Here is a 57,671-nt window from a genome sequence, read left to right as displayed (position 1 = left end):
TGCTTTCCACGCCGATGACGATGTACTTGTCGTCGCGGGTGCGCGCAATGCCCATGTAGAAGCTGTCGTCCTTCTCTTCATAGACCAGCACGTCGCTCTTGGAAGGCGTGCCCAGCACGTGCTTTTTCACGCGCACGGTGAGCAGCGTTTCCGGGTCGTTTTCGACATAGAACAGGGTCTTGTTGTCGTCGGCCCAGACCACGTTCGCGGCGACGCCTTCCACGGTGTCCGGGTAGATCTCGCCGGTGTCCAGATTCTTGAAACGGATCGTGTACTGGCGGCGGCCCACGGCATCGTCGGCCCAGGCCAGGATGCGATTGTCCTGGCTGACTTCCGCATCGCCGACACTGAAATAGCCCTTGCCTGCGGCCATCTGATTGACGTCCAGCAGGATCTCTTCCGGCGCCTCCATGCTGCCCTTGCGGCGCGCCTGGATCGGGTAATCCTTGCCGGCTTCGAAACGGGTGTAATACCAGTAGCCACGTGCGCGATACGGCACGCTGGCGTCGTCCTGCTTGATGCGCCCGACGATCTCGGTATACAGCGTGTCTTCCAACGGCTTCAGCGGCGCCATCACCGTGTCGGTGTAGGCGTTCTCGGCGTTGAGGTAGGCCAGCATCGCCTTGTCTTGCCGCTTGTCGTCGCGCAACCAGTAGTAATCGTCGTTGCGGGTGGCTCCGAACGGGGCCTTGACCACATGCGGGTGCTTGGCCACGTCCGGCGGCGACGGGAGAGCTGCGAAGGCGGAAGGAACAGAGGTGGTCATCAGGCTGGCGATCAGAAGAGTCAGGACAGGCTTCATCAGATTGGGGTCCGTTGGATGAACGCAATGCCATCCCAGCGCCCGAGTGTAGAAGAGACCGGCGCGCAGCGTCATGTGCCAGGAGATTGGTCCCGTGCGGAACGGCGCAGTTGCGATGTCCGGGATCTGGATGATCCTGTGCTGCCTTGTGGCAGGCAGGGCAGCGCCCGCTCGATCCTGATGGCCGTGCGTGTCTGCGCGCAAGGACTGCGCTCGCATTCGGCTGGCACGCACCTGGTCCCGATAGTTATCCATGGTTCCGCACGCGCCCAAACACGCGGTGATCTTTGCCGCGCGGTAACAAAACCTGTGCACTGGCTGGTCTACCATCCTGCCGATGGATACCATGCCTCCGCACTCCTCCGGTTATAGCCGTCGCAGCCAGGACATCGCGCCGTTCCATGTGATGTCGCTACTGGCACGCGCCAACGCGCTCGAACAGGCCGGCCACGATGTGATCCACCTGGAAATCGGCGAACCGGATTTCACCACCGCCGCACCGATCGTTGCCGCCGGACAGGCCGCATTGGCCGCCGGGCACACCCGCTACACCGCCGCACGCGGCCTTCCTGCACTGCGCGCAGCCATCGCTGGGTTTTATGCGCAGCGCTATGGCTGCGACATCGATCCGGAACGCATCCTGGTCACGCCCGGCGGTTCCGGCGCCTTGCTGCTTGCCAGCAGTCTGTTGGTCGACCCGAACAAACACTGGCTGCTCGCCGACCCCGGCTATCCGTGCAACCGGCACTTTCTGCGCTTGGTCGAAGGCGCCGCACAACTGGTGCCGGTCGGCGCGGACACCGATTACCAACTGACCCCAAACCTGGTGGACGCCTGCTGGAATGCCGACAGCGTCGGCGCACTGGTCGCCTCGCCGGCAAACCCTACCGGCAGCGTGCTGTCGCGCGCGCAACTGGCTGCGTTGTCGCAGACCTTGCATGCGCGCGGCGGCCACCTGGTGGTGGACGAGATCTATCACGGCCTGACCTATGGCATGGATGCGCACAGCGTGCTGGAAGTAGACGACGGCGCCTTCGTATTGAACAGTTTCTCCAAGTATTTCGGCATGACCGGCTGGCGCCTGGGCTGGCTGATCGCCCCACCCAAGGCGGTACCCGAACTGGAGAAACTCGCACAGAATCTCTACATCAGCGCCTCCACCATCGCCCAGCACGCCGCCCTGGCCTGTTTCATGCCAGAAAGCATCGCCATCTTCGAAGCCCGCCGGGCCGAGTTCCAGCAACGCCGCGATTATTTACTGCCGGCCTTGCGCGCATTGGGTTTCAAGATCGACGTCGAGCCGCAAGGCGCGTTTTATCTGTACGCCGATATCAGCGCATTCTCCGGCGATGCCCAGGCCTTCTGCGCCCATTTCCTGGAAACCGAACATGTCGCATTCACCCCCGGCATCGACTTCGGCTTTCATCGCGCCAATCAACACGTCCGTATTGCGTATACCCAAAGTCTGCCGCGCCTTGAGCAGGCGGTAGAGCGGATTGCGCGTGGTTTGAGACATCTTTGATTGCGCGACGCGTGATTTGCACGGTCAATCTCTGCAGCTGCGTTTAGCCGCAGCAGCGCGCTCATTGCAGTCGATATAGACAGCCATAGCTGCTGTTTTTCTGCCTCCGAGCTTTTTTGTTCTTTTGCTTTTGCGCTTCTGTTTTTGCGCTTTTGCTTTCTGGCTGCTGGCTTGTGCCTCCCCTCGCCCTAGAGCGAGCCGAGCACCGCAGCCACGCGTGGCCGAAGAGGCGCCCTGTCTGAGCGTAGCGAGTTTGGGCGCCGTGCCGCGTGTGGCGAGGAGCGCAGGGCACCGGTGCGGCTCCATCGCACCGGATCGCGTCGGGCGACATGGTTTTGGTTACTTTTGCCGAAACAAAAGTAACCCGCGCCGCAAGGCGCGGAAGCCTTGCCTTGGCCTTGGCTTTGCCTCAAGCCTCTGCTCGAGACTCTACTTCCGTAGTTGCTTCATTGAGCAAGCATCAACTATCGCGTGCAAACCGTACCCTCATCCGCCCTTCGGGCACCTTCTCCCGCAGGGAGAAGGAAGCACAAAAAAGCCCTGAGCCAATCGACCCAGGGCTTTCTTCAGAGCAAGACACAACGAAAGCAACTCGACTTACAGAACCACTTCCGGCCGGCGTCTCAATCGGCCAACCGCTCCCACAGGAAGCTGTAGGCCAGCGCCGCCATATGCGCCGCCTGCGCATTGTTGGCCGCACCGCCGTGGCCGCCCTCGATGTTCTCGTAGTAGGTCACGTCCTTGCCGGCCTCGATCATCTTGGCTGCCATCTTGCGTGCGTGGCCCGGATGCACCCGGTCATCGCGCGTGGAAGTCAGGAAGATCACCGGCGGATAGGTCTTCTTCGCATCGAATAGGTGATACGGCGAGAAGGTCTGGATGAACTTCCAGTCGTCGGTATCCGGGTTGCCGTATTCGGCCATCCACGAGGCGCCGGCCAACAGATGGCTATAGCGCTTCATGTCCAGCAATGGCACCTGCACCACCACCGCACCGAACAGTTCCGGATACTGGGTGAGCATGTTGCCGGTCATCAGGCCGCCGTTGCTGCCGCCCTGCACGCCCAGATGCTTGGTCGAGGTGATCTTGCGGGTGACCAGGTCCTTGGCCACCGCAGCCATGTCTTCATAGGCCTTGTGGCGATTCTGTTTGAGCGCGGCCTGATGCCAGCGCGGGCCGTATTCGCCACCGCCACGGATGTTGGCCACCACATAGACGCCGCCCTTTTCCAGCCAGGCGCGGCCCATTGAGCCGGAATAGTTCGGCGTCATCGAGATTTCGAAACCGCCGTAGCCGTACAGCAGGGTCGGTGCACTGCCGTCGAGCTTCAGGTCCTTGGGACGCACCAGGAAATACGGCACGCGGGTGCCGTCCTTGCTGGTGGCGAAGTGCTGTTCGATGCTGTCCTTGCCGGCATCGAAGAACGCCGGCATGGTCTTGAGCGGTTGCGGCGCGCTGCCCACCTCCACCCACGACAACGTGGTCGGGGTCAGATAATCGGTGACGGTCAACCACAGCGCTTCGCTGTCGTCGCTGTCCACCGCGCTGACATCCACGGTACCGAACGCCGGCGCACCGACGAAGGCGCTCTTCTTCCAGCCATCCTGCGAGGGAGTGACCACGCTCAGGCGGTTCTTGACGTCTTCCAGCACGTTCAACACCAGGTGCGACTTGGTCCAGGCGATGCCGGCCAGCGAGGTGGTGTCGGTGGGCTCGAACAGCACATCGAAATTGCGCTTGCCCGCCATGAAGTCGTCAAACCGCGTCGCCAGCAACGAGCCGGCCTTGTAGGTCTTGCCGCCCACCGTCCACGGATCGCGCAGTTCCAGCGTCAACCATTCGCGCTTGACCGCCTTGCTGGCCGAGTTGGGCGCATCCACCTTGACCAGCTTGCCGTCGGCGCCCTTGAAATACAGCTCTTCGTTGTAGAAGGCCAGCGTGCGGCTGACGAAATCGCGCTCGAATCCGGGCGTGTCGTCGTGCATGGCGGCGATGTACATATCGGTCGGCTTGCCTTCGTACACCACCGTGGCTGCGCTCAGCGGGGTGCCGCGCTTCCACTGCTTGGCGATGCGCGGGTAGCCGGAGCTGGTCAGCGCGCCGGGGCCGAAATCGGTGTAGACGTAGACGGTGTCCTTGTCGACCCAGCCCAGGCCGCCCTTGGCTTCCGGACGGAAGAAGCCGTCCTTGACCCACTGCTTGCCGGCCAGATCGAACTCGCGCGTGACATCGGCATCGGCGCCGCCGCGCGACAGCGCGATCAGGCAGCGCTGGTAATCCGGGCGCAGGCAGTCGGCGCCGTGCCAGACCCAGTTCTCGCCTTCGGCCTTGTTGAGCGCATCCAGATCCAGCACGGTTTCCCACTTGGGCGCCGGCTTGCGGTATTCGTCCAGCGTGGTGCGCCGCCACAGCCCGCGCTCGTGCTGCTTGTCCTTCCAGAAGTTGTAGTAGTACGGGCCGATCTTCTGGACGCCGGGAATCTTGGCATCCGAATCCAGCACTTCGCGGATGCTGGTTTCCATCTGCGTGAACGCTGGCGTGGCGGCCAGCCGCGCTTCGGTCTTGGCGTTTTGCGCCTTCACCCACTCCAGCGGTTTGGCGCCGGTGACATCTTCCAGCCAGGCGTAGGGATCGTTGGACACGGCGGTTTCCTCTGCAGAGACGGCGCCAGCGGTGATCAGGCCGGCAACCAGGCAGATCGAGGCGAATTTGGACATGAATTTTCCGGAAGAACGAGCGGACGGCCGGACCGTAGCACAGCCCTCCGCCCGCCCGACCCTGCCGAAGGTCAGGCCGCGCGCACCTGTGGCGCGGTTCGCGAAGCGTTGCGTCGGCGCTGCGCCTGTGGCCCGCGCCGACGTGGCGCAGCGCGTCGCGTGCCGGGCCGCAGCAGGGTCGGCAACGCGAACCGGTGCAGGCTCCACCAGGCCAGCATCGGCATGCCGACCAGCCACAGCGGCAGCCAGCCAATCCACTCGCTGTGGCCGCGCGCGGCCGGCCACACCAGCACCAGGGCCAGCCCGGCCAGGGCAATCTGCCGGACCGGGCGCAGCACGCGCGGGTCGGGACGTTCGGAACGAGCGGTAGGACGATGCGACATGGCGGCACTCCGTGGCAGGTAAGGATCACAACAGGCCGGCAGGATTGCCTGCGCCCATCTCACCGACTGCGACCTGGCCGCGTCGCTGCGAATACGGATGCGATCGCCGCCACCAATCCAGGCACCTGCGCCCACCGCTCAGGCGGACAAAACGCAGCCACCGACGCCAGACACGACCGTTGACGCGAACTTGCCCCCTGCATGAGGTAGTGTGCTGACCCAACCGCCCCTTTCGTGATGTTGCGATGCGCCTGACCGTTTCGATCGCCCTCGCTTTCCTGCTCGTCCTCGGCCTGCCCGTGGCGCATGCCAAGGACACACCAACCGACGAACCAGCGGTCGATCTGTCCAAGATCATGGGCACCTGGTATGTGATTGCGCGCATGCCCAACCCGGTGGAACGCGGTCATGTCACCAGCCGCGACGAGTACACCCTGGTCGAAGACGGCAAGGTGGCGGTGCGCTATCTGTATCGCGACGGTTTCGGCGAGCCGGAAAAAGAAGTCAGTGCACGCGCCTCGGTAGACGCAGAGAGCGGCAACCGCGACTGGCGGGTGTGGTTCTACAAGGTCATCCCGGCCAAGCAGCGCATCCTGGAAATCGCACCGGACGGTTCCTGGATGCTGATCTCCTACCCCGGCCGCGACCTGGCCTGGATCTTCGCGCGCAAGCCGGACATGAGTCGCGACCAGTACCGCAAGCTGGTCGACAAGATGCGCGACGATTATTCGATCTACACCGACAAGCTCAAACGCGTGCCGCAGCTGCGCGAGCAGGTGGATCGTTTGGGCTTTGAAGTGCCCAACAAGCGCTGAGGCCACGCGTGGAGCGGCGGCTTCTGCAAGCCGTCCGCAGCCGCTTGACGAGTGCCCGTTACGTATTGCGCGTCACGCTCAGTCGTAGTTGCTCAGCGCCAGCGACAGCAGCGCCTTGGCCTGTTCGCGCAGCGACACCGGCTCGACGATTTCCGCATCCGAGCCGTAATGCAGCACGTCCATCAGCAGTTCGCGTGAGTTGCTGTACGGCACTTTGAGCTCGTAACGGCCGTCGGGCAGAAAGCGCCCCTGCTGCTTGGAATGCCAGTGCTCGTCGGCGACCCAGCGCGCGGCCTTGGCACTGAAGGCGATCGTCGCCCAGCCCTTGGGCGCGCCCGAAAAAATGCCGTAGCTGGCCGCCAACTGCTCGTCCAGCTCGCTGTCGGGCACATCGCGCGGCACGGTTTCGAGCAGGCGCGCGTGATTGATGCGGTCCACCGCAAAACTGCGCACGCCGTCGCGGCCGTGATCCCAGGCGTCCAGATACCAGTTGTCGCGGTAATGGGTGATGCGCTGTGGGGAGACGATGCGCTTGGTGGATTCGTCGGTGGAGCGTGCGCGGTAGTCGAAGCTGAGCTGCTTGCGCTCCAGCACGCCCGAGGCCACGGTGCGGAAGCTCGCTTCGTCCAGCTTGCGCCCGCGGTGCGGAATCACCCGTACCCGATCCACCGGCCATTGCGAGACGCCGGCCTGGGCAGCCAGCAACCCCTCGATGCGTTGCTGCAGCGGCGCCAGCATCGACGACAGCACCCCGCCGCCGGTGCGCGCGAGCAATTGCTGCGAGGCCAGCAGCGCGTGCAGCTCTTCCGAGCTCAACCACAGGCCGGGCAACTCGAAGCGGTCGCTTTCACCGGACAGATAACGAAAGCCGGATTCGCCATCGCCTTCCACCGGCGCCATCAGCGCATCGCGCAGAAAGGCCAGATCGCGATACACGGTTGCGCGGGAACAGCTCAGCTCATCCTGCAGCCGCGCCACCGTCACCGGGTAGCGCGCCGACTTGAGCAAGCGATGCAGGGAGTTGATGCGTTCGTAGCGGTCCATGCGTGGATTATGTCCGAGTCTTTGCGCGGCAGGGTGAGCGTCGATTGGCAGACTGCGCGAAATCGCAGCACGACGGATCAAAAGCTGCAACGGCGAGGCGCCACCTGCGCGTGGCTACCGGCTCACCCTTGCGATGCGTCCGCCTGGCCCTGGCCGGGCGGACGCTGCCGCGTCCGTGCTGACGGTCATGGGTGCGATGCCAGCCATTCGCCGAATGCATTCGATCGCGTGATACCGCCGATGGCCTGCTGACGGCGATGAGCCCTTGAAATGGTTTCCCGCTGATGGCAGCGGCACAACAAAGACGGTTTCTATCCACGGTCTCGGCGGCCAGCGACCGAACCGCCAATGAAGCGCGGCGTTCACCTAGTCATGACGCAGCCGCCCAGTCCGTTATCATGAAATCGCTTCCACCTCTTTCGCCCCTGCCTTCCAAAGCGAGCCGCCCATGCCCCGCCGTGCCCCGTTGTCTGCCCTGCTGCCGCTGTTGTTGATCACGCCTACCGTCTGGGCCCAGGCAGTTGCACCGGCGCCGGTGGACCCCGCTGCCGCTGTGATGCCGTCGCCGTGGAGCGGGAGCAGTGGCGAGCTCGGCTACGCCGCCGCCCACGGCAACAGCACCACCGACAGCCTCAATGGCCGGGTCCGCTTGCGCTATACCGATGGCGACTGGATCCACAGCCTGGATGCCACCGCGCTGCGTTCCAGCTCGGAATACACTAATACCAACGACGACGGCAGCACCGAACGCGAGCGCCAGACCACCGCCGAGCGCTACACCGGCAGCGTGGGCAGTGCGTTGCAGCTGGGCGAACACCGCCAGCTCACCGCCACCGGCCGTTACGAACACGACGACTTCGCCACCTACGATCGCCTAGCCACCTTCGGTATCGGTTACGGCACGCGGCTGATCAACGCCGACCGTTTCTATCTTGATGCACAGGTGGGCCCGGGTATCCGGCGCGCGCACAACAGCGACGAAGATCGCAACGAGACCGGCCTGATCGGGCGCGGCCTGTTCGACCTCAAATACACCGTCACCGACAACACCGACCTGATCAACACGCTGCTGGTGGAATCGGGCGAATACAACACCTATGCGCAGAACGATTTCGGCGTGCAGGTCAGCATGAACTCGCACTTTGCGCTCAAGGCCGCGTGGCAGATGCGCCACAACAGCGAGGTCAGCGAAGGCGACAAGAAGACCGACACGCTGACCACAGTCAACCTGGTCTACACGTTCAAGTAAGCGACCGCGAAGGTAGGAGCGGCCTTGGCCGCGAGGGTTTTACCGGTAAAGCCTCTCGCGGCCAAGGCCGCTCCTACGAGGAGCAGGCATTGCGTGAGAGCGGGCATTGCGTGCGTGGTGGCAACGTTGGAGCCTGCGCCGGAGTCGATGCAGGCCGCGTTACAGGTCAACGCTTGCGGCGCGGGTCGCCGGCCGCGTTAGAGCTCCGCCAACAACTGCGCGGCGCCCTTGTCGAACAGGCCTTGCGCGACCAGGCGGCCGAGTGCTTCGGTGTCCTCGGCGCTGCCGTGCGCCTCGGCGTGGATCAGGCGTCCGTCGCTGGCGCTGCCGACCATGCCCTGCAGAAATAGCCCGTCGCCTTCCCAGCGCGCGAACGCGGCCACCGGCACATGGCAACTGCCATGCAACGCACGATTCATCGCCCGCTCGGCTTCCACGCAGGCGCGGGTGCGGCCGGCATCCAGCACCGCCAGCAGGCCGTGGATGTGCGCATCGTCGCCACGGCATTCCACCGCCACTGCGCCCTGGGCAGGTGCCGGCAACCACTCCGGCACGTCCAGTCGCGCGGTGATGCGTGCATCGAACCCGAGCCGCTGCAAACCGGCGCAGGCCAGCACGATGGCGTCGTAACCGCCGTTATCGAGTTTGGCCAGGCGGGTGTTGACGTTGCCGCGCAGGTCGATCAGTTCCAGATCCGGGCGCGCGGCGCGCAACTGCGCCTGGCGCCGCAGCGAAGAGGTGCCCACACGTGCGCCCAGCGGCAGCGCCTGCACGGTGGCGTAAAGGTTGGACACCAGCGCATCGGCCGCATCGCCACGCTCCATGATCGCCGGCAGCACGAACGGCGCGTCCAGTTCCATTGGTACGTCCTTGAGCGAATGCACCGCGCAATCGGCCTCGCCGCGCAGCATCGCCAGCTCCAGCTCCTTCAGGAACAGGCCCTTGCCGCCGATCGCAGCCAGCGAGCGGTCCAGCACTTCGTCGCCACGGGTGCTCATCGGCACCAGCACGACCTCCAGCCCGGGATGGTGCTGGCGCAGCGCGGTGGCGACGTGTTCGCTCTGCCAAAGGGCGAGCGGGCTCTTGCGGGTGGCGATGCGGAGCGTGGTCATCGGACCATTATCCCGGACCGGACGCGTAACGCCTATCCGGAGCGCAAGCAGGCCCCACGCGGTACCCGCGCCGCTGACGGCCAACACCTCTCATCCCAAGCGGCATGGCACACGTTGATGCAATTACCTGAGCAAGCTGGCCCACACAAACGACACGCGCTAACGCAATTGCTCGCGCAGGCTGGCCACGCAGCGGCGGCTCACTTCCAGGGGTTGCGGCACATTGCGCAGCACTGCGTGCACCTGGCCATCGCCGCTGCGGCGCAGTTCCACCAGCTCGGCGCGCGCGACCAGGCAATTACGGTGGATGCGCACCAGGCGGTCGGCGAATTCGTCTTCCAGCGATTTGAGCGACTCTTCGATCAGGTCTTCGCCACGGGTGTGGTGGACGATGACGTACTTCTCTTCGGCCTGCAGGTAGCGGATGTCGCCGATGGCGATCAGTCGCAGGCTGCCGCGCAGACGGGCACACAAATGCGTGCGTAGCGGTGGCGGCACAACGCTGGGCGCGCGCCCGGCCAGAAAGGTCGCCACCTTTTCCAGTGCGGCGGCCAGGCGCTCCGGGCGCACCGGCTTCATCAGGTAATCCAGTGCGGCGGCGTCGAAGGCCGACAGCGCGTGCTGGTCGTAGGCGGTGCAGAACACCACCGCCGGCGGTTGCTGGCCTTGGCGCAGCAGGCGGGCGGTTTCCAGGCCGTCGACGCCGGGCATGGCGATGTCCAGGAGCACCAGATCCGGATGCAGGTGCTGGCATTGCTGCAGCACCTGCTGGCCGTTTTCGGCCTCGCCGATCACCTCGACGTGCGGATGTTCGCCCAGCAGCATGCGCAGGCGCTCGCGCGCCAGCGGCTCGTCATCGGCGATCAGCACCCGCACTTGCGTGGCCGTCATGGACTCCCCCTCGCTGCCGTGACTTTCCCCTCACGGCAGCGGCAATGTGATCTCACAGGCATAGTAGCCCTCAGCCCAGCTGGCCGCCATCCGTGCCCCGGCCCCGAACTGAAACGCCAGCCGGTGCGAGATGCTGGCCTGGGCGTGCCCGGCGCCGGCAAGCAGCGGCAACTGCGTACCCGGCTGCGGGGCCGGATTGACGATGCGGATCTGCAACTGGTTGCCGCGCTGGCGCAACGACAGGTACAGCGTACCGCCCTCGGGCAGGCGCGAAATTCCGTGCAATACCGCATTTTCCACCAGCGGTTGCAGCACCAGGCGCGGCATCGGCAATTCCCACGGCAAGGGTTCCTGGCGATGCCAGCGCACCTGCAGGCGTTCGCCCAGGCGCAGCGATTCGATCGCCAGATAGCGCTCGGCCAGTTCGCATTCGGCGCGCAAGGTGGACAGGCCTTCGCCGGCACCGAGCGCGGCGCGGAACAGATCCGACAGATCCAGCACCGCCTGCTCGGCCACCACCGGATCGCGCCGCAACAGGCTGGCGATCAGATTCATGCTGTTGAACAGAAAATGCGGGCGGATGCGCGCCTGCAAGGCATCGGCCTGCGCGCGCGCATTGGCCTGCACCTGCGCTTCCCAGCGGTCGCTGATATAGAAATAGCGCAGCGCCAGCGCGGTGATCAGCACCACCGTGGCGGCACTGCCGAGGGTGAACCGCCAGAAGCCCACCAGCGGCCCCAACGGCGCCTGCCCGAGTACCGCATACAGGCCGTGCACGATGCCGGCGCCGAGCATCGCCACGACGGCGGCGATCGATAACGCAGTCAAGCCGCCCAGCCTGGGCGGCAGCCGCGACAGGCTGGGCCGCAGCACGCACAGCAGCACGGTGACGGCCAGCGCCAACCACAACGCCAGACCGCTGGCGGACACGAAACGCGACAGCGTGATGCTGCGCGCCGCGCCGGCATCGGGCACCAGCGTCACCACCAGCACCACCAGTTCGGCCAGCCCCAGCATCGCGCCCAATCGTGGCAGCCGGCACAGGTCCGGCATCCAGGCGATCTGTGGCGCGCGCGGGGCCATGCACTCAGGCGGCGGTGAAGCGCGCCTGCATCCAGTTGCGCAGCGCCTCGATCTCTTCCAGGCAGACCTGATGGCCCATCGGGTAGGTCTGCCATTGCAGTTCAAAGCCGAGCGTGCGCAAGGTCTGTGCGCTCTGTTCGCCGGCACCGAACGGCACCACCGGGTCGGCGCTGCCATGCGCCATGAACACCGGTTGGCGAGTGGCAGCCGGCTGCACCTGGCTGGCGGCGGCAGTCGGGTCGGGCAGATAGGTCGACAGGGCGATCAGCCCGGCCAGCGCAACGCTGCGCTGCAGACCGACCGCCAGGGTCACTGCACCACCCTGCGAGAAGCCGGCCAGCAGGATGCGCTCGGGCGCGATGCCGCGGGTCTGCTCATGGGCGATCAATGCCTCGATCTGCGCCACCGATTCGGCAATGCCGGCCTTGTCGGCACGATGTGCGAAATCCATGCCGACGATGTCGTACCAACCGCGCATGCGCACGCCGTTGTTGATGGTGATCGGGCGGATTGGCGCGTGCGGGAATACGAAACGCAGCGCCGGCCACTGCGGGCGCACCAGCTCCGGCACCATCGGGGCGAAGTCGCTGCCATCGGCACCCAGGCCGTGCAGCCACAGCACGGCCCACTGCGGGTTCGGTCCGGTCTCGCGTTCGATCACTTCCAACATCGTCCAGCTCCGCTTGCGGGCTGGGCATTATGCCCTGCGACATCGGCCGACCCGATCACGCAGCGGGCAAGCCACGCGTGGCGATCGGTCCGGGCGTGCCTGGCGCAGCCTGCTAGGCACGAATTGCATGCACGGCAGGCCGCGCGCAACGTGCCGCGCTCAGATCAGCGAGGGCTCCAGCGCTGCGGCGCGGCGCAGCTCGGCCGCGCGCACCAGCACCTTGGGCGGGTCGAGTTCTTCGGGAATGCAGAAGATGCCGGCCCGGCGCAGACCCAGGCCGGTGCGGCGCAACGAGGTCAGTGCCACCACCGGAATGGACAAGGCCATACCGATGATCACCGGCGCCATCCAGGCCGCCAGCGACGGCGAGACCACGTAGGCCATCGAGCCCATGAACAGGCCGAATATGGTCAGCCCGCCGTAGCTGCGCAGCAGCGCCGGCCATGCCAGCTTGCCGTCGTCGCGCACCTGTGCGTCCCAACCCGAATCCTTGCCGGCCAGCACTTCGAACACGCCGCGCGACTGCAGATACATCACCACCGGCGCCATCAGGGCCGCCAACACGGTTTCCAGCAGGATGCTCAGCATGGCGCGAAACGCACCGCCGCAGGCACGCAGTTCGCGCGGGTTGAGCAGCAGTGCGATATAGCCCAGCAGCTTGGGTGCAAGCAGCACGAACATGGTGCAGGCGAAGATCCAGATCGCGTTGCCTTCGCTGCTGCCGTGCCAATAGCGCGCCGGCGAGAACGGCAGGCCCTGGGCCAGGTCGATGCCGGCCCCGGCCAGCGGAATGCCGATGCCGATCAGCATCAACATGCCCCACATCGGCGCGGTGAAGTAATGCCCGATGCCGATCATCATGTGCATGCGGCTGATCCAGTGCAGACCCTTAGCGCCGACGACCTTGGCGTGCTGCAGGTTGCCCTGGCACCAGCGACGGTCGCGGATCAGCAGGTCGGTCAGCGTGGGCGGGCCTTCTTCGTAGCTGCCCTGTAGGTACGGCACCATGTGCATGGCCCAGCCGCCGCGCCGCATCAGCGCCGCTTCGACAAAATCATGACTGAGTACATGCCCGCCGAACGGCTTGCGCCCGCGCAGCGCCGGCAGGCCGGCGTGATCGGCAAAGGCCTGGGTACGGATGATGGCGTTGTGGCCCCAGTAATTGCTCTCGGCGCCATGCCACCAGGCCACGCCAAAAGCGATGATCGGCCCGTACACGCGGCCACCGAACTGCTGCATGCGGGCAAACAGGGTCTGCCCGTTGACCACCGCCGGCAGGGTCTGGATCAGCCCCACATCCGGGTTGTTTTCCATGCCGGCGACCAGCCGCACGATGGTGTCGCCGGTCATCACGCTATCGGCGTCCAGGATCAGCATCTGCGGGTAGCTGCCGCCGAAACGACGCACCCAGTCGGCCACGTTACCGGCCTTGCGCGCGGCGTTGTCGGCACGGCGGCGGTAGAAGATGCGCCCATGCCCGTCGACGCGATCGCACAGCTCGTTGTAGACCAGTTCTTCGGCAGCGCCGATGTGTTCGCGGGTGGTGTCGCTGAGCACGAAGAAGTCGAAGTGCTCCAGCTGGCCGGTCTCGGCCACCGATTCGTAGATCGCCTGCAGGCCGGCCAGCAGCCGGCGCGGGTCTTCGTTGTAGGTGGGCATCAGCAACGCGGTGCGGGTGTGCAGCGTCGGCAGCGGTGCATCCGGGTCGATGCCGAGCTTGCGTCCGGCGCGCGCCACCACGGTGACAAAGCCGGCCACCGCGCTGGCGAAGGACATCGCGATCCAGGCAAACAACAGTATGAACAGCCCGAGCAGGCAGCCTTCCAGAACGCTGATGCCGCCGGGCCACAGCACGCTGAGCATCACCCACACCGCCACGGCGGTGGTGGCGAAGGTGCCGCCGATCAGATAGAAACGCCGCACGCCGATACCGACCGGCGCAGTACGCTGATGCGGCACCTGCAGGCTGCCTTTGCGCAGGTCTTGTTCGGGCATCGCCAGCGGCGCTTCGGGCGGCAGCGTGGGCTGGCCGGCGTCGAGGACGGAGATGGAGGGAAATTCGGTAGGTGCGGGAGAAGAAGTCACAATGCCGTCCATCAAGGCTGCCCGTCGCGCGAAGGCGACAGCGCGAGCTGAAACGGGAGATCCATCCCCGCTATGTAAAATGCCGTTGCCACACGCACCGTGTCGTGGGCGAGCCCGACGGTGTGCGACCACGTCGCAGGTTTGGCAGCTCTAAGACCACTCCGATGCACAAGCTCTCCTGGCTGCAACTTCACGTCGCGGCTCATCCTAAAGAATCGATCGTTAAGGAAGCGAAGGCCGCTTTCTGTCGTCTTCGCCCCACCCGACGAGGACAGCGCGGCAGACTACGCCGCAGCGACCGAACACAACCCCAACAGATTGCAGCCTGACGCGCGCGCTGTCACGGGCAACGAACCACGCTGTCACGTAAGACAACTGCAAGTGATGTGCCAGGAAGTGCAATCGGTTGCATCGCCGGCGTGATGACGCTGGCGATCGCGGCGATGACGCTGATCGGAAGTGAAGACAACGTGCGCGCCATGGTGTATCGGAATCAGCGATGTGGGTCCTGCACCAACTTCAATGCAGGCCACGAACGGTGCGTTCCGCGCAAGCTCATCACTTCAAGACAACCAGGATTTCGAGTCGTTGCGTCGTTTAGGTGCGATCAAAAGCTTGGTGAGTCGAGGGCGCGGTGCCCTCACCGCTCGCGGGACACGCCGTGAATCCATCCCTGGAGGCTCGGTGGCGGCATCCATGCCGCCACACGGTCCCGCAATCGGTGAGGGCACCGCACTAGAAAGATTGCTGGTCGCTTTGTTGAAAGCCATGCACACCGACCATCTCCACTGGTCCTTGCCCGCCCACCGTCGCGGGACCTTACGCGGCATGGATGCCGCGTAAGAGCCTACACGGACGTACTTGCGGCGTGTCCCGCGATGGTGGGCGGGCAAGGACCCTGCAGCCAAGCCGAAGATCTGCCGCTCTACGACTGACAGAAACGCAGCTAGTCGAGGGCTCGGCATCCTCACCAGAACGTTAGTCGGTCACTGGCTGAAACGCTGTCCGTCGCACACCCTCTTACTTGCGTGCCGCCTCGCTGGCGTCGCGGGTGGCGCGGAACTCCGAGTCGTTGCTCCAGTTGGGCCACTGGCGCGAATCGGCCAGCTGCTGGCCCAGCGCGTAGAGCACGCCCAGATCGCGCGCGGCACCGGCGAAGGTCCAGTCCGGCTTCCACTCGTCGCCCTGCTGGTGATAGCGCTTGGCGGTGTAATCGTCGGAGGCGGCCTTGCCTGCGGCCACGCCGCCCACTTCCCAGTCCTGCCCGGAGGCATACGACAGCGCCGGCACGCCGCGCTTGGCGAAGGAGAAATGATCGGAGCGGAAGAAATACCCCGCCTGCGGCTTGGGATCGGGCGTGTAGCGCAACTTCCACTGGCCGGCCACGCTCTTGAGCTGGTCGAGCAATTCCAGCTTGGCGGTGCCGTAGATGCCGAAATCGCGCGCCGGCACGAACGGGTTCATGCCATCCATGTTGATCACCGCCACCGTGGTGTCCAGCGGATACAGCGGCTTGGAGGCGTAGAACTCCGAACCCAGCAAGCCCTTTTCTTCGGCGGTCACCGCCAGGAATACCACCGAGCGCTCCGGCTTGGGCCCGGCGGCAAAACCGCGTGCCAGTTCCAGCAACGCCGCAGTGCCGCTGGCGTTATCCAGCGCACCGTTGAAGATGGTGTCGCCGCGTGCGTCCGGCTTGCCCACGCCGATGTGGTCCCAATGCGCGCTGTAGATCAGCGTCTCGTCGGGGCGTTTGCTGCCTTCCAGGCGCGCGACCACGTTGTGCGAGGTGATCACGTCGGACTTGACCTGATAGCTGGCGCTCAGGCCCTGGCCCTTGAGCTCGACCGGCTTGAAGCCGCGCGTCTGCGCCTGCTTCTTCAAGGTGTCGAAATCCAGCCCGGCATGCTTGAACAACTCGCTGGCCAGATCGCGCTGGATCCAGCCTTCCAGGGTGGGATGGGCGGCGCGCGGGTTGTCGCGCACTACATCGAACATGGTGTTGGTGTTGGAGCTGGCCACCGTGTCCCAGCCGTAAGAGGCCGGCGCGGTTTCGTGCACCACCAGCACACCGAGCGCGCCCTGACGCGCGCCTTCTTCGTACTTGTAGGTCCAGCGGCCGTAGTAGGTCATGCCGGCACCGTCGAAGGCGCCCTTGCCGGTTTCGAAATCCGGGTCGTTGATCAGCACCACTGCGATCTTGCCCTTCAGATGCACGCCCTTGAAGTCGTCCCAGTCGCGCTCCGGCGCCTTGACCCCGTAGCCGACGAACACCAGCGGTGCGTTGGCGATGTCGACGGTGGATGACCCATCCAGCGCAGCACGGATGGCGATCTGCTTGCCCTGGGTCAGGGTTTGCGGCTTGCCGGCATTCTGCAAAGCGATGGTCGGTGTACCGACGATATCGGCGCGGCGTAGCGGCACCGCCTGGGTCCATGCGCGCTTGCCATCGGTGAGATCACCGCCCGGCTGCAGACCGGCGGCAGCGAACTGCTTGCTCCAGTAGGCAATGGTTTTTTCTTCGCCGGCGGTGGCCGGGCCGCGGCCTTCGTAGGCGTCGGAGGCCAGTTCCTTGACGTCGCGCGAGATGCGCGTGCCATCGAAGGTGGGGGTCGCTGCCATGACTGCAGTCGAGACCGCCATGGCCAGCATTCCCATCGCAAGTCGCTCGATCACGGCTCGCTTCGTCACAACTTGCTTCATCACAGCTCGCTTCACTGCAGCACCGAGGTGTTGTCCAGACAGCCCTGGAGTGTAGCCACTGCGGCGTTTGACCGGGTGTGTGCATTGGCAGTGCAGCTGCATCACCCAACGCGGTACTGCGTTGCCATCCATGGACGACGCCACTCAGAACAGATCGACGCTGCCCACCTGCTGGGTGAGATGCTGCATCTGCCCGCTGGCGACCAACTCGGCGTAGACCTCGGCGCGGTTGCGGCCGTGCTGCTTGGCCCAGTACAGCGCCTTGTCGGCTTCGTCCATCATCTGGCTGATCAAGCGGCCATCGGTCAATTGAACGATGCCGGTGCTGAGCGTGACCTTGCCCACTTGCGGGAAGGCGTACTCGGCCACTGCCAGCCGGAAGCGCTCGAACAGGCTCACCGCCGTATCGCGATCCACCCCGCGCAGCACGATCACGAACTCCTCGCCGCCGAAGCGGAACAGCAGGTCGTCCTGACGGAACGCGCGCTGCATCAGCTGGGCGACCAGCAGCAACACCTCGTCACCGTACAGATGGCCGAAGCTGTCGTTGACGCGCTTGAAGTGATCGATATCCACGATCCCCAGCCACACGCTCTCGCCTGCCAACGCGTCTGCCGCACCGCCTGCGAACAGCCGCAGGATCACATCGTCGAAGGTCTTGCGGTTACGCAGCCCGGTCAGCGCATCGCGCTGGGCATCGTCGAGCAGGCTGCGGTAATTCTGGAAGAAGCGCGCAAAGCCCTGCAGCATCGCCTGCTCGGCGATGCCGGGAACGCGCGAACCACCCACCCGCAGGCACGTGCGGATGCCGCGCGCTTCCATCATCGGGTAGACCAGCAGTGCACGGCCGTCTTCCTCCAGCTGCACCACATCGCCCGCCCCGCGTGCGTCGGCAAGCTGCGCACGCAGCTGCGCGTCGCGGATCTCGGCCACCGTCAACGACAGCCGGCCGTCCTCGCGCAGCCGGGTTTCGGCCATGGTGCGGCCGTCCGGAGCGATGCGCAGCGGTGAGAGTTCTTCAGCTGCACAGACCTCGCGCACGGTGCGTAGCAGGCTCAGATCGAGCAGATCGGCATCGCGAATGGCGGTCAGGTCCACCATCCGTTCCAGCAGCGGTTCGTTGGTCATCGCCGCGCCATCCCGTGCACGGACGCGGGCCCGTAGCACCGCTGGCGGCACGCAGGCAGACATCTCGGGCTGGAACGCACTGGCATCACGACGATCACCGGCAATCTTTGATGTCGGTTCATCGGCGCTATTCAGGCGAACTTGAGGCCGCCACCCGGACACGCTCAGCGTGCGGCCAGCCAGCCCGGGGGCTGTGTGCGTGCCGGCCGCCTGCGTGTCGGCTATGTGCGGCTAGGCCGAATGCGCCCACCCGCCCTGCCGTGCTCAGGGCAGCGAAGATTCCAGCGCGTCTTCGCCCAGTGCGTGCGCCTGCATCAGCCGCCGGCTGCTGGCGTTCAAGCCTGTGACCTGCACCTCCAGGCCATGGTGACGCAGCCGCTGCACCACCTTGTCCAGCGCCGCCACCGCGGTGATATCCCAGAAATGCGCGCGGCTTACGTCGATCAGCACCGTGCGGCCCGGGACCTGGCGTGCATCGAAGGCATCGATGAACACGTCGGCCGAGGCGAAGAACACCTGCCCGCGCACGCTGTAGGTGCGCACGCCATTGTCGTCGCTGTGGCCGATCTGCAGCAGCCCGGCCACCTTGAAAGTGAAGAACACCCCGCTCAACACCACACCCACCGCCACACCCGCAGCAAGGTTGTGGGTGAGCAGGGTCACCGCCACGGTGGCCAGCATCACCACGCTGGAGGTGCGCGGATGGGTCACCACGGTGCGCAGCGAGCGCCAATCGAAGGTCTCGGCCGAGACCATCACCATGATCGCCACCAATGCCACCACTGGCACCTGCGAGACCCACGGCTTGAGCGCCACCATCAGGATCAGCAGAAACACGCCGGCAAACAACGTCGACAATCGCCCACGCCCGCCGTATTTCACGTTGCCCACGGTCTGCCCGATCATGCCGCAGCCGGCAATGCCGCCGAACAGGCTGGCGGCCGCATTGGCGATGCCCAGCCCGGTGCATTCGCGGTTCTTGTCGCTGGGTGTGTCGGTGAGTTCGTCGACTACGCGCGCGGTCATCAGCGATTCGAGCAGGCCTACCATCGCGATGGCCAGCGCCGGCAAGGCGATGATGCGCAAGGTTTCCAGCGTCAAGGACACCGACGGCCATTGCAGGAACGGCAGTGCGTTCGGCAGCTTGCCTAGATCGGCCACGGTCTTCAGCGGCAGATGCAAGGCCGTGCTTGCAACCGTCAGCAGCAGGATGCACAGCAACGGCGAGGGAATCGCCGAGACACCCGGCAGGCGCAGCCGCGGCAGGCCGTAGATGATCGCCAGGCCCACGCCCAACATCACCCAGGTAGTCAGATTGGCGCCATGCAGATGCGGCAGCTGCGCGGCGAAGATCAGCACCGCCAACGCATTGACGAAACCGGTGCGCACCGAGCTGCTGACAAAGCGCATCAGCACGCCCAGCCGCAGCAAGCCGAACAGGATCTGCACCGCACCGGCGAGCAGCCCGGCCGCCAGCAGATACGGCAACCCGTGCGTGGCCACCAGCGGTGCGGCCACCAGCGCCACCGAGCCGGCCGCAGCAGAAATCATCGCCGGGCGTCCACCGCAAAACGCAATCACGATTCCAATGACGAAGGACGCAAACAACCCCACCTGCGGATCCACGCCGGCCACGAACGCGAATGCGATCACTTCGGGAATCAGGGCAAATGTTGCGACCGCACCGGCCATCAGTTCGCGCGAGGGTGAGGCGCGCCATTGCGCCAGTTCGGCACGCAAGAAGGACATTGGGAAGACACTCCGGGGACAGAAAGGACAGCCTGCGGACACTGCGCAGCGGCAATAGTGTGCGGGAAAGCGACCCCCTGCGCGTGATCGGTGCGGCAATGCGCTTTTCTGTGGCTAGGGTCACGCCACATAAAACGGCCGCGGACCAAGATGCCACCCTCACCGCACCCGGGTGTCGGGTCGGTTTCCCAGGGAGATCACCATGTCCATTTTCAGGACTGCAAGCACGCTCGCACTGGCTACGGCGTTGGCGCTGGCCGCCGCACCGGCCTTCAGCTATTCCATCAGCAACAACAAGGTTGTCGACGACAAAGGCAAGGTGGTCCAGCTCAAGGGCGTCAACGTGTTCGGTTTCGAGACCGGCAACCATGTCATCCATGGTCTGTGGGCGCGCAACTGGAAGGACATGATCATCCAGATACAGGGCCTGGGCTTCAACGCCGTGCGCCTGCCGTTCTGCCCGGCCACGCTGCGTGCCACCACCATGCCCAGCAGTATCGACTATGGCCGTAATCCCGATCTGCAGGGCCTGACCTCGCTGCAGATCCTCGACAAGGTGATCAACGAATTCAACGCCCGCGGCATCTACGTGCTGCTGGATCATCACACGCCCGATTGCGGCGCCATTTCCGAGCTCTGGTACACCAGTTCCTATTCCGAAGCGCAATGGCTGGACGACCTGCGCTTTGTGGCCAACCGCTACAAGAACGTGCCCAGAGTGATCGGTGTGGATCTGAAGAACGAACCGCACGGCGCCGCCACCTGGGGCACCGGCAACGCGGCCACCGATTGGAACAAGGCCGCCGAGCGCGGTTCGGCCGCGGTGCTGGCCGTGGCGCCCAAGTGGATCATTGCGGTGGAAGGCATCACCGACAATCCGGTGTGCTCGACCAATGGCGGCATCTTCTGGGGCGGCAATCTGCAGCCGCTGGCTTGCACGCCGTTGAATATTCCAGCCAACCGCCTGTTGCTTGCACCGCATGTGTACGGGCCGGACGTGTTCGTGCAGTCGTACTTCAACGACAGCAACTTCCCCAACAACATGCCCGCGATCTGGGAGCGTCACTTCGGCCAGTTCGCCGGCACCCATGCATTGCTGCTGGGCGAGTTCGGCGGCAAGTACGGCGAAGGCGATGCGCGCGACAAGGTGTGGCAGGACGCATTGGTGAAGTACCTGCGCAGCAAGGGCATCAACGAAGGTTTCTACTGGTCGTGGAATCCCAACAGCGGCGACACCGGCGGCATCCTGCGCGACGACTGGACCAGCGTGCGCGAAGACAAGATGACCTTGTTGCGGACGTTGTGGGGCACGGTGAGCAGCACTACGCCGACGCCGACACCGACTCCTACACCGACTCCCACGCCAACCAACCCCGACGCCTACTCCGACACCGACTCCCACTGGCAGCTTCAGCACCAAGGTGATCGTGGACAGCAGCTGGAGCGGCGGCTCCTGCAATCGCGTGCAAGTCACCAACACCGGCACCGGTAGCGGCACCTGGTCGATCTCGCTGCCGGTCAGCGGCACCGTCAACAATGCCTGGAATGTCACCTGGTCGCAGAGCGGCAGCACGCTCAAGGCCAGCGGCGTGGACTTCAATCGCACCCTGGCAGCGGGCGCAACCGCTGAATTCGGTTTCTGCGCGGCCAGCTGAGTGCGGTGAGGCGGGCACGCAGCGCGTGTCCGCCGTTGCGCTACACGCTGCGGGCAGCTTGCAATGTAAGGACGCGGCGTCATGCATCGAGCGATGGATCGATGCCCGTCACCTGCATGTTCTTGTAGGAGCGCCCTCGGGCGCGATGAGGCGTTATCGATAACGCTTCATCGCGCCCGAGGGCGCTCCACGTTGTATCGGCAGCTATCGCATTGGTGCATGACCTGCGCCGCTCAAGCAGACGCGGCCGCAATCAGCATTCAACCCGGATGTGAATCAGCCGATATCCATGCCATAGCGCCCTGCGCGCGTTTTGGATGTCGTTGCCATGCCTGTTGTGTCGCTATTGCGTCGTCACGTTGCCAATCTCCCACTCACCCGCAAGTTCGTCCTGCTCTGCGCGCTACTGACCGTCGGTGTGATCCTGCTCGCGGTGGCTGCGGCGCGCCTGCAATATCTGGATCTGGTGGAGGCGCGCAAGCTCAGCGTCAAGACCGAGGTCGAGATGGGTCTCACCGTGATGCAGCACTATGCCGACAAGGTCAAAGCCGGCGAGTTGACGGTCGAACAGGCCAAGGCAGCGGCAAGTACAACGCTTGCCGACATGCGCACCAACGATGGCGTGGATTACTTTTTCATCGTCGATCCGCAGATGCGCATCCTGATGCATCCCAAGCGCGCCGTCGGCACCGACATGAGCGATTACAAGAGCGATGCCGGGCAGTACGTGTATCGCGACATCAAGACCGCGATCGAGCGTGGCGATGGCTTCAGCTATTACAACGCACCCAAGCCGGGTAAAAAAGAACAGCTGCCCAAGATCAGCTATGCCAAGACCTTTCCGGCCTGGAACTGGGTCTTGGTGATGGGTGTGTACGCCGAGGACATCCAGGTGCAGGCCTGGGGCTTCACGCGCACCTTGACGTTGATCGGCGGCGCGTTGGTGGCGATGGTGATCGGCCTGTGCTGGTTGATCGCCTCGGCCATGGCCGCGCCGCTGCGTGCCGCGTCGCGCACCGCAGAGGCGATCGCCTCCGGCCGCTTCGATAACGACATTCGGGTCGAATCGCGCGACGAAACTGGCCAGCTGATGCACAGCATGCAGCAGATGCAGAACCAGCTGCAGCGCTTCAACGGCGAGATGCAGACCATGATCCGTTTGCAGCAGGGCGAGAACATCGCGCACCGCATCCCGGAAGATTTCCCCGGCGATTACGGCACGCTGGCGCATGGCGTGAACACGGTGGTGTTCGAACACCTGGATGCCATCAACGAAGCGATGGATGTGATGAGCGACTACGGCCGTGGCGATCTGCGCCGCGACATGCGCCGCCTGCCCGGCCAGCGCGCGGCATTGCATGAAGCCCTGGACACGGTGAAAGGCAATCTGTCGGCGATCAACAGCGACATCGCGCGCCTGGCCGATGCCGCTGCGCGCGGCGATTTCTCTGCACGTGGCGAGCAATCGCGCTACCAGTTCGCGTTTGCGGAAATGGTGCAGGCGTTGAACCGCCTGATGCAGCAGGCCGATGCAGGTCTGGACGATGTGGGCCGCATCATGGCCGCCATTGCCGATGGCGATCTGTCGCAGCGGGTGGAGTCGCATTACGAAGGTGCGTTCGGCCGGCTGGCCAATGCGGCCAACCGCACCGCGATCCAGCTGACCAGCATCGTGCAGGGCATCCAGCATTCGGCCGAGATGATCAACACGGCGGCCGGCGAAATCGCCAGCGGCAATGCCGACCTGTCCACGCGCACCGAGCATCAGGCGGCGAATCTGGAAGAAACCGCAGCATCGATGGAAGAACTGACCTCCACCGTGCGCCAGAATGCCGACAACGCGCGTCAGGCCAACCAGTTGGTCAAGGGCACCGGCTATGTCGCCGAAAGTGGCGGCCGCGTGGTGCAGGAAGTGGTCAGCACCATGCAGGCAATCACGCAATCGTCGGCGCGTATTTCCGACATCATCGGCGTCATCGACGGCATCGCGTTCCAGACCAATATCCTGGCCTTGAACGCGGCGGTGGAAGCCGCACGCGCCGGCGAACAAGGCCGCGGCTTTGCGGTGGTGGCCACCGAAGTGCGCGCCCTGGCGCAGCGCTCGGCCGGTGCCGCCAAGGAGATCAAACAGCTGATTTCCGACTCGGTGGAAAAAGTCGCACAAGGCTCGAACCTGGTGCAACAGGCCGGCAGCACCATGACCGAGGTGGTCAGCTCGGTGAAGCGCGTGACCGACATCATGGCCGAGATCACCGCCGCCAGCACCGAGCAAAGTGCGGGCATCGAGCAGGTCAGCGCCACGGTGATGCAGCTGGATGAAATGACCCAGCAGAACGCCGCGCTGGTGGAAGAAGCCACGGCGGCCGCACGCAGCATGGAAGATCAGGCCGCGGATCTGACGCGCGCGGTGGCGGTGTTCCGGTTGGTGCCGGAGCAAGCTGCACTGCAAAGGCGTTCGGTCGTGCAGGCGGCTTGATTGATGGATGCATAGCCCCTCGCCCTGCGGGGCGAGAAGGCACGGCATGCGCGCCACTAATGCGCATGCCTGGGTCGGCGAGGACACCGCACCAGACAGTTGCCTGGTTGTTTTGTTGAAAACCATGCACACCGACCAAATCGACTGGTCCTTGCAGCCAAGCGACGGATCAACAATCAAAGCTAGGTGAGTCGAGGGCGCGGTGCCCTCACCGCTCGCGGGACACGCCGTGAACCCATCCCTGGGGGCTCGGTGGCGGCATCCATGCCGCCACACGGTCCCGCAAGCGGCGAGGACACCGCACCAGAGAGTTGGTCGTTGCTTTGTTGAAAACCACGCACACCGACCATCCCCACTGGTCCTTGCCCGCCCACCGTCGCGGGACCTTACGCGGCATGGATGCCGCGTAAGAGCCTACACGGACGTACTTGCGGCGTGTCCCGCGATGGTGGGCGGGCAAGGGCCCTGCAGCCAGGCCACAGATCGTCCGCTCTGCAATCGACGCATCCATACCCTTTCGTCACCTCTCCAGACGACAGAGATAGTGGGCCTCAACATCGCAGGTAGTGAACACTTATCGATACCGTTGCATCGCCACTGAAAAAACCAATAAGTGCAATGCGCACTTCTGATTAATCCAATTTAATGGGTAAGCCGTACCCTCATCCGCCCTTTGGGCACCTTCTCCCGGTGGGAGAAGGGAGTGCTCCTGATTGGCGCGGTTTTATGGGTAGGCCGTACCCTCATCCGCCCTGTGGGCACCTTCTCCCGGCGGGAGAAGGGAGCGGCGCGCTTGACTACCGCGCGGCATCGCGCCCGGCAGTAGGTGTGTCGTTGCCGCAGCGGGCGCGTTTTGCGGCGTACATCGCTTCGTCTGCCGCGTGCATCAGGCTGGCCGCGTCGGCGTTTTGGCCGTGTTGCCGGGCGACGCCGATGCTGGAGTGGATCGGCAGGTGTTGTTCGCCGAACACGGCGCCCGCTGCGGCAGCGGCGCGAATCCGTTCTGCCACTGCCGCGCATTCGGTCTGCGGGTCTTGCAGGTCGTCCAGTAGCACCACGAATTCGTCGCCGGCCAGGCGCGCCACCAGATAACGGCTGCCGGCCGCTTGCTGCAGGCAGCGGCCGAAGGCCACCAGTACCGCGTCGCCGGCGCGGTGACCGTGCACGTCGTTGATGCGTTTGAAGCCGTCCAGGTCCAGGAACATCACGGCGACCGCGCGCTGTTGTTGCTGCGCCTGGGTCACGGCGATCTGCAGCGCTTCGGACCAGGCGTGGCGATTCGGTAGGCCGGTCAAGGCATCGCGGGTGGCGCGTTCGTGCATCAGCCGATGCAATGACTTGTGCGCGGTGACGTCGTGCGCCATCAGGAAGAACCCTTGCGCCTGCGTCGATGCGCTCTGCGTCGCGGGCACCAAGGTGATTTCCACATCGCGCGGTGTCGCGCCGCCACGTAACACGTGTTCGAAGCTGGCGCGTTGCCCGGCGATCACCTGCGCCAGTGCAGCGCGCGCGGCAGCGCTGAGATCTTCGCCCAGCACCTGGGTGAGATGGCGGCCGACCAGGCTGGACGGCTCCACGCCGAGCCAGTGGCGATGCGCTTCATTGGCGAACAGGCAACGCTGCTCGGCATCGAACTGGCTGACCAGCGTCGGTGTGGCATCGCTGATCGCACGCAGGCGCGCTTCGCTTTCGGCCAGGCGTTCGGCGGCGACATGGCGTTCGGTGACGTCCTGGATCTGCGAGACGAAATGCACTGGTGCACCGCTGCTGTCGCGCACCAGCGACACCGACAACTGTGCCCAGATCACCGCGCCCTGCTGGCTGATGTAGCGCTTGGCCATGCTGTAACTGTCGCGTTTGCCTTCGATCAGTTCCTGCACCAGACGCAGATCCATATCCAGATCGTCGGGATGGGTGATGGTCTGGAAGGTGGTGCGCAGCAACTGCTCGCGCGGATACCCCAGGATGCTGCACAGCGATGGGTTGACGTCGCGCCATGCGCCGTCCAGCGAGACGATCGCCATGCCTTGCGGGGCGGTCTCGAACGCACCGCTGAAGTGCTCGGCCGCCAGCTGCGCGGCCGCCTGTGCCTGCAGCTCGGCGGTGACGTCGATGGCCATCGCCAAATAGCCGGCCAGCCCTTGCTGCGCGTCATGGATGATGTTGAAGCATAGACGCACCCGCCGTAGCCCGCCGTCCTTGCGTACCAGGGTCCAGATTTCTTCTTCGAGTACATCGCCTGCGGCAGCGGCGGCCAGCTTGATGTACGACGGCGGCGACAACGCAAGCGTGGCCATGTGCCGTTCGAGCTCGGCCGGCAGATGGAACTGCGCAGGGCAGCGACCCAGCACTTCGTCCGCTGCGTAACCCAGCAGGCGCTCGGCGCCGGGATTGAACAATTCGATGCGCCCGTTCGGATCGAAGGCGATGATCGCCACGTCTTGCGAAGCGTCCACCAGCGACTGCAAACGCGCACGCTCGCCCGCCAGCGCAGCCGAGGCATCGCGCAATTGGGTGATGTCGTGCATCACGCACACCGCACCCAACGCGGCGCCCTGATCGCTGACCACCGGGTCGGCATTGCACAGCACGCTGCGCGCGCTCTGGCCGGTGGCACGGATCACCATCTCGGCATTGCGCACGTGCTCGCCGCGCCAGGCACGCACCAGGGGGATGGCTTCGGTAGACAGCAAGGTACTGCCGTCGGCAGCGTAGAGATCGAAATGCTGCGCCCATTGCACCGGCGGCAACAGGCGCGGATCGGTGCCGTGCCATTGCCGCGCGGCATGATTGAACTCGCGCAACATCCCCTCGCTATCGCAGGAGACCACGCCATCAGGCATGGCTTCCAGCAAGCGGCTCAGGGTCTGCCGCTGCGCCTGCGCAGCCAACCGATCGCGACGCGCTTCCAGCTGGCTGGCGGCCTGGCGTGCCAGCCGGATCAGCGCCTGTTTCTGGTTCTCGTCGAGCACCCGCGACCGGGTGCTGAGCGTGCACAAGGTGCCGTACGCATAGCCCTCGCGGCCGATCAGCGGTACGCCCACATACGAGCGGATGCCCGGCGCGGCGGTGACCAGCGGGTTGAGCGCGAAGCGTGGGTCGGCCTCGGCATCGGGTATCTCCAGCAACTCGGTGCCCATTACCGTGTAGGAACAGAACGACACGCTGCGCGGGGTGCCTTCCAGATCGGTGCCGCAACGCGCCTTGAACCACTGGCGGTCGGCATCCAGCAACGACACCAGCGCCATCGGCGCACCGGTGATGTGTGCGGCCAACCAGGCGATGTCGTCGAATTCGGCTTCGGGCTCGGTGTCCAGCACCCCCAACCGGCGCACGGCCTCCACGCGCAAGGCGTCGTTGGCGGGCATCGGCACGGGCGGCAACAGGACGGTCATGGCGTGATCGGCGGGTAGCGTCTGGTCAAGGTAGGTCGCCCCAAGTAACGGCGAGGCGAGGATCAACTTGAGTCAAGCGCGGCCGGGTTCGCTTACACCGCATTTCAGATCTGCCGCCTGTCTTGCACCGCAACGGGCACGGCAGCCGCAGCGACACTGCCAAACAGCATTTGCGGCGCCGCCAACCAGCCACTACCCTCGGCCGATTGTTCCGTTCTGGAGTGTCACATGCTGCGTCCGCTGTCCCTGTTGATCGCCGGTGTGCTCGGCGCCGCCGCCGGCACCGTTGCTCCCGTCGTCGAAGCTGCCCCGGCCAGCCTGTCAAAGCCCGCGGCCAGCAGCGCCATTCCCGAGATCGGCTACACCCGCTTCACCCTGCCCAACGGCCTGACCGTGGTGGTGCACGAAGACCACAAGGCGCCGGTGGTGGCGGTAAGCATCTGGTACCACATCGGTTCCGGCGACGAGCCGGCCGGCAAGACCGGCTTTGCGCACTTGTTCGAGCATCTGATGTTCTCCGGCTCGGAAAACAACAAGGGCAGCTATTTCGCCCCGTTCGAGAAGGTCGGCGCCACCGACATGAACGGCACCACCGGGTTCGACCGCACCAACTATTTCGAAACCGTGCCGACCACCGCGCTGGATACCGCGCTGTGGATGGAATCGGACCGCATGGGCCATCTGCTCGGGGCGATCGGCCAGGAAGAACTCGATACCCAGCGTGGCGTGGTGCAGAACGAAAAACGCCAGGGCGAGAACCGCCCATACGGCCGCGTGGACCAGAACATCCTGTCCAACCTGTTCCCGGCCAACCATCCGTATCAGCACGACGCCATCGGCTCGATGGAAGACCTGGACGCGGCCTCGCTGGCCGACGTCAAACAGTGGTTCAACGACAACTATGGCGCCGCCAACACCACCCTGGTGCTGGCCGGCGACATCACCGTGGCGCAGGCGCGCGCCAAGGCGCTGCAGTATTTCGGCGATATCCCGTCCGGCAAGCCGGTGGCACGCCAGCAGCCGTGGGTGACCCCGCTGGCCGCGCAGAAGCGTGGCGTGCAGCACGACCATGTCTCGCAACCGCGCATCTACCGCACCTGGGTCGCGCCGCAACTCGGTAGCGATGCGGCGATCCAGCTGGACCTGGCCACCACCGTGCTCGGCGGTGGCAAGACCTCGCGGCTGTATCAGCGTCTGGTCTATCAGGACAATCTGGTCGACGACGTGTCGGCGTCGATCCAGGCCTTCGCCTTGTCCAGCCAGGTACAGATCCAGGCCGATGTGAAGGACGGTGTGGACCCGGCCAAGGTCGAGGCGATCATCGACGAGGAACTCAAGAAATTCATCGCCCAGGGCCCCACCGCCGACGAACTGCAGCGTGCGCAGGTGGCCTACCGCGCCGGCTTCGTGCGCGGGCTGGAAAAGGTCGGCGGCTTCACCGGCAAGGCGGTGATCCTGGCCGAGGGCCAGGTCTATCGCGGCGACCCGGGCGCCTACAAGCAGGATCTGCAGCGCGGGCAGGCCGCCAGCGTGGACAGCGTCAAGCAGGCCGCTGCCAGCTGGTTCGGCAAGGGCGACTATCTGCTCACCGTGTTGCCGGCCGGCAAGAATTTCGACCCCGCCGCCGAAGACAGGGCGGTGGTCGCACGTGGCGACGAACCGGGCAAACCGGCGCCCAAGCTGCCGGCCGCCGGCAAGTACAAGATCACCGCCTCCACGCTGGACCGCAGCAAGGGCGTGCCGGAGACCAGCCAGTTCCCCGATCTGAGCTTCCCGCAGTTGCAGCGCGGCAAGTTGAAGAACGGCATCGAGGTGATCCTGGCCGAGCGCCACACCATCCCGGTGACCCAGGTGGAGTTGCTGTTCGATGCCGGCTATGCGGCCGACCAGGGCAAGAAGCTGGGCACCGCCAGCTTCAGCGCCGCGCTGATGAACGAGAGCACCGCCGCGCTGGATTCGGTGGAAGTGGCGCAGCGCCGCCAGCGCCTGGGCGCGATCACCGCAGTCGGCTGCGATCTGGACAGCTGCAGCGCCTCGCTGGACGCGCTCAACGACCAACTGCAGCCCTCGCTGCAATTGTTCTCCGACATCGTGCGCAACCCGGCCTTCAAGGCCGCCGACATCGAGCGCATCCGCAGCCAGTGGCTGGCCGGCATCGCACAGGAAAAGACCCAGCCCAACAGCCTGGCGCTGCGGGCACTGCCGCCGTTGTTGTTCGGCCAGAATCACCCCTACGGCATCCCGCTCACCGGCAGCGGCACCCAGGCGGCGATCAAGAGCCTCAACGCCCAGGACCTGCAGGCCTTCCACAGCCAGTGGCTGCGTCCGGACAACCTGCGCATCCTGGTGGCCGGCGACACCACGCTGGCGCAGATCATCCCGCAGCTCGATGCCGCCTTCGGCGACTGGAAGGCACCGAGCACCCCGTTGCCGAAGAAGAACCTGGCCAACGTCGCCGCGCAGCCCAAGCCGCGCGTGTATCTGATCAATCGCCCGGATGCGCCGCAGTCGGTGATCCTGGCCGGCCTGCTCGCCCCGTCCACCAAGGCGCCGGACAACCTGGCCATCGGCGTGGCCAATGGCGCCTTCGGCGGCACTTTCACCTCGCGCTTGAACATGAACCTGCGCGAGAACAAGCGTTGGGCCTATGGCGCCGGCACCCGCATGCTGGATGCGCAGGGCCAGCGGCCGTATCTGTTTTCGGCACCGGTGCAGACCGACAAGACCGCCGAATCGGCCAACGAGATTCTCAAGGAAGCCACCGCGATCATCGGCGACACGCCGCTGACCACCGAGGAGATCGAGAAGATCAAGAACCAGCGCATCCGCGCCCTGCCCGGCAGCTTCGAAACCACCGGCGCGGTACTGGGTGCGATCGAAGGCATCGTGCAGTTCGACCGCCCCGACGATTACGTGCAGACGCTCAAGCCGCGCCTGGAAGCGATCGACCAGCCGGCTGCGCAGAAAGCCATCAAGCAGATCATCGCGCCCAAGGCGATGACCTGGGTGATCGTGGGCGATCTGAAGAAGATCGAAGCCCCGGTGCGTGCGCTCAAGCTGGGCGAGGTGCAGGTGCTCGACGTGGACGGCAAGCCGGTCAAGCGCTGAGGGCGATTGACCCACCGGCTGCGCTGCTGCCAAGCGGCGCGGTCGGGTTGTGCGGCGTTGGGATGTCTCCAGACGCACGGACAGGACGCCTGCACGTGAGTGCGTGCAGGCCGATCAGGAACTGCAAGGACGCAGCCCGCAGCTTTAGGTGACATCCGCGCCGCCATGCAAGCGTTGGCGTTCGGCGGCGGCAGGCAAACTTGCCGCATCCATGCCCGCTGGTGGCTCGCCATGCGCGTAGTGGTTGCGCGGATCATCCACATCGGAGCTGTCGCCCAGGTGCAGATTGTTGAACAGATGCACCTGCCCATCGCGCAGCCGCGGGCAGGCGGCAACCGCGTTGCTGCGTCTTCCCATGCTCGGTGTCAGGTCACGCCAACGCACCTGGCCAATATCCACGCCGCGTTATCGGCAACGCCGGTATCGTGGCAGCTTCTCGCTCGCGCTTGTCTGGCTTATTCAATGAAAGAAATGCCCATGGCTGACGAAGCCTCTCGCCAACAGGTTCTGGATGGCTACCGCATCGTCGACAGCCTGCCCGAGGACACCTATCAAGACGTCGTGCAGGTGGCGGCTTCGTTGTGCGGCACGCCAATCGCACTGATGTCGCTGGTCGACCGCGACCGCCAGTGGTTCAAGGCCCAACTGGGTCTGGGCATGCAGCAGACCGATCGCAGCCAGGCAGTGTGCGATCACGCCATCCGTAGCCCCGAGCACCTGATGGAAGTGCACGACCTGACCAAGGACACGCGCTTTGCCGATGTGTCGGTGGTCACCGGCGAAACCGGTGCGCGGTTCTACGCCGGCATGCCGCTGGTGACCTCCGACGGCGTGGCATTGGGCACGGTCTGCGTGCTCGACACCGAGCCGCGCACGCTCACCGAGATTCAACGCACCGGCCTGCAGGCCTTGGCGCGCGTCACCATGCGCCTGCTGGACGAGCGCAAGCGCGAATTGCAGCTCGAGCGCGAGGCGATTTTGCAGCCGGTGGCGCCGGTTGCCTCCAGGACCAGCGCCGACACTGGTTATTACCTGGTCATCCTGGAAGTGCAGGAACTGGCCGCGCTGGCCGAAAAACAAAGCGAGCGGCTACTGGGCCGCGCCTTGCAACAGCTCGATCAGACCCTGGCCGCGCATGTACAAGCCAGCGGGGACAGCGTGGACCGGGTCACCGAAAGCGCGGAGTTCATCGCCGTGCTGCGCGGCCCCGATGCCGAACAGAAGCTGCAGGGCCTGCGTGACATCGCCCAGCAACAACATGCGCTCGGGCTCACCGTGCTGATCGGCGAGGCGCAGGCGACCCGTGGCGATGAACCGATCGGCCAGGTATTCCTGCGTGCGGAAGTGGCGCTGAGTATCGAAAAAGACCGCTATCGGCAGAGTCTGACGTAGGGCGGACTCAGATTAAGAGTACGGCTCAGTAAAAGTATGGCGTGGACAGACTCATAGCCTGCTGTAGCGCTGGGGCTGGCCGTATGTAGGGGTAGCGCTTGGATCGGCCTTATGCGGCGCTGGGATTGGCGTTATGTAGAGCTCGGATTGGGCTGTTGTGAGGCGGGCGTCGCCGTGATTCGACTCCTGACGGCCATACGCGGCTGGGCTGGGCGGTTGGGCGCATGCAGGCATAAGGGCAAGAGCGGCTGGTCCCCTTCTCCCATCGGGAGAAGGTGGCGCGCAGCGCCGGATGAGGGTGCGGTTGCCAAGCGATCGTGCAGCGCCTGGTGTGCAAGCTCCTGCAAACCCTGGCTGCCTCCAACCAAAACACATCCCTCACTCGTCGATTTAGAGCGGCTGGAAGGTGATTGAATGGTGCGGATGCGCCGGTTTCTAGAGCAGATGATCTGCGGCTTGGCTGCAAGGCCCTTGCCCGCCCACCATCGCGGGACACGCCGCAAGTACGTCCGTGTAGGCTCTTACGCGGCATCCATGCCGCGTAAGGTCCCGCGACGGTGGGCGGGCAAGGACCAGTCAAGAATGTCGGTATGCATGATTGCGAGCAGTGCATCAGTGCGTTGTTCGGACAACGTTGCGTCCGAAAATCTTCTCATCGCAAGCCGAGCAACAGGCAGGTTTATATCAGGCAACCGACCAACTTACTGGTGTGGTGTCCTCACCGATTGCGGGACCGTGTGGCGGCATGGATGCCGCCACCGAGCCTCCAGGGACGGATTCACGGCGTGTCCCGCACCCGGTGCGGGCGCCGCGGACTCGACCTACTCATCCTCACACATCAACGGTGCGCGTGTTGCAGACACGCTGCCGCTATTGATACAGCGTCAGAGAGGTTTTGTTAGTCGCTCTTGGTCAGCTGCACACTAACCAACCCGTCACCCAGTCGCGCACTGCTTCAACTGGCGATCGGCATACCACAGCGCGCGGCGGGCCAGATCGTAGGCGCTGTCGGCCTGGCGCGGCAGCATTTGCGCAGCCATCACCGGGTCGGCGCCGTTGTTCAAGGCGTGCTCGGCGCGCTCAAGATCGCCCAGATGCGTGCGCACTGGCGACAACAGGGTTTTGCGTTTTGACGCGTCGCAACGCGCACTGCGTTGCTCCAGCGCCGCCAGCGCCTCGCGGATGCGGCGGCTGGCTTCGCCCTTGAGATCGGGCGGTGTCTCGTGCGCGATCGGCGCGGCCTTGTAGGCATCGCCGGTCGCTTCGCTGCCCATCTCGGCCTGATTGCCGGCCAACGCGGGATTGAAGCGCACATCCGGCGGCGGTCGCGCCTTGGCCACCTGCGTCTGCGGGCCGTTGAGCATGTCGTTGAATTTTTTCATGCCGCGATTCATTTCCTGCATCGCCACATCGCCGAGCGTGCCGTCGCTCTTCCAGTCCTTGGCGAAGCGGGTGTCCTGGTATTGCACCGGGTTGACCCGCTCCATCACATTGCGCGCCTTGGCCTGCGCGCGCTCATCGCTCATGCCCGGCGGCACGGCGGTACCGTTTTGCGCCATCGGATCTATTTGCGCCGTTTGCGGCATGCGCAAACGGCCTTCGCGGGTATAGAGCTGGGCCGCCATCGATTCGTTGGCCGGCGCGTTGGCGGCGGCCACCTGGCGCTGCGGTGGTGGGGTCCGTGTGGGCGGCGGCGCACTGCGGGCGGCCGATGCCGCAGCGGCGGCAGGCGCAGCGCGCGGTGTGCGCTCGCGTGGTTGCGGCGGCTCCACCGGTGCCGGCAGTGTCAGCTGCGGGCGCGGCACGAAATACACCTGCAAACTGTCGTCGTGTCGCAGGGTTTCGCGCGGCGGCGGCATATACAGCAACAGACAGGCAAGAAAGAACAGCATGGCGCCCGTGCATGCGACTGCGGCGACATGCGGGACAAGCGTTTCCTTCCTGCGGGTAGTCACAATGCGGGAGACCGATGAGATGAGAGATGCGCACGCCACACCGTGAACCCGGTGCAGGACGCACAAATCTAGCGGGCGCTGCGCCTGCGCGCGTTTGAAATTCGTTGTCTGGCCAGAAAGAGCCAGCCGCCATTCACGTTGAGCGCTGGGTCACACATCCTCGCCCCGGTAAAGCCGTTGGCAAACTTCGCAGAAAAACGCACGCCGCCCGGCCTTGCCCAGGTGCTTTCGATACTGCAGCGGGGCGCCATCGCGCGGGCAGCTGGTTTTGGTATGCACCTGGTAATTCTTTTTCAGCACGAAGGCCTTTTTCCAGGTGTAGAAATCGAAGCTGTACTCACGCGCCTGCGTGACCAGTTCGCCAAGCTTGCGCGCCGGCAACGCGCCCACTGTGCTCTCCGGATGCACACGGATGCGGTGCAGCACTTCGTTCTTGATGATGTTGCCGACGCCGGCAAAGATGCTCTGATCCAGCAATGCATCGGCGGCGAGCATGGACGGCGCGGCGCGCAACTTGCGCCGTGCCTGTGCGCCATCCCAAAGGGGATGCATGACATCCGCCGTCCAGTCGTACACCTCGTCCAAGGGGCGATCGATAAACTGCACCGAGCAGGCGTAGAAGTTCAGCCGCTGGCCCTTGGAAAATTCCAGACGCAAACGCGGCACCGCATTGGGCTTGTCTTCGTCGATGCGATAACTGCCGAACAACAGAAAATGGATGCGCACGCTGAACTGCGCGCACTCGATCAAAAGTGCTTGCCCCAGCTGCGTAACGCCAGCACTTTCTGTTGATCCAGGCGCGCAATGTCCTGCTTGCTGTTGCCGGAGACACGCAGGATCTTGCGACCGACAAAGGCCTCGGTTTGTTCGCGCAGGATGACAAGGGACGGGCCTTCTGGCATGTGCCCAGTATCGAAGTCGTGGGTGAGTCGGCCGTGATCGCACTGCACACGCAATGCTGACGCGCGCACATGCATAGAGTGCTGCCCGATCGCATCGCTCACCCGTCATGTCGCCTCGTTCGTCCATCGCCGTGCCGCGTGTGCGCTGTGGCTGTGCAGGCTGGTCGATTCCGGCCGCCGACCGCGCGGCGTTTGCTGACGGTGCCAGCGTGTTGCAGCGTTACGCCACGCGTTTTGATGCGGTTGAAATCAACTCCTCGTTCTATCGCCCGCACCGCGCCAGCACTTATGCGCGCTGGGCCGACAGCGTGCCGGAGGATTTCCGTTTTTCGGTCAAGCTGCCGCGCAGCATCAGCCACGATGCGCGCCTGCGTGCGGCCGGTCCGTTGCTGGATGCCTTTCTCGCCCAGGCCGGCGCGCTGGGCACGCGGCTGGGCTGCCTGCTGCTGCAGTTGCCGCCCAGCGCCGCCTTCGATGCGCGCGTGGCGGCCAGCTTTTTCGCGATGCTGCGGCGGCGCTGGGACGGCGGCGTGGTGTGCGAGCCGCGCCACGCCAGCTGGTTTCTGCCGCAGGCACAGGCGCTGCTGACGCGCCACCACATCGCACGCTGCGCCGCCGACCCGTCGCCGGTTCCCGAAGCCGCCACACCAAGCCCTACCGCCGGGCCGTACTACTGGCGCTGGCATGGCGCGCCGCGCATCTACTACAGCAGTTACGACGACAGCGCGATGCAGGCATTAGCCGACGCGGTGCGCAATGCACCGCAGAACGCGGCGCATCCGCAGGCCGAACGCTGGGTGATCTTCGACAACACTGCCGCCGGGCTGGCAGTGCCCAACGCGCTGCAGCTGCAGCGTTTGCTGGGAACCGACCGCAAGCGCTAGTCCGTGTTGATGGAGCGTGTGAGACCACGTCCCATCTGCGGGCGGCGGCGCGTCCAACAACACGCCCCATCAGCTGGATGAGCGATCGGTCGCCCAGGATCGCCATCCACCTACGCATGCAACGCTTTAGAGCGGCCGACAAAACTCCTGCACGGCTGCCAGGCGGGCGCGGTTGGTACTCGCAATCGCAGCTCAGCCCGCGACGGCTGGTGCGCATCTTGCAGTCAACAGGCTGACTACGCCGAACCGCACCTGCTCAAGCTGCCTCAATCCGCGCCGATAGGCCTGAATTGGCGCAACAACCTGCTACACCGCGCCGGATCATCTTGCTGAATCTTGTCGTCTCCGTGCGAAGCCTGTCGGCCTGCCGACACCCTCGTCCGGTCCCGCCCGCCACTTCGGTCGTTTACCATGCCTTACGCCACTGCCCGTTCTGGAGATGCCATGAGTTCTGCCGCGCCCCCGTGCTGCACGTCGCTGCTTGGCCTGTCGCTGAGCATGTTCGTTGCGCCGTGCACGCTGACTGCCGCGCCGATGGACACTCCGGTCGTCAATGCGCCGGCGGCCACCCCGCCCACGCCCGACCTGGCCTACCCGGAACTGTTCCAGGCGGTGCAGCGCGGCGAGCTGTTCGACGACCAGAAACATTTCGTCGACTTTCTGCCGCTGCGCGACCCGGCACTGATCAACGCCGACTATCTGGCGCAACACGATCACCCCGGTTTCGACCTGCGCAAGTTCGTGGACGCCAATTTCGAAGAATCGCCGCCGGTGCAGACCGACGCGATCCGCCAGGACACCGCGCTGCGCGAACATATCGACGACCTGTGGCCCAAGCTGGTGCGCAGCCAGACCCACGTGCCGCAGTACAGCAGCCTGCTGGCGCTGCCGCATCCGTACGTGGTGCCGGGCGGGCGCTTCCGCGAGGTGTATTACTGGGATTCCTACTTCACCATGCTCGGCTTGGTGAAGAGCGGCGAGACCACGCTCAGCCGCCAGATGCTGGACAACTTCGCCTACCTGATCGACACCTACGGGCACATCCCCAACGGCAATCGCAGCTACTACCTCAGCCGCTCGCAGCCGCCGTTCTTCTCCTACATGGTGGAACTGCAGGCCGGTGTGGAAGGCGAGGCGGTGTATCAGCGCTACCTGCCGCAGCTGCAGAAGGAATACGCCTACTGGATGCAGGGCAGCGACGACCTGCAGCCCGGCCAGGCCGCGCGCCACGTGGTGCGCCTGACCGACGGCAGCCTGCTCAACCGCTATTGGGACGAGCGCGACACCCCGCGCCCGGAAGCCTGGCTGCACGACACCCGCACCGCCGCCGAAGCGAGCGACCGCCCGGCCGCCGAGGTCTACCGCGACCTGCGCGCCGGTGCCGAAAGCGGCTGGGACTACACCAGCCGCTGGCTGGCCGATGGGCAGAACCTGCGCACCATCCGCACCACCGCCATCATCCCGATCGATCTGAACAGCCTGCTCTATCACCTGGAGCGCACCCTGGCCCAGGCCTGCGCGCAGCCGGGTGCCGAGTGCACGCAGGACTACGCCGCGCTGGCACTGCAGCGCAAGCAGGCCATCGATGCGCATCTGTGGAACAAGGCCGGCTATTACGCCGACTACGATTGGCAGACGCGCAAGCTGAGCGACCAGGTCACCGCCGCTGCGCTGTATCCGCTGTTTGCCGGTCTGTCGTCGGACGACCACGCCAAGCGCACCGCCAGCAGCGTGCGTGCGCGTCTGCTGCGTCCCGGCGGCCTGGCCACCACCGCAGTGAAGACCGGCCAGCAATGGGACGAGCCCAATGGCTGGGCGCCGCTGCAATGGGTGGCGGTGGACGGCCTGCGCCGTTACGGCGAAGACGCGCTGGCACGCACCATCGGCGAGCGCTTTCTCACCCAGGTGCAGGCGCTGTTCGCGCGCGAACACAAGCTGGTCGAAAAATACGGTCTGGAAGCCGAGGCAGCCGGCGGCGGCGGCGGCGAATACGCACTGCAGGACGGCTTCGGCTGGACCAACGGCGTCACCTTGATGCTGTTGAATCTATACCCGGACACAGCGACCAAGGCGGCGCCGGCCAAACGCGCGCGCAAGCCCGAAGCGGCGACGCGCTGAGTGTGCAATCGTTGATGCCGGGCATTGCTCGGCGTAGCTGGCGGCATCGCATTTCCGGCTGTCGGTAGCGATGGCAGATCACTGCAACAAGCATCGCCTGATCGTTGCGTCATTGCAGAGCCCACCCGCGCGCTGCAGTGATCGCTGCTACTGCACCACCGGCCACGCACTGCCGTCGTAACTCAGCCGGTTGATGCCCAGGCGCGCATCGCCGCGATCGTCGTAGTAGTGGTAGACAAGAATGTCGCCATCGCCATCGCGAAACACCGATTGCCCGCCCGGCCCATGCATGCTGCCCAACCCGGACTGGATCACCGTGCCGCCACCGTTGCGCATGTCCACACCGGCGCGATCCAGATACGGCCCGGTCACCGAGCGCGCACGCCCCACTGCAATCTTGTAGGTGCTGCTGGCGCCCTTGCAGCACGCATCGAACGACACGAACAGGTAGTACCAGCCATTGGCCTGCTGGATGAAAGGCGCTTCCACCGCACCTGGATACGGCCGGCTCGCCAGGCTGTAGCGCGCCGTATTGCTGGACAGCTGCTTGCCGGTGCCGGGATCGAGCTGGATCAGCTTGATCCCCGACCAGAACGAACCGAACGCCAACCACCATTTGCCGCCGCCATCCACCACCAGATTGCCGTCGATGGCGTTGTAATCGTCGCTGCTCTTTGACGTGTAGACAATGCCTTGATCCTTCCATGATCCAGGCTTGCCGGTGCTGCTGCTGGCAAAGCCAATCGCCGAGGTGTTGGTGGCGAATTTGGACGCGGTGTAATACATCAGATAATTGCCGCCGTGGAAGGACACATCCGGCGCCCACACCTGATTGTCTGCGTTGTAGCTGCGCACCCAACTCGGTGTGGTGCTGAAGATCGCACCCGCATTGCTGAATTTCGTCCGGTCGGTACTGGTGACCACGCCGGTGGTGGCATAGATGTAGTAACGCCCATCACCGAGCTTGAGCATCGACGGATCGTGCACGATGGTGTCGCCGCTCACCACGCCCGGCCCCACTGCCGCTTGCGCGGGTGCGCCGTGCAAGCCAATCACACTGGCGACGATGGCAAGCAGCGATACGATCGCGCCATGGCGCAGCGACATTCCAGACCTGCATCCTTCCACTTGATTGCCACGAACAACGCGCATCGGCCAACTCCTTGAACAACGTAAAGACGTTATCTGTAGGAGCAATCTAGCCCGGCAGCAGTGTCGTGAATCCGACGCTGATCTCAGAAGCATTGCGCAGGCCGAGCGGTTGTTTTATTTGCGACGCGCCTTCGTGCCGATCGGCGCGCCATCTCTGCAGACGCAAAGCGGCTCACACATCAGTACGCTTCGAAGACACCGGCCTGCCGCGTATCATGCGCACTCTTTCACGCACAGGGATGGACCCATGGCCGTACGCACGCTCAACGAATTTCTCGCCCATTCCAAGGAAAAGGACGTCAGCCCCGATCCGTTCGAACTGGAAAACCCGCACCTGCTGGAAGTGCGCCTCAACGGCATGGTGTGGTCCAAGGCCGGCGCCATGGTCGCGCGCACCGGCAACGTCAAGTTCACCCGCGAAGGACTGCTGGAACAGGGTCTGGGCAACCTGCTGAAAAAGGCCGTCAGCGGCGAAGGCATGCAGCTGATGAAGGCCGAAGGCCAGGGCCGGGTGTATCTGGCCGACCTCGGCAAGCTGGTGACGCTGCTGCGTTTGAATGGCGAGGCGATCTTCGTCAACGGCAACGACGTGCTGGCGTTCGAATCCGGTGTCGAGCACAAGATCACCATGATGCGTAAAGTGGCCGGCATGCTGTCCGGCGGCCTGTTCAACGTGCGCCTGAGCGGCCACGGCATCGTGGCGATCACCTCGCACTACGAGCCGCTGACCCTGCCGGTCACCGCCGCCAGCGGCCCGGTGTTCACCGACCCGAATGCCACGGTGGCCTGGTCGGGCACGCTGACCCCGGAGCTGGTGGCCGACGTCTCGATCGGCACCCTGTTCGGGCGCGGCTCGGGAGAAACCCTGCAAATGCGCTTCGCCGGCGAAGGCTGGGTGGTGGTGCAGCCGTACGAAGAGGCCAGCTTCCAGGCCAAGGGCTGATCCAGGCCGCCCGGCAGCAATCAACAACGCGCATCGCCTGGTGGCACGCTACGCAGCTGGGCAGTTTTCCAGTCACGACGCGATGCGCAGTGACAGCTGCGCATCCCAGCCCACCCTGTAGGAGCGCCCCTGGGCGCGAGGGCCTTCCCGGTAACGCCGCATCGCGCCCTGGTGCGCTCCTACGATTTTTCAGCTCTGATGCATTACACCCATCCGCGTTTGCGGAACCACACCAGCGGCACCACCATGCTCAGCACGATCACGCCCAGCGCCCAAAAATAGGCGTCGTGCCATTTGAGCTCGGGCATGTAGGCGAAATTCATGCCCCAGATGCCGACCAGCACGGTGGGCGGGATGCCGACCACCGACGCCACGGCCATCACCTTCATGACGTTGTTCTGGTCCATGTTGATCATGCCCAGCACACTGTCGAGCAGGAACTCGATGCGGTCGTCCATGTGCTGCTGAAATTCGCTCAAGGTGGTCAGATCCTGGTGCAGCAATGCGATGCGTTTGGCCGCGTCGTCGCCGAACCAGTCCGGCGCTGTGCCATCCAGATAGCTGACCAGGCGCAGCATGCCTTGCCCGGCATTGTGCAGCCCGCCCAGGCGCCGGCCCATGCCACCGACCTGATGCAACATGCGCTCCAGGTCCTTGGTCTTGTGCGGGTTGTCGAACACCAGCCGGGTGGTGTCGGTGACCTCGGCTTCCAGCGATTCCAGCCGGTCTGCCAGGCGGCCCACCAACTGGTCGAACATGCGCAGCAACAAATCGTCGGCGCTGTGGCAGGGCTCGTGTTCAAGCCGCGCGGCCACCGCCTCCAGCGAGCCCAAGCGCTGCTCGCGCAAGGTGACCAACATGGTCGGCGACACCGCAAAGCCCAGCGGCGCGGTCGGGCCATCGTCGTCCTGAAAGCGCGGCACGTTGAGAAACAGCACATCGCCCTGGCGCCGCACCCGGCTGCTGAATTCGATCTCGCCGATCGCCGCGCGATCCGGCAGCGCAAACCCCACCTTTTCTGCAGCCTGCGCCAGCTCCTGTGCGCTGGGTTGGCACAGGTCGACCCAGGAACCTTGCGTGTGCTGCGTTCCGGCAATCGGGTGCGTCGTGATCATGCGGCAGGCCGTGGCGATGGATGGCGGCGAGCATCCCGTTCCATCCGATCGGCGTCAACGTCGCGCGCAAAACGCGCTTAGCTGCCAGTGGCCTTTATCGCGGCGCCGTGCAGCCACAGACGCCAAGGCCCCGCAGTGCGGGGCCTTGGTGATGTCTTCGGTCGGTCTTGCGTGCGCTTAGCCTGTGCGCGTCTGCTTCCGCTTCACCGCATACCCGATCGCCAGCAGCAGGAACCACACCGGGCTGGCCAGCAAAGCCTGGCGCGTGTCGGCCTGCAAGGTCAGCAGCACAATGACGAAGGCGAAAAACGCCAGGCACACGTAGCACATCAACACGCCACCGGGCATCTTGAACGCCGAGGCCGCGTGCTGCTCCGGGCGCTTGCGCCGATAGGCGATATAGGCACACAGGATCAGCGACCACACGAACATGAAGAGCACCGCCGACAAGGTGGTGACCAGCGTGAACGCAGTGACCAGGTTGGGAATCAGATACACCAGCATCGCGCCCAGCAACAGGCACACGCAGGAGAACAGCAGCCCGCGCGCCGGCACCGCTGCACGCGAGAGCTTGGCGAAGCCCTTCGGCGCATGCTGCTCTTCGGCCAGGCCGTAGAGCATGCGGCTGGTGGAGAAGATGCCGCTATTGGCCGACGAGGTGGCCGAGGTCAGCACCACGAAGTTGATCAGGCTGGCCGCAGCCGGCACGCCGGCCAGCACGAACAACTCCACGAACGGGCTCTTGTCGGCCACCACCTGCCGCCACGGCGTCACCGCCATGATCGCGATCAGCGCCAGCACGTAGAAAATCAGGATGCGTACCGGGATCGAGTTGATCGCCTTGGGCAGGTTGCGGCGCGGGTCTGCAGTCTCCGCCGCGGTGGTGCCCACCAGCTCGATGCCGACGAAGGCGAACACCGCGATCTGAAAACCGGCGAAGAACCCGCCAATGCCCATCGGGAACATGCCGCCGTCGTTCCACAGGTTCGACAACGAGGCCACATTGCCCGACGGCGAGCGGAAGCCCCACGCCACCAGCCCGGCCCCGGTGATGATCAGCGCGGCAATAGCGATGATCTTGATCAACGCGAACCAGAATTCCATCTCGCCGAACAACTTCACCGTCACCAGGTTCAGGCTCAGCAGCAACAGCACGCAGAGAATGGCCGGAATCCACGGCGCCAATCCCGGAAACCAGAACTGCGCATACGCCGCAATCGCGATGACATCGGCGATGGCGGTGATGATCCAGCAGAACCAGTACGTCCAGCCGCAGAAGAACCCGGCCCAGGGCCCGAGCAGATCGGTGGAAAAGTCGATGAACGACTTGTACTCCAGGTTGGACAGCAGCAGCTCGCCCATCGCGCGCATCACGAAGAACAGCATCGCGCCGATGATCAGATAGACGAACAGGATCGACGGGCCAGCCAGACTGATGGTCTTGCCCGAGCCCATGAACAGCCCGGTGCCGATCGCGCCACCGATGGCGATCAGCTGCAGGTGACGATTGGAGAGACTGCGTTGCAGATGATCGGGCGCGGACGGGTCAGACATGGGCACGGCACCGGCAAGTGAACAAGCCGTCAAAAATACGAGATCGCGGCAGCGCGCACCAGCGGTTTGAACAGCAACGCCGGGTAGGCCGGCAAATACGCCTGCGCATGCCGAGCGGACAGCGCCATGCTGCGGTGCGCACAGTGCGGGTTGCGCGCCGCGTGTTGCGCCATGCAGCGAGGGCTGCACGCTGGCAGCGGAATTCACTGCCGCGACCAAGATGACAACCGTGCGGCATCTCGCACAAACAGCGATCCGCGTCCCAGCGCGCTCGTTACGCTGGCTGTAGCACGCGCTCCTGCCCGCTTCCTTGACTGCGCGCGGACCGCACGTGGCGATTGCTGGTCTCCTGCGCGGGCCTAACCCTCAGGACACTCCCATGTACTCACGCTCCCATCTATTGCTGGCCATGACGTTGCTGGTCCCGGTCTCCGCATTGGCCGTGCAGGTCGATGCACACGGGCAACTGATCGACGCGCGCGGTCAGGCGCTGCAACTGCGCGGCGTGACCTGGCCAGGCTTCGATCGCGCTGCGCTGGTTGCAGCGGGTCTGCGCAACAACACGCTGCAACAGACGCTGGATCAGATGCAGGCAGCCGATATCAATGCGCTGCGTGTGCCGATCTGCGCGGCGACGCTGCAAGCCAAGCCCGTCGCTGCGGCCGATGTCGCAGGCGACCCCGCACTGCGCGGCCTGACTTCGTTGCAGCTGCTCGATGCGGTCGTGCGCGCCAGCACCCAACGCGGCATGCAGGTCCTGCTCGCATTTGCCGATGGCGGGTGCAATGACTCCGCACCGCAGCTGGGCACGCAGCAGCAAGCCTGGACGAACGGCTTGACCACGCTCGCCGCCCGCTACGGCACCACCACCGGTGTGATCGGCATTGATCTGGGCAGCAGCGGTTACCGCAATGCCACCTGGGCAGGAAGCAGCGCAGACGCCGACTGGAATCGCATCGCCTCGCGCGCGGCGGCCACCGTCCTCAAACAGGCACCACGCTGGGTGGTGGGCGTGGAAGGCGTGGGCAACAACGCGCTCTGCAGCGACTCCGCGCGCAAGGCGCCCGGCAGCAATCTGCAGCCGCTTGCCTGCGTGCCATTGCGCATCCCAGCCAAGCAACTGGTGTTGATGCCCAAACTGGCGGGGCCGGATCGCGATGCGGCAGATGCCTTCGCAGCGGCCGACTTTCCACGCGGTCTGCCAGCGAGCTGGCAACGCGACTTCGGCACGTTTGCCGCAGACTATGCGGTACTGCCGGTGAGCATTGGTGGCGGCCTGGGCGATGGCGACCCGCGCGATCCCGCATGGCAACAGGCATTGAGCGGCTATCTGGCAAGCACCGGCATGCGCAGTGCCTTTCTAGGCAGCTGGGAAATAGGCAATGCCAACAATGGCGGCCTGCTCGCCAGCGATAGCAGCCCGCGCAGCGACAAGCTGCAGATCCTGCATCAAGCATGGGGCTTGGCAGCAACCACCTCCGTCAGCGCATCAGCAAAAAGCGCCAGGACCGCCGACGCGAGCAATGCGACCACCTGGAACAGCACCTTCAGTGGCACAGCGACCTACACCGGCTCCGGCTATTCCGGCGGTGCAGTCCTGCTGGACCCGATTCCCAGCACCGCGTTCATCACCGCACTCAACCCGACCCAGATGAACTTTGATGGGGTCAAGGCCGCGCTTGCCGGCGCCTATCTGGAAGTGACCGGCCCCAAGGGCAAGACCGTCGTCTATGTCACCGACCTCTATCCGGACGGCGCATCCGGCGGCCTGGACTTATCACCGAATGCCTTTGCTGCAATCGGCGACACGGTGCAAGGGCGCATCCCGATCAGCTGGAAAATCGTACGCGCACCCATCACCGGCAACGTGCAATACCGCATCAAGGAAGGCAGCTCACGCTGGTGGGCGGCGATCCAGGTGCGTAACCACGCCTACCCGGTCGTCAAGTTCGAAGTAAAACAAGGCAGCACCTGGAAGAGCTTGCAGAAGATGGACTACAACCACTTCCTCGGTGAGCAACTGGGCAACCAACCGCTGTCCATCCGCATCACCGACATCCGCGGCAAGGCCATCGTCGATACCATTCCCGGGCTGCCCGAAGACGGCAACAAGCCGGTGTATTTCGAACCGGGCAACGTGCAATTCCCCTGACGTGTTAATCAACTCGCAAAACGCTGCCCAGCAACCAACATTTACTAGCCCCCAGCAAGCCCTCCACCTACACGGCCCGGCAGTGCCTGATCGTCATCCTCTTCCAGATCGCCCACCTCCTCGCGCAAACCGCCTTGCTGCGGCGCCTGCTCCTCCAACGGAATTTCTTCTTCGTTGGTATCCGGATCGGGCGTGCCGTGCGCGGCCACGCCTGTGGTGAACGTGGTCATCGGGCGAGCAGTACGTGGATTGAGATGCATGGACGACTCCGTTGCGTTCAGTGGTGCATCAACGCTAGGCCGCGCAACGCTAGTGCACCGTGAGCCTGAGCATCGCCGCGCTGACACGCTGTTGACGTGCGTTCGCTGAAAACGCGCCGAAACCAGCGGTGCAGCCCATGGTTATCATGACGACTCATCATCGAGGCCAAACCATGCGTTATCGCGCTCTGTTCGCATTCCTGCTGACCTGCGGCAGCGCGCAGGCTGCCGAGCCTGCCTCACGTCTGGATGCAGTGCTGCAATCCGGCGTGCTGCGCGTGTGCACCACTGGCGACTATCTTCCTTATTCGTTGCTGCGCGCAGACGGGCAATTCGAAGGCAGCGACATCGCGCTGGCACAGTCGCTTGGCGCCAGCCTGGGCGCACGTGTGCAATTCGTACGCACCAGCTGGCCGCACCTGATGCCCGATCTACTCGCCGATCATTGCGACATTGCAGTCGGCGGCATCTCGGTGACCTTGCAGCGGCAACGCCAGGCCAGCTTCAGCACGGTGCTGGACGTGGACGGCAAGATCCCGCTGGTGCGCTGCGCCGACCAGACGCGTTACCGCAGCATGGCGCAACTCAATCGACCCGACGTCCGCGTGATCGAACCGCCCGGGGGCACCAACGAAGCCTTCGCGCGGCGCGAATTGCCGCGCGCGAACCTGCGCCTGTTCGCCGACAACACCACCATCTTTCAGGAGCTGGTGGACCAGCGTGCCGACGTGATGATCACCGATGCCTCCGAGGCGCTGTACCAGCAGGCACGCCTGCCCGCGCTATGCGCCATCGCGCCGGAGCAACCGCTGCAATACGGCGAAAAAGCCTTTCTGCTGCCGCGCGACGACCACGCATGGAAGGCCTATGTCGACCAATGGCTGCATTTGAGCAAGGCCAGCGGCGAGTACACGCGCATCGTCGATGCCTGGCGTACGCCGCGCCCGGAATCCACTACGTCACCGTAACGCTCAGCTGGGAATAGGGAATAGGGAATAGGGAATCGCAACAGCATCACGCGCATCGCGACATGTCGAAACAGCGCCCTTCCGATTCCCCATTCCCGACTCCCCATTCCCGCGGCGCGGCGCGCCGTCCTCAAACAATCTTGGTCCGTCGCCACCAACGCGACACCTGTTCTTCGCGTACCAGCGTGAACAAACCGGCGCCCAGAATCAACGCGATGCCCACCGCCATCGGCCAATCCAGATGGTCGTGAAACAGCAGATAGCCGAACGCGATTGCCCACAACATCTGGCTGTATTGCGTGGGCGCCACCACGCTCACCGGCGCCATGCGCGTGGCGTACATCAGGCAGATCGCCGCCAGACCCGCAAGCAAGCCGTAGCCTGCCAGCAAGTACCACTGGTACAGCGTGGGCCAGACGAAGGTCGGCAACATCATGATCCCGCCCATCACCAACGGGCCGATCACGCCGGCGCCATAGAGCGTCAGACGCTTCTCGCTATGACCGGCCATGCGCAAGGTGATCACCGAGATCGCACCCACCAGGCCGCAGACGATCGCCGCCACATGCCCGTGGGTGAGATGGCGAAAGCCGGGGCGCAACACGATCAACACGCCGATGAAGCCCACGATCACCGCCGACCAACGCCGCCAATGCACTTCTTCCTTGAGGAACACCACCGACAGCACGGTCACGAAAATCGGCATCAAGAAGATCAGCGCGAAGGCCTCGGCCATCGGCAAGGTGGTAAAGGCAATCACCGAGGTCAGATTGCCGATCGCGCCGGTAAGCGCACGCAGCAGCCACAGACTGGGCTGCTTGGCCATCACCAGTTCGCGCAGGCGGTCGTCGGGCTTCTTCAAGAACGGCACCGCCACCAGCATCAGCAACGCGCCGAGAAACAGCACTTCGTAGACCGGCAACGTGCCTTCGAGCAGCTTCACGAACGCATCGCTGATCGAATAGGCCGCGTAACAGGCGAACCCCAACAACACACCCTTCAGCATTACCGACACTCCACGGTTGGCCGATCCGACGCGGTGTCGGTGCAGGCAGTGCGCAGTATGCGGTGCGCCGTGCGTTGGAGGAATCGTTGCGCGCAGCCGCTGTTTGCGCACTCCTGGGTTACCTGCAGGCAACAGGATGCCGGCACGCTATGGGTCGGTTACGATGCCGATTCCTTCCTTGACACCGGCGCGCGCGATGCGCGCCCGAATCCAGACCCGCCACCCGTGCCCCATTACTCCGGCCCACTACTCATTCTCTCCGATGCCCAAGCCCTGCTTGCCGCGCGCGGAAATGGTCTGACTCAATGGACCGGGTCGCTGGACCTGGGCCGCAGCACCGGCACTGCGCAACTGGATGCGCAGACCTGGCAGTGGCGCGGCAGGGGCTACCCGTATCCGGGCAAGCTCAAGGAGCGCACGCTGTATTTCTGGGACGGCGACGATTTTGCGCCGATCTCGCGTTTCAGTGGTGCGTTGATCAAACTGGTGCCGACCGGATGGGGCGCGCCCACCTTCGAGATCGACGGCATCAAGATGTTGCCGTCGGCGCAGTTGTCGCCGTTCGACGATGCGCGCCGCAAGGTGGCGCTGGTGGATCCGCGCGGCAAGGTCGTGCTGGATACCTGTGGTGGCCTGGGTTATTTCGCCGCCTGCTGCCTGGAGGCCGACGTGGCGCAACTGCACTCGTTCGAAAAGAACGCAGACGTGCTGTGGCTGCGCACCCTCAATCCGTGGTCGCCGGATCCGGACGACGATGCCAGCGGTGGGCGTCTGCAGCTGACACACGCCGATATCTCGCAGCACGTCACCACACTGGCCGACGGTTCGGTCGACGCCATCCTGCACGACCCGCCGCGCTTCGGCATTGCCGGCGAGCTGTATTCGCAGGTGTTCTACGACCAGCTGGCGCGGGTGCTGCGCCGCGGCGGGCGCATGTTCCATTACACCGGCGCGCCCAACAAACTCACCAGCGGCCGCGATGTTCCCAACGAAGTGAGCAAGCGTCTGAGCAAGGCTGGTTTCAGTACGCAACTCGCGTTGGACGGTGTGTTGGCGACGTTGCCTGCGCGACGCTGAGTGTCGTCTGCGCGATCAGGTACAACCGCCCCCGCCATCATTGAGACACCTCAACGCATGGGCCATGCAGACAGCGATAGCGGATGAATCTGCGATACTGCACCGCCCTCGACAAGGATGTTGCATGCGCCCCCATCTCACTGCTTTATGGTTGGCCCCACTCGTGCTGATGCTGTGCGCGCCAGCAGGCGCACAGACGCAATCGCAGGCACAGACACCGCCCGCGCAGCCCATGTCTGAAGTCACGCTCTCCAACCCTGTCACCACCGCCACACTGGCCGGGCGCACGATTCGCTTGGGCGAGCACGCTGGAAAATGCGCCGTGCTGCGCGACGACGAAGTGTTTCCGCTGGGCATCGGTGCGCCGTGCTATTTCAGCATCGCGCGCGACCGCAGCGCACAGGTGCACCACTTCCAAGGCAGTGACATTGTGCTGGTGCAGCATGCCCATCAAACGGCGAGCCCGGACTGGGACATCAAACTCTACGGAGCGATGTGCGCCTTTGAATCGCAGTCCGTGCGCGAGGTCGACGATGTGCTGGAGGCCGGCATGGTCGCCAAGTCCTGGCATTGCGATCCGACGCGCGGTGCCGACCAGAAAGAGTTCGTCTACAGCTACGACACCTGGCCTAAGCGCAACGCAGCCAAACCTTCGCCCAAGCGTGGGACACCGTGAAGTCTGTTCAAGAGTCGCGAACAGAACTGCCAGGTGTGTGCCGCCGCTGATCTGCGGCCTGGCTGCAAGGCCCTTGCCCGCCCACCATCGCGGGACACGCTGCAAGTACGTCCTTGTAAGCTCTTACGCGGCATCCATGCCGCGTAAGGTCCCGCGCCGGTGAGCGGGCAAGGGCCAGTGGAGATGGTCGGTGGGCGTGGCCTGCCATCAGCGTCTGCCGCGCCGCACGGCATTGGCACGATCGCGCCGGTAATCCTTCCATGCGAGATACGCAAACACGCCCACCATCGCCAACAGGGCAGTGGTCAACAGGCCGTCCCAGCCGATCGAGATCCAGTAGCGCTGCGGGTCGGTGTCGGCATAGAACGTCCTGGCCGGCCGACCACGAACGACGCTGACATAGCGCCCGCTGATCACCGCCTGCAGCAACACCCATAGCCGCCCGCAACAGGCCACCGCGATCACGAGAACCACCACGCGGACAAGCCAGTCGACGATGCGGGAATTGGCAGGCACCGGCGTCGGTGGTGATGGTGATTTGGGACGTTTTTTCAAGCAGGCCTCTCTGCAATCGTGCGACGCAGTTTACCGCTGGCGCTTTGCATCAGCGCCGGTCGGCGCGATCGCGCGCAGACAGGACGCGGCCTTCAACTACAACACGACGCTATGCACATGCCGCCTGGTCGCAGCCGTTATAATCGCCGCGCAGCGCACTCGATCGAGTGACATGGAACGCTCCACGCTGCATTCGTCTCAAGGAAGATGGCCGGCAGCACTGCCACGCGGATTGTCTGGACGCTTCCTTGGATTTTTTGCTGTGACGCCATGCAACGGCGGCAACAGTCTTCCCTCAAGGATCTTTCGCTTTGAAGACGTTCACCACACTCCTGCTTGTCTCCCTCACTCTGCTGCTTGCTGCATGCGGCGGCGGCACCACCACCGGCGCCTCCAAGCTCTCCTCCAGCGAGTACCTGTTGCACAACATCTCGGTCTGGAACGGCGCGGTGACCATCATCGACCCGTGGGTGTCCGGCGATCGCGGGCAGAGCCTGGTGAACGATGCCATCGCGCACAAGCCGCTGGACAGCTACAAGACCGCGCTGGGCAGCCAACGCAAGGCGCTTGCCGCCAATGCGCAGGCCAATGCTGCCGTGGCCTCGGGCGTGCCGGACAATGCCAAGGATCTAGACGGCAAGTTGTCGGCCTACCTCAAGAGCGCCGATGCGATGATGGCCGCGCTGGAGCGCGTTGCCGCACTGCCCAACGGCTACACCAACACCGAGCTGGCACCGTTGGCCAAGGACCTGGAAACCGTGTCGGCCCAGCTCAATGTCGATATCGAAGCCTTGAATACCGCGCAGCGCGCGTATTCCAAGGAGCACAAGGTGCCGATGCAGGAAGTCAGCCAGTAAGCACGAGGGTATCGTCGGTGGCGCCCTGCGGACCGCGACAGGTGGTCCGCAAGGCGCGATCGAGCCTGCTCGCTTCACTTGACTCCACTGGTCACCTCACACGCAGGTGCACAACGCACTGCGATGAAAAACGTCATGCGGTTTAGAGGCGCATCGTTGATCGATGCTGCAACGTGACTGCAGACCCCAGCGATTTAAAAAGCGCGATCCGTAAACACGCGATCGACGCACGCACGCTCAGCACACCGCCCATTGATCGCGCCCTGCAGTCTTGGCTGCATACAACGCAAGGTCGGCCTGGCTCAGCAGCACGTCCAGGCCGGTGGCAGCGGTGACACTGACCGCGCCCATGCAGAACCGCACAGGCTGGTCTGCCGGCAGGCCGGGAATCTGGATGGCGGCCACGGCGCTGCGCAGGCGCGCAAACACCGCAGGAATTTCTTCCGCGTTGCAGCCCGGCAATACCAGCAGGAATTCTTCGCCGCCCAGCCGGCCCAGGCGATCCTGCGTGCGCAAGGCCAGCTTCGAGGCGCTGGCAAGCGCCTTGAGCACCGCATCGCCGGTGGCGTGGCCGTGTACATCGTTGATCAGCTTGAAGTGATCCAGATCGATCAACGCCAGCATGCATGAGATCTGCGAGCGCAACGCTTGCTCGATCTGCTGTTGCGCCTCGGAACGAATGGCGCGGCGATTGGGCAGGCCGGTGAGTTCGTCGCGCATCGCCAGACGCGACAGCTGACGGCGATGGCGCGCACCGAAGGCCAGCACCACCAAGGCGCCCAGCAACAGCAGGCAGGCCGCACATAGCGCGATCCATAGCGTGCGTTGGCCGGCTTCGCGCGCCTGCAAGGCCAGTTGCGCGGTCTCGCTGCGGCGGCGTAGCTCGGCGGTTTCGGCGCCACGGCGGGCATCTTCGTAGCGCGCCTGCAAGCGCAGCATCACGGTGTCGCGTTGGCGGTCCAGGCTTTGCGCGCGCAGCGTGTTGGCGCGTTGCAGTTCCTGGTATGCCTCGTCATGGCGGCCTTCCGCTGCCAGCGCCTGGGCAATGGCATCGAGCAGTTGCGCACGCCGGCTCAAGGTCAGGTTAGGGTCGTCCGCCGCCCTGGCCGCGACGATCTCGGCCCCCAGGCTGTCTGCCTTCAACACCGTCAATGCCTGCAGCAACACCGCATGACACGCGGCGATACGGCCAAAGTTGCCCTGTTTCTGCATCAGCGGCAGTGCCTCGCGCGCCATTGCCAGTGCCGCATTCGCATCGCCGGTTTCGCTCAGGGCTTCGCTGGCGCTGGTCAGTGCTGCGGCCACGCCGGCCTGATCGCCGAGCTCGCGGCTGAGCGCCAGCGCGCGCTTGAAGTGCAGCAAGGCGGCCTCGGGTTGCTGCGCGGCCAGCGACGTGCCGTACTCGTACTCGTACTCGTATTCGTATTCGTATTCGTATTCGATCAGGCTGCGCTGGAAGCGTGCCGGCTGGCCGTGCAGGCGCGTCAAGGCATGCTGCAGATAATCTTCGGCTTCGCTGTCTTCTGCCATGCGCCCGCCGACACGGCTGGCCAGCGACCCCAGCTGGGTCAACGCGTCCAGCTCCAGGCTCAAGGTGTGCTCGCGTACCGCACACTGGTAGCTGGCCTGCGCCGCCTTCCATGCCTCATCGCTGCTGCTGGAGGCCAGCATGCTCCACATGTCGACCGCTTCCACTTCGCACAGCAGATCGTTGCGACCCAGTGCCTGCGCCCGCTGACGCAGGTCTTCCAGCCGCGTCACCATGCCGCGGTTGGGATTCTCGCGCACATCGCTCAGTGCCTGCACGGTATCCAGCCACAGCTGCGCCTGCGCGGCGTTGCCATGCAATTGCTCCAACACGGTACGCGCCTGGCTGAGCACCAGCTGGCGATGATCGTTGTCTTCCAGCGAGATCAGGATGCGCGCCTGCGCCAGCAAGGCCCAGAATTGCGCGTCGGCGTCGCCATTGCTGCGCGCCTGCTGCAAAAAGGTCTGGGCGGTCTGCAACGCGGCCTTGGGGTCGTCGATTGCGGCCGATTCGATCGCCTTCCACGGCTGCGGCTGCGCCCACACCACCGCGCTGCTCAGCAGCAATGCGATCCCCGCCAAGACCCGTTGCCAGCGTGCCGCAAGGAGGCTCATCGGCGACTCATGACGGCGATAAGGCACAACGCGCCGGGACCGTGACCACGGCGTCACCTCCGACCCGAACCGGGCTTGCTGGTTGCTGCGGCATTTCAGGCACTCCCATGGGTGGACAGCGGTGGAATTGGGCGAGGTCGGCATCTGCTTGAACGCGACATCGATGCAGCAACCTCTGCAATGATGACCGGCAGGCATGCCAGACACCGTGATCGCGACGTTCCTGATCGAGCTCGTTATCGGCCTGATCGCACCTGGCTTGAATCGGAGCGAACGACGCAGCGAGCTGCCGGCATCCTGCGTGTGCCGGTGTATGCCGGTGTGTGCTGGCACCTGTCCGGCAGCGACGTAAACTGCCGCACGGCAGCCGCCGCCCGAGATCTGGAGACGCCGTGACATCCTGCTTGCCCCGCCTGCTCACGTTGCTTGCCGTCGCCTTGCTGGCGGCCTGCGCCACCCAGGCCCCGCGTGCGCCGCAGCGCTCTCCGGATGCGGTCAAGGCCGATATCGCCCGGCGCCTGCCGGCCACCCTCACCGATCGCGCCGGCTGGGCCAACGATGTGTACGTGGCGCTGTCCTCGCAGGCGCTGGACACCAGCCCCGAGCACATCTGCGCGGTGCTGGCGGTGACCGAGCAGGAGTCGACCTATCAGGCCAACCCTGTCGTTCCCAACCTGGGCAAGATTTCGCGCGCGGAGATCGACCGCCGCGCCAGTGCGCACCACATTCCCGGCTTCATGGTCGACGCCGCCCTGCGCATCGACTCCCCCGATGGCCACAGCTATGCCACGCGCATTGCGAGCGCGCGCACCGAGCAGGAATTGAGCAAGATCTTCGAGGATTTCACCGGCAGCGTGCCGTTGGGCGCGCGCCTGTTCGACGGGCTCAATCCGGTGCACACCGCCGGGCCGATGCAGGTGAGCATCGCGTTTGCCGAGCAGCATGCCGAGCGCTACCCGTATCCACCGGGCGACTCGATGCGCCATGAAGTCTTCAGCCGTCGCGGCGGGCTGTGGTTCGGCACCAGACATCTGCTCGGGTATCCGGCCAATTACGATGCACTGCTGTATCGCTTCGCCGACTTCAACGCCGGTTGGTACGCCAGCCGCAATGCCGCCTTCCAGGCCGCGCTGAGCAAGGCCAGCGGCATCGCGCTCGCGCTGGACGGCGACCTGCTCACACCCGGCGCCAGCCTGGAGGCACCGGGCGGCACCGAACGCGCCGCACGCGCCCTGGGCAGCCAGCTGGCGATGAGCGACCGGCAACTCCGCCGTGCGCTGGAAGCCGGCGATACGGCCGATTTCGAGGACACCGATCTGTATCGCCAGGTGTTCGCGCTGGCCGAGCGCAGCGCCGGCAAACCGTTGCCGCGCGCCGTATTGCCGGGTATCACCCTGGAAAGCCCGAAGATCACCCGCACGCTCACCACCGCCTGGTTCGCGCAGCGGGTGAACGAGCGTTGGAAACGCTGCATGGGCAAGTAGCCACACGCCCTCGCGCGCGGCACGCCCTGCATGTCGGCGCGCGTTGCGCCTGTCGCAACGGCTTGGTCTACGGCCATGGCACGACCTATGGCAGAGGCACACGCACCGCCGGCCCAGGTAGCATCAGGGGGCTGCGTCGACCGCATCGACGCGCGCCCCTTCCGACGAGGTCCACATGCTCACACCGTTGCCGATGCGCCACCTGCTCACCGCCCTGGCGATCGCCGCGCTGCCTGCGCTGGCCAGCGCACAGGTCCCCAGCGTGACCGAGGCCGACTACGCCCGCGCCGAGCGCCTCACCAGCTATCTGGCGCAACCGTTGGTCGATCACCAAGCCACGCGCATCGACTGGCTGGACGCCACCCATGTGGTCTATGTCGATCACGATGCCACCGGCAACCGGCTGCTGCAGCTGGATACCGCCACCGGCAAGACCGCGCCGCTGTTCAAGCAGTCCGCGCTGGTCGGCTCGCTCAATACGCTGCTGAAGACCGGCGACAAACCGCTCAAGGCCGACACGTTCGCACCGGTGGTCAAGCGCACCGCCGATGGCCGCTACCGCCTCAACGTCCGCGATACCGCCGTGGTCTGCGACACGCGTGCGCGCTGCAGCAAGCTCTATGCGAAGGACAAGGCAGAGCCGGGCGTGCCGTCGCCGGACAAGCGCAGCGAAGCCTTCATCCGCAACTGGAACCTGTGGGTACGCGATCTGGCCAGCGGCCAGGAAACCCAGCTCACCCGCGATGGCGTGGAGAATTTCGGCTACGCCACCGACAACGCCGGCTGGCAGCACAGCGACAACGCCATCGTTGCCTGGTCGCCGGACTCGCGCAAGATCGCCACCTTCCAGCAGGACCAGCGCAAGACCGGCGACATGTATCTGGTCAGCACCAAGCTCGGGCATCCGGAACTGCAGGCGTGGAAATACCCGCTGGCCGGCGACAAGGACGTGACCATGATCGAGCGCGTGGTCATCGATGTGCCCACGCGCAGCGTGCTGCGGCTGAAACTGCCGCCGGACCAGCACCGCTCCACCCTGTGCGACGACGTGAGCTGCTCGCCGGGCCTGTGGGACGATGTGAAGTGGGCGCCGGACGGCAAGACGCTGGCCTTCGCGTCCACGTCGCGCTTCCATAAGCAGACCTGGTTGCGCATCGCCGATGTCGCCACTGGCGAGGTGCGCACCGCCTTCGACGAAACCGCCAAGACCTATTACGAAAGCGGCCAGGTCGCCGCCAACTGGGCGTATCTACCCGGCAGCAATGAAGCAGTGTGGTTCTCCGAGCGCAGCGATTGGGGACAGCTGTATCTCTACGATCTGGGCACCGGTAAACCCAAGCGCGCGATCACCACCGGCGAAGGCAACGTCACCGAGTTGTTGCGCGTGGATCCGGTGACGCGCACCGCGTGGTTCGTCGGTGTGGGCCGCACGCCCGGCGTGGACCCGTACTACCAGCAGCTGTGGAAGGTGAGCCTGGACGGTGGTGAGCCGGTGCTGCTCACACCCGAAGTGGCCGATCACCACATTGCGCTCTCGCCCGATGGCGCACGCTTTGTCGATACCTATTCCACCTCAGTCACCCCGCCGGTCACGCTGTTGCGCGATGCCGGGGATGGACGCACCGTCAGCACGATTGCCACTGCCGACATCACCCGCCTCAAGGCCGCCGGCTGGGTACCGCCGGAACCGATCACGGTCAAGGCGCGCGATGGCAAGACCACGTTGTACGGGCTGATGTTCAAGCCCAGCAACTTCGACCCGGCGCGCAAATACCCGGTGATCGATTACATCTATCCCGGCCCGCAGACCGGATCGGTACGTGGCCGCAGCTTCCTTGCCGGCCACGGCGACAATCAATCGTTGGCCGAGCTGGGCTTCATCGTGATCGCCATCGACGGCATGGGCACGCCGTGGCGTAGCAAGACCTTCCACGACACCTGGTACGCCAACATGGGCGACAACACCTTGCCCGACCAAGTGGCCGCGATCAAAGAACTCGGCCAGCGCTATACCTGGTTCGATACCAGCCGCATCGGCATCTGGGGCCACTCCGGCGGCGGCAACGCCTCCACCGCCGCGATGCTGCGCTATCCCGATCTGTTCAAGGTGGCCTGGTCGGAAAGCGGCAACCATGACAACCGCGGCTACGAAGACGACTGGGCCGAGAAATATCACGGCGAACACATCGTCAACAAGGATGGCACGTCCAACTACGACGACCAGGCCAACGCCGGCCGCGCCGCCAATCTCAAGGGCCGGCTGATGCTGGTGCATGGCACCCTGGACGACAACGTGCCGCCGTATCTCACCTTGCTGGTGGCCGATGCGCTGATCAAGGCCAACAAGAACTTCGACATGCTGATGCTGCCCAACGCCAAACATGGCTACGGCGATCTCACACCGTATGTCACACGCCGCCGCTGGGATTATTTCGTGCAATATCTGCTCGGCGCCACGCCGCCGGCGGAGTATCAGATGAAGCCGATGCCCAAGAACTGACAGGCGCACAGGCAGCACGGTCGCCGGCGCCGCACCAAGCGCTGGCGACCTGCGCACGCTGACGCAGGCACCCTGTCGTGTAGGAGCGGCCCTGGCCGCGATGCATTACCGATAAATATGCAAGGCATATCAAGCGACATTGCCAACCAGGCACAGCGTTGTCCGGCGCATGAACATCCCGCACCACCACACCACCACTACGCTGCTCGGCCACACGTTGCATCCGGACAAAACCGGATGCAACCACCAAGCCCTTACTTCGCAGTGCGGCCGCCCAATTGCTTGTTCAAGAACGCCAGCAAGCGCGTGTAGTACTCCCGCCGATGCGCTTCGGTATAGAAGCCATGGCCTTCGTTGGGAAAATACAGGGACTCCACCGGCACACCGGCCACTTTCAATGCGCGCTCCATGCGTTCGGTATGCGCCACCGGCGCGCGCTCGTCCTTGCCGCCTGCAGCCAGAAACACCGGCACCTTGATCTGGCGCGCCAGGGTCACCGGCGAGCGTGCCGCCAAGGTCTCGCGTGCGCCCAGCCAATCGCCGGTCCAGTTCTTGGCCCAGCGCGCGCGACTGGCGTTGTCGCGTGCCAGGATGTCCAGGTCGTACACGCCGACGTAGCCGGCAGCGCAACGGTACAAGCCTGGCTCCCTGGCCACGCCCATCAACGCCGCATAGCCGCCATAGCTGGCGCCGTACATGCAGATGCGCGATGCATCGGCCACGCCCTGCGTGATCGCCCAATGCGTGGCGTCGGTGAGGTCGTCCTGCATGCGCCCGCCCCATTCCTTGGCGCCGGCCTGCGTGAACGCACGCCCGTAATTGGCCGAACCGCGATAGTTGACGCGCAGCACCGCATAGCCGGCCGCAGCCAGCAGCTGGGTCTCGTCATCGAACGCCCACTTGTCGAAGATACCGAACGGCCCACCGTGCGGCATCACGATCAGCGGCAACGGCTTGCCGGGCTCGGCGTTCAACGGCTGGGTCAGATAGCCATGCAGCTGCAGGCCATCGCGCGCCTTGAAACTCACCTGTTTGCTGGCCGGCACGCCATCGGGCGGAAACCATTCGCGGCGGCTGAACACACGGTCCGCACGCTTGCTCGCCGTATCGAACAGATAGTAGTCGCCGTTATTGCGATCGCTCCACACATAGGCGAGCACGAAGCGGCCATCGCTGGTGGCCGAGGTGATGTACACCGCGTTGTCGCCGAAGGCTTTTTCCAGACTGCGGTACAACCGCGCAGTCGGCGCTTTCTCATCGAAGAAGCGGTTGCGCACCCGATCGCTCATGTAGCTCACACCGATCGGCGTGGTGCCGTCCAGATCCTGCAAAATCCGGTAGGGGTCGACGGTGTCGTCGTGCAACAGCGGCGTCGACTTGCCGGTGGCCGGGTCC

40 protein-coding genes and 2 pseudogenes (2 of these 42 cut by a window edge) are annotated in these 57,671 nt (G+C 64.8%); 17 read left to right on the top strand and 25 right to left on the bottom strand.

The window, feature by feature from the left end; genetic code table 11:
* Nucleotides 1-802 carry the beginning of a S9 family peptidase gene (locus NDY25_RS14570; RefSeq protein WP_168958675.1) on the bottom strand. 1,340 nt of this gene lie to the left of the window's left edge, so 802 of the gene's 2,142 nt are visible here — the first part of the coding sequence; its start codon is at nt 800-802; its stop codon lies beyond the left edge, outside the window.
* Nucleotides 803-1,139: 337 nt separating this feature from the next.
* Between NDY25_RS14570 and NDY25_RS14565 the strand changes: the two genes are divergently transcribed.
* Nucleotides 1,140-2,324 carry a pyridoxal phosphate-dependent aminotransferase gene (locus NDY25_RS14565; protein WP_168958676.1) on the top strand — a complete coding sequence of 395 codons (1,185 nt, stop codon included), beginning with the start codon at nt 1,140-1,142 and terminating at the stop codon, nt 2,322-2,324.
* Nucleotides 2,325-2,947: 623 nt separating this feature from the next.
* On the opposite strand, the gene NDY25_RS14560 is transcribed toward NDY25_RS14565, so the two are convergent.
* Both NDY25_RS14560 and NDY25_RS14555 read right to left on the bottom strand, forming a co-directional pair.
* The gene (locus NDY25_RS14560) at nt 2,948-5,041 is read right to left on the bottom strand and encodes a prolyl oligopeptidase family serine peptidase (RefSeq protein WP_168958677.1); all 2,094 of its coding nucleotides are present in this window, start codon (nt 5,039-5,041) and stop codon (nt 2,948-2,950) included.
* A 71-nt stretch (nt 5,042-5,112) separates the two neighbouring features.
* Nucleotides 5,113-5,424 carry a hypothetical protein gene (locus NDY25_RS14555; RefSeq protein WP_168958678.1) on the bottom strand — a complete coding sequence of 104 codons (312 nt, stop codon included), beginning with the start codon at nt 5,422-5,424 and terminating at the stop codon, nt 5,113-5,115.
* 245 nt (nt 5,425-5,669) lie between these two features.
* Between NDY25_RS14555 and NDY25_RS14550 the strand changes: the two genes are divergently transcribed.
* Entirely contained in the window at nt 5,670-6,239 is a 570-nt protein-coding gene (locus tag NDY25_RS14550) for a lipocalin family protein (protein WP_006451608.1), read from the top strand.
* Nucleotides 6,240-6,317: 78 nt separating this feature from the next.
* Here the strand turns inward: NDY25_RS14550 and NDY25_RS14545 are convergent, their stop codons facing one another.
* Complete coding sequence (locus tag NDY25_RS14545) at nt 6,318-7,283, bottom strand: helix-turn-helix transcriptional regulator (RefSeq protein WP_006451607.1); 966 nt, start codon at nt 7,281-7,283, stop codon at nt 6,318-6,320.
* A 448-nt stretch (nt 7,284-7,731) separates the two neighbouring features.
* Between NDY25_RS14545 and NDY25_RS14540 the strand changes: the two genes are divergently transcribed.
* Complete coding sequence (locus NDY25_RS14540; protein ID WP_006451606.1) at nt 7,732-8,532, top strand: DUF481 domain-containing protein; 801 nt, start codon at nt 7,732-7,734, stop codon at nt 8,530-8,532.
* Between the two features lie 197 nt (nt 8,533-8,729).
* Here the strand turns inward: NDY25_RS14540 and hemC are convergent, their stop codons facing one another.
* The 9 genes from hemC to NDY25_RS14495 form a co-directional block, all read right to left on the bottom strand.
* Nucleotides 8,730-9,644 carry a hydroxymethylbilane synthase gene (gene hemC / locus NDY25_RS14535; RefSeq protein WP_074058319.1) on the bottom strand — a complete coding sequence of 305 codons (915 nt, stop codon included), beginning with the start codon at nt 9,642-9,644 and terminating at the stop codon, nt 8,730-8,732.
* A 159-nt stretch (nt 9,645-9,803) separates the two neighbouring features.
* Nucleotides 9,804-10,535, bottom strand: a complete 732-nt coding sequence (locus NDY25_RS14530) for a LytR/AlgR family response regulator transcription factor (protein ID WP_168958679.1) — start codon at nt 10,533-10,535, stop codon at nt 9,804-9,806.
* A 30-nt stretch (nt 10,536-10,565) separates the two neighbouring features.
* Entirely contained in the window at nt 10,566-11,618 is a 1,053-nt protein-coding gene (locus tag NDY25_RS14525; RefSeq protein WP_168958680.1) for a sensor histidine kinase, read from the bottom strand.
* Nucleotides 11,619-11,622: 4 nt separating this feature from the next.
* Nucleotides 11,623-12,288 carry an alpha/beta hydrolase gene (locus NDY25_RS14520; protein ID WP_168958681.1) on the bottom strand — a complete coding sequence of 222 codons (666 nt, stop codon included), beginning with the start codon at nt 12,286-12,288 and terminating at the stop codon, nt 11,623-11,625.
* Between the two features lie 159 nt (nt 12,289-12,447).
* A complete protein-coding gene (mdoH, locus tag NDY25_RS14515; protein WP_168958682.1) occupies nt 12,448-14,385 on the bottom strand; it encodes a glucans biosynthesis glucosyltransferase MdoH in 1,938 nt (645 codons plus the stop codon).
* Between the two features lie 328 nt (nt 14,386-14,713).
* Entirely contained in the window at nt 14,714-14,854 is a 141-nt protein-coding gene (locus NDY25_RS14510) for a hypothetical protein (protein ID WP_256627536.1), read from the bottom strand.
* 539 nt (nt 14,855-15,393) lie between these two features.
* Nucleotides 15,394-17,043, bottom strand: a complete 1,650-nt coding sequence (locus tag NDY25_RS14505) for a M28 family metallopeptidase (RefSeq protein ID WP_256627999.1) — start codon at nt 17,041-17,043, stop codon at nt 15,394-15,396.
* A gap of 174 nt (nt 17,044-17,217) precedes the next feature.
* On the bottom strand, nt 17,218-18,201 hold the full coding sequence (locus tag NDY25_RS14500) for a GGDEF domain-containing protein (protein WP_256627535.1): 984 nt from the start codon (nt 18,199-18,201) through the stop codon (nt 17,218-17,220).
* Nucleotides 18,202-18,465: 264 nt separating this feature from the next.
* Nucleotides 18,466-19,950 (bottom strand): SulP family inorganic anion transporter, encoded by a 1,485-nt coding sequence (locus NDY25_RS14495; protein ID WP_168958684.1) that lies wholly within the window; start codon nt 19,948-19,950, stop codon nt 18,466-18,468.
* A 202-nt stretch (nt 19,951-20,152) separates the two neighbouring features.
* Between NDY25_RS14495 and NDY25_RS14490 the strand changes: the two are divergent.
* Both NDY25_RS14490 and NDY25_RS14485 read left to right on the top strand, forming a co-directional pair.
* A pseudogene (locus tag NDY25_RS14490) lies at nt 20,153-21,605 on the top strand (cellulase family glycosylhydrolase).
* A 346-nt stretch (nt 21,606-21,951) separates the two neighbouring features.
* Entirely contained in the window at nt 21,952-24,081 is a 2,130-nt protein-coding gene (locus NDY25_RS14485; protein WP_256627998.1) for a methyl-accepting chemotaxis protein, read from the top strand.
* A 797-nt stretch (nt 24,082-24,878) separates the two neighbouring features.
* On the opposite strand, the gene NDY25_RS14480 is transcribed toward NDY25_RS14485, so the two are convergent.
* Nucleotides 24,879-27,542, bottom strand: coding sequence for a PAS domain S-box protein (locus NDY25_RS14480; protein WP_256627534.1), 2,664 nt, complete (start codon nt 27,540-27,542; stop codon nt 24,879-24,881).
* Nucleotides 27,543-27,704: 162 nt separating this feature from the next.
* Here NDY25_RS14480 and NDY25_RS14475 point away from each other — a divergent pair, with 162 nt between their 5' ends.
* Nucleotides 27,705-30,584 carry a M16 family metallopeptidase gene (locus NDY25_RS14475; protein WP_168958688.1) on the top strand — a complete coding sequence of 960 codons (2,880 nt, stop codon included), beginning with the start codon at nt 27,705-27,707 and terminating at the stop codon, nt 30,582-30,584.
* Nucleotides 30,585-30,728: 144 nt separating this feature from the next.
* Here the strand turns inward: NDY25_RS14475 and NDY25_RS14470 are convergent, their stop codons facing one another.
* Nucleotides 30,729-30,941, bottom strand: coding sequence for a hypothetical protein (locus NDY25_RS14470; RefSeq protein ID WP_256627533.1), 213 nt, complete (start codon nt 30,939-30,941; stop codon nt 30,729-30,731).
* A gap of 105 nt (nt 30,942-31,046) precedes the next feature.
* On the opposite strand from NDY25_RS14470, the gene NDY25_RS14465 reads away from it, so the two are divergent.
* Entirely contained in the window at nt 31,047-31,976 is a 930-nt protein-coding gene (locus NDY25_RS14465; RefSeq protein WP_168958689.1) for a GAF domain-containing protein, read from the top strand.
* 935 nt (nt 31,977-32,911) lie between these two features.
* Here NDY25_RS14465 and NDY25_RS14460 read toward each other — a convergent pair.
* Together NDY25_RS14460 and NDY25_RS14455 are read right to left on the bottom strand one after the other, a co-directional pair.
* On the bottom strand, nt 32,912-33,931 hold the full coding sequence (locus NDY25_RS14460) for a hypothetical protein (protein WP_168958690.1): 1,020 nt from the start codon (nt 33,929-33,931) through the stop codon (nt 32,912-32,914).
* A gap of 150 nt (nt 33,932-34,081) precedes the next feature.
* Nucleotides 34,082-34,833: pseudogene (locus NDY25_RS14455) on the bottom strand (DNA-formamidopyrimidine glycosylase family protein).
* Nucleotides 34,834-34,940: 107 nt separating this feature from the next.
* Between NDY25_RS14455 and NDY25_RS14450 the strand changes: the two are divergent.
* Together NDY25_RS14450 and treA are read left to right on the top strand one after the other, a co-directional pair.
* Entirely contained in the window at nt 34,941-35,717 is a 777-nt protein-coding gene (locus NDY25_RS14450) for a DUF72 domain-containing protein (RefSeq protein ID WP_168958692.1), read from the top strand.
* Nucleotides 35,718-36,161: 444 nt separating this feature from the next.
* Complete coding sequence (gene treA, locus NDY25_RS14445; protein WP_168958693.1) at nt 36,162-37,835, top strand: alpha,alpha-trehalase TreA; 1,674 nt, start codon at nt 36,162-36,164, stop codon at nt 37,833-37,835.
* A 147-nt stretch (nt 37,836-37,982) separates the two neighbouring features.
* Here treA and NDY25_RS14440 read toward each other — a convergent pair whose 3' ends face one another.
* Nucleotides 37,983-38,942 carry an arabinan endo-1,5-alpha-L-arabinosidase gene (locus NDY25_RS14440; protein WP_168958694.1) on the bottom strand — a complete coding sequence of 320 codons (960 nt, stop codon included), beginning with the start codon at nt 38,940-38,942 and terminating at the stop codon, nt 37,983-37,985.
* Nucleotides 38,943-39,234: 292 nt separating this feature from the next.
* Between NDY25_RS14440 and NDY25_RS14435 the strand changes: the two genes are divergently transcribed.
* On the top strand, nt 39,235-39,930 hold the full coding sequence (locus NDY25_RS14435) for an AIM24 family protein (RefSeq protein WP_168958695.1): 696 nt from the start codon (nt 39,235-39,237) through the stop codon (nt 39,928-39,930).
* A gap of 203 nt (nt 39,931-40,133) precedes the next feature.
* On the opposite strand, the gene NDY25_RS14430 is transcribed toward NDY25_RS14435, so the two are convergent.
* On the bottom strand, nt 40,134-41,045 hold the full coding sequence (locus NDY25_RS14430) for a CorA family divalent cation transporter (RefSeq protein WP_168958696.1): 912 nt from the start codon (nt 41,043-41,045) through the stop codon (nt 40,134-40,136).
* A 177-nt stretch (nt 41,046-41,222) separates the two neighbouring features.
* A complete protein-coding gene (gene cycA, locus NDY25_RS14425; protein ID WP_168958697.1) occupies nt 41,223-42,599 on the bottom strand; it encodes a D-serine/D-alanine/glycine transporter in 1,377 nt (458 codons plus the stop codon).
* 379 nt (nt 42,600-42,978) lie between these two features.
* Here cycA and NDY25_RS14420 point away from each other — a divergent pair, with 379 nt between their 5' ends.
* A complete protein-coding gene (locus NDY25_RS14420; RefSeq protein ID WP_168958698.1) occupies nt 42,979-44,751 on the top strand; it encodes an expansin EXLX1 family cellulose-binding protein in 1,773 nt (590 codons plus the stop codon).
* Between the two features lie 44 nt (nt 44,752-44,795).
* On the opposite strand, the gene NDY25_RS14415 is transcribed toward NDY25_RS14420, so the two are convergent.
* A complete protein-coding gene (locus NDY25_RS14415) occupies nt 44,796-45,011 on the bottom strand; it encodes a hypothetical protein (RefSeq protein ID WP_023905227.1) in 216 nt (71 codons plus the stop codon).
* Between the two features lie 173 nt (nt 45,012-45,184).
* Between NDY25_RS14415 and NDY25_RS14410 the strand changes: the two genes are divergently transcribed.
* Complete coding sequence (locus tag NDY25_RS14410; RefSeq protein ID WP_168958699.1) at nt 45,185-45,979, top strand: transporter substrate-binding domain-containing protein; 795 nt, start codon at nt 45,185-45,187, stop codon at nt 45,977-45,979.
* Between the two features lie 130 nt (nt 45,980-46,109).
* Here NDY25_RS14410 and NDY25_RS14405 read toward each other — a convergent pair whose 3' ends face one another.
* Nucleotides 46,110-46,985 carry a DMT family transporter gene (locus NDY25_RS14405; protein WP_023905229.1) on the bottom strand — a complete coding sequence of 292 codons (876 nt, stop codon included), beginning with the start codon at nt 46,983-46,985 and terminating at the stop codon, nt 46,110-46,112.
* Between the two features lie 225 nt (nt 46,986-47,210).
* Here NDY25_RS14405 and NDY25_RS14400 point away from each other — a divergent pair, with 225 nt between their 5' ends.
* Both NDY25_RS14400 and NDY25_RS14395 read left to right on the top strand, forming a co-directional pair.
* Nucleotides 47,211-48,062 carry a class I SAM-dependent methyltransferase gene (locus tag NDY25_RS14400; RefSeq protein ID WP_168958700.1) on the top strand — a complete coding sequence of 284 codons (852 nt, stop codon included), beginning with the start codon at nt 47,211-47,213 and terminating at the stop codon, nt 48,060-48,062.
* A 124-nt stretch (nt 48,063-48,186) separates the two neighbouring features.
* A complete protein-coding gene (locus tag NDY25_RS14395) occupies nt 48,187-48,738 on the top strand; it encodes a hypothetical protein (protein WP_256627997.1) in 552 nt (183 codons plus the stop codon).
* Between the two features lie 207 nt (nt 48,739-48,945).
* Here NDY25_RS14395 and NDY25_RS14390 read toward each other — a convergent pair whose 3' ends face one another.
* Nucleotides 48,946-49,254 carry a hypothetical protein gene (locus tag NDY25_RS14390; protein ID WP_251754845.1) on the bottom strand — a complete coding sequence of 103 codons (309 nt, stop codon included), beginning with the start codon at nt 49,252-49,254 and terminating at the stop codon, nt 48,946-48,948.
* A 350-nt stretch (nt 49,255-49,604) separates the two neighbouring features.
* Here NDY25_RS14390 and NDY25_RS14385 point away from each other — a divergent pair, with 350 nt between their 5' ends.
* On the top strand, nt 49,605-50,150 hold the full coding sequence (locus NDY25_RS14385; protein WP_168958701.1) for a hypothetical protein: 546 nt from the start codon (nt 49,605-49,607) through the stop codon (nt 50,148-50,150).
* Nucleotides 50,151-50,387: 237 nt separating this feature from the next.
* Here NDY25_RS14385 and NDY25_RS14380 read toward each other — a convergent pair whose 3' ends face one another.
* Nucleotides 50,388-52,292: a GGDEF domain-containing protein gene (locus NDY25_RS14380; protein WP_251754848.1), complete on the bottom strand. Its 1,905-nt coding sequence runs from the start codon at nt 52,290-52,292 to the stop codon at nt 50,388-50,390.
* Between the two features lie 392 nt (nt 52,293-52,684).
* On the opposite strand from NDY25_RS14380, the gene NDY25_RS14375 reads away from it, so the two are divergent.
* Nucleotides 52,685-53,776 carry a DUF1615 domain-containing protein gene (locus tag NDY25_RS14375; protein WP_168958703.1) on the top strand — a complete coding sequence of 364 codons (1,092 nt, stop codon included), beginning with the start codon at nt 52,685-52,687 and terminating at the stop codon, nt 53,774-53,776.
* Between the two features lie 175 nt (nt 53,777-53,951).
* The gene (locus NDY25_RS14370; protein ID WP_168958704.1) at nt 53,952-56,276 is read left to right on the top strand and encodes a S9 family peptidase; all 2,325 of its coding nucleotides are present in this window, start codon (nt 53,952-53,954) and stop codon (nt 56,274-56,276) included.
* Nucleotides 56,277-56,530: 254 nt separating this feature from the next.
* On the opposite strand, the gene NDY25_RS14365 is transcribed toward NDY25_RS14370, so the two are convergent.
* On the bottom strand, nt 56,531-57,671 hold the 3' portion of the coding sequence (locus NDY25_RS14365) for an alpha/beta hydrolase family protein (protein WP_180336560.1). The gene runs 830 nt beyond the window's last position; the window shows 1,141 of its 1,971 coding nt (coding positions 831-1,971); the start codon falls outside the window, past its right edge; it ends in the stop codon at nt 56,531-56,533.

It is taken from the genome of Xanthomonas hortorum pv. pelargonii, from assembly GCF_024499015.1.
GTDB classification, from domain to species: Bacteria; Pseudomonadota; Gammaproteobacteria; order Xanthomonadales; family Xanthomonadaceae; genus Xanthomonas; species Xanthomonas hortorum_B.
This window is presented reverse-complemented; position numbering and strand designations above follow the sequence as displayed.

What these genes read in the sequence shown, in the direction of transcription:
- NDY25_RS14450 (WP_168958692.1), top strand. Translation starts at nt 34,941, where the DNA reads ATGTCGCCTCGTTCGTCCATCGCCGTGCCGCGTGTGCGCTGTGGCTGT.
- NDY25_RS14530 (WP_168958679.1), bottom strand. Translation starts at nt 10,535, where the DNA reads ATGACGGCCACGCAAGTGCGGGTGCTGATCGCCGATGACGAGCCGCTG.
- NDY25_RS14555 (WP_168958678.1), bottom strand. Translation starts at nt 5,424, where the DNA reads ATGTCGCATCGTCCTACCGCTCGTTCCGAACGTCCCGACCCGCGCGTG.
- NDY25_RS14560 (WP_168958677.1), bottom strand. Translation starts at nt 5,041, where the DNA reads ATGTCCAAATTCGCCTCGATCTGCCTGGTTGCCGGCCTGATCACCGCT.
- NDY25_RS14380 (WP_251754848.1), bottom strand. Translation starts at nt 52,292, where the DNA reads ATGAGCCTCCTTGCGGCACGCTGGCAACGGGTCTTGGCGGGGATCGCA.
- NDY25_RS14475 (WP_168958688.1), top strand. Translation starts at nt 27,705, where the DNA reads ATGCTGCGTCCGCTGTCCCTGTTGATCGCCGGTGTGCTCGGCGCCGCC.
- NDY25_RS14510 (WP_256627536.1), bottom strand. Translation starts at nt 14,854, where the DNA reads ATGGCGCGCACGTTGTCTTCACTTCCGATCAGCGTCATCGCCGCGATC.
- NDY25_RS14405 (WP_023905229.1), bottom strand. Translation starts at nt 46,985, where the DNA reads ATGCTGAAGGGTGTGTTGTTGGGGTTCGCCTGTTACGCGGCCTATTCG.
- NDY25_RS14440 (WP_168958694.1), bottom strand. Translation starts at nt 38,942, where the DNA reads ATGTCGCTGCGCCATGGCGCGATCGTATCGCTGCTTGCCATCGTCGCC.
- NDY25_RS14395 (WP_256627997.1), top strand. Translation starts at nt 48,187, where the DNA reads ATGCGCCCCCATCTCACTGCTTTATGGTTGGCCCCACTCGTGCTGATG.
- NDY25_RS14430 (WP_168958696.1), bottom strand. Translation starts at nt 41,045, where the DNA reads ATGATCACGACGCACCCGATTGCCGGAACGCAGCACACGCAAGGTTCC.
- NDY25_RS14370 (WP_168958704.1), top strand. Translation starts at nt 53,952, where the DNA reads ATGCTCACACCGTTGCCGATGCGCCACCTGCTCACCGCCCTGGCGATC.
- NDY25_RS14435 (WP_168958695.1), top strand. Translation starts at nt 39,235, where the DNA reads ATGGCCGTACGCACGCTCAACGAATTTCTCGCCCATTCCAAGGAAAAG.
- mdoH (WP_168958682.1), bottom strand. Translation starts at nt 14,385, where the DNA reads ATGGACGGCATTGTGACTTCTTCTCCCGCACCTACCGAATTTCCCTCC.
- NDY25_RS14420 (WP_168958698.1), top strand. Translation starts at nt 42,979, where the DNA reads ATGTACTCACGCTCCCATCTATTGCTGGCCATGACGTTGCTGGTCCCG.
- hemC (WP_074058319.1), bottom strand. Translation starts at nt 9,644, where the DNA reads ATGACCACGCTCCGCATCGCCACCCGCAAGAGCCCGCTCGCCCTTTGG.
- cycA (WP_168958697.1), bottom strand. Translation starts at nt 42,599, where the DNA reads ATGTCTGACCCGTCCGCGCCCGATCATCTGCAACGCAGTCTCTCCAAT.
- NDY25_RS14500 (WP_256627535.1), bottom strand. Translation starts at nt 18,201, where the DNA reads ATGACCAACGAACCGCTGCTGGAACGGATGGTGGACCTGACCGCCATT.
- NDY25_RS14495 (WP_168958684.1), bottom strand. Translation starts at nt 19,950, where the DNA reads ATGTCCTTCTTGCGTGCCGAACTGGCGCAATGGCGCGCCTCACCCTCG.
- NDY25_RS14410 (WP_168958699.1), top strand. Translation starts at nt 45,185, where the DNA reads ATGCGTTATCGCGCTCTGTTCGCATTCCTGCTGACCTGCGGCAGCGCG.
- NDY25_RS14415 (WP_023905227.1), bottom strand. Translation starts at nt 45,011, where the DNA reads ATGCATCTCAATCCACGTACTGCTCGCCCGATGACCACGTTCACCACA.
- NDY25_RS14465 (WP_168958689.1), top strand. Translation starts at nt 31,047, where the DNA reads ATGAAAGAAATGCCCATGGCTGACGAAGCCTCTCGCCAACAGGTTCTG.
- treA (WP_168958693.1), top strand. Translation starts at nt 36,162, where the DNA reads ATGAGTTCTGCCGCGCCCCCGTGCTGCACGTCGCTGCTTGGCCTGTCG.
- NDY25_RS14545 (WP_006451607.1), bottom strand. Translation starts at nt 7,283, where the DNA reads ATGGACCGCTACGAACGCATCAACTCCCTGCATCGCTTGCTCAAGTCG.
- NDY25_RS14565 (WP_168958676.1), top strand. Translation starts at nt 1,140, where the DNA reads ATGGATACCATGCCTCCGCACTCCTCCGGTTATAGCCGTCGCAGCCAG.
- NDY25_RS14520 (WP_168958681.1), bottom strand. Translation starts at nt 12,288, where the DNA reads ATGTTGGAAGTGATCGAACGCGAGACCGGACCGAACCCGCAGTGGGCC.
- NDY25_RS14550 (WP_006451608.1), top strand. Translation starts at nt 5,670, where the DNA reads ATGCGCCTGACCGTTTCGATCGCCCTCGCTTTCCTGCTCGTCCTCGGC.
- NDY25_RS14470 (WP_256627533.1), bottom strand. Translation starts at nt 30,941, where the DNA reads ATGGGAAGACGCAGCAACGCGGTTGCCGCCTGCCCGCGGCTGCGCGAT.
- NDY25_RS14540 (WP_006451606.1), top strand. Translation starts at nt 7,732, where the DNA reads ATGCCCCGCCGTGCCCCGTTGTCTGCCCTGCTGCCGCTGTTGTTGATC.
- NDY25_RS14525 (WP_168958680.1), bottom strand. Translation starts at nt 11,618, where the DNA reads ATGGCCCCGCGCGCGCCACAGATCGCCTGGATGCCGGACCTGTGCCGG.